At 67.3% G+C, this 56,743-nt stretch carries 55 protein-coding genes (1 of these 55 cut by a window edge); 25 read left to right on the top strand and 30 right to left on the bottom strand.

The window, feature by feature from the left end; all coding sequences use genetic code 11:
• From L810_RS24235 to L810_RS24180, 12 genes are all read left to right on the top strand, one after another.
• On the top strand, positions 1 to 534 hold the 3' portion of the coding sequence (locus L810_RS24235; protein WP_021160959.1) for a DUF1295 domain-containing protein. Its footprint begins 300 nt before the window's first position; only the last 534 of its 834 coding nucleotides appear in the window; its start codon lies off the left edge, out of view; it ends in the stop codon at positions 532 to 534.
• The gene (locus tag L810_RS24230; RefSeq protein ID WP_021160958.1) at positions 531 to 1,631 is read left to right on the top strand and encodes an SAM-dependent methyltransferase; all 1,101 of its coding nucleotides are present in this window, start codon (positions 531 to 533) and stop codon (positions 1,629 to 1,631) included. Before L810_RS24235 ends, L810_RS24230 begins: the two co-directional genes overlap by 4 nt.
• Before the next feature lie 8 nt (positions 1,632 to 1,639).
• A complete protein-coding gene (locus tag L810_RS24225) occupies positions 1,640 to 2,251 on the top strand; it encodes a lipocalin family protein (RefSeq protein WP_021160957.1) in 612 nt (203 codons plus the stop codon).
• A gap of 91 nt (positions 2,252 to 2,342) precedes the next feature.
• A complete protein-coding gene (locus L810_RS24220; protein WP_021160956.1) occupies positions 2,343 to 3,650 on the top strand; it encodes an NAD(P)/FAD-dependent oxidoreductase in 1,308 nt (435 codons plus the stop codon).
• The gene (locus tag L810_RS24215) at positions 3,647 to 4,501 is read left to right on the top strand and encodes a DUF1365 domain-containing protein (protein ID WP_021160955.1); all 855 of its coding nucleotides are present in this window, start codon (positions 3,647 to 3,649) and stop codon (positions 4,499 to 4,501) included. The genes L810_RS24220 and L810_RS24215 overlap by 4 nt, the downstream gene beginning before the upstream one ends.
• Positions 4,498 to 5,715, top strand: coding sequence for an SAM-dependent methyltransferase (locus L810_RS24210; RefSeq protein WP_021160954.1), 1,218 nt, complete (start codon positions 4,498 to 4,500; stop codon positions 5,713 to 5,715). The genes L810_RS24215 and L810_RS24210 overlap by 4 nt, the downstream gene beginning before the upstream one ends.
• Position 5,716: 1 nt before the next feature.
• Positions 5,717 to 6,250, top strand: a complete 534-nt coding sequence (locus tag L810_RS24205; RefSeq protein ID WP_021160953.1) for a chalcone isomerase family protein — start codon at positions 5,717 to 5,719, stop codon at positions 6,248 to 6,250.
• A gap of 368 nt (positions 6,251 to 6,618) precedes the next feature.
• Entirely contained in the window at positions 6,619 to 6,867 is a 249-nt protein-coding gene (locus L810_RS24200) for a CsbD family protein (RefSeq protein WP_021160952.1), read from the top strand.
• A 52-nt stretch (positions 6,868 to 6,919) separates the two neighbouring features.
• The gene (locus L810_RS24195; protein WP_021160951.1) at positions 6,920 to 7,291 is read left to right on the top strand and encodes a hypothetical protein; all 372 of its coding nucleotides are present in this window, start codon (positions 6,920 to 6,922) and stop codon (positions 7,289 to 7,291) included.
• Positions 7,291 to 7,602, top strand: a complete 312-nt coding sequence (locus tag L810_RS24190; RefSeq protein ID WP_042975891.1) for a hypothetical protein — start codon at positions 7,291 to 7,293, stop codon at positions 7,600 to 7,602. Before L810_RS24195 ends, L810_RS24190 begins: the two co-directional genes overlap by 1 nt.
• Before the next feature lie 231 nt (positions 7,603 to 7,833).
• Entirely contained in the window at positions 7,834 to 8,088 is a 255-nt protein-coding gene (locus tag L810_RS24185; RefSeq protein ID WP_021160949.1) for a GlsB/YeaQ/YmgE family stress response membrane protein, read from the top strand.
• Positions 8,089 to 8,174: 86 nt separating this feature from the next.
• On the top strand, positions 8,175 to 9,203 hold the full coding sequence (locus L810_RS24180) for an extracellular catalytic domain type 1 short-chain-length polyhydroxyalkanoate depolymerase (protein ID WP_021160948.1): 1,029 nt from the start codon (positions 8,175 to 8,177) through the stop codon (positions 9,201 to 9,203).
• Positions 9,204 to 9,311: 108 nt separating this feature from the next.
• Here the strand turns inward: L810_RS24180 and L810_RS24175 are convergent, their stop codons facing one another.
• From L810_RS24175 to L810_RS24105, 15 genes are all read right to left on the bottom strand, one after another.
• A complete protein-coding gene (locus tag L810_RS24175) occupies positions 9,312 to 9,959 on the bottom strand; it encodes a glutathione S-transferase family protein (protein WP_042975886.1) in 648 nt (215 codons plus the stop codon).
• Between the two features lie 128 nt (positions 9,960 to 10,087).
• The gene (locus L810_RS24170) at positions 10,088 to 13,249 is read right to left on the bottom strand and encodes a multidrug efflux RND transporter permease subunit (protein WP_021160946.1); all 3,162 of its coding nucleotides are present in this window, start codon (positions 13,247 to 13,249) and stop codon (positions 10,088 to 10,090) included.
• A gap of 21 nt (positions 13,250 to 13,270) precedes the next feature.
• The gene (locus L810_RS24165; protein WP_021160945.1) at positions 13,271 to 14,632 is read right to left on the bottom strand and encodes a TldD/PmbA family protein; all 1,362 of its coding nucleotides are present in this window, start codon (positions 14,630 to 14,632) and stop codon (positions 13,271 to 13,273) included.
• Positions 14,632 to 16,083 carry a TldD/PmbA family protein gene (locus L810_RS24160; RefSeq protein WP_021160944.1) on the bottom strand — a complete coding sequence of 484 codons (1,452 nt, stop codon included), beginning with the start codon at positions 16,081 to 16,083 and terminating at the stop codon, positions 14,632 to 14,634. Before L810_RS24160 ends, L810_RS24165 begins: the two co-directional genes overlap by 1 nt.
• Entirely contained in the window at positions 16,076 to 17,725 is a 1,650-nt protein-coding gene (locus tag L810_RS24155) for an ABC transporter ATP-binding protein (protein WP_042975884.1), read from the bottom strand. Before L810_RS24155 ends, L810_RS24160 begins: the two co-directional genes overlap by 8 nt.
• A complete protein-coding gene (locus tag L810_RS24150) occupies positions 17,725 to 18,837 on the bottom strand; it encodes an ABC transporter permease (RefSeq protein ID WP_021160942.1) in 1,113 nt (370 codons plus the stop codon). The genes L810_RS24155 and L810_RS24150 overlap by 1 nt, the downstream gene beginning before the upstream one ends.
• Complete coding sequence (locus L810_RS24145) at positions 18,791 to 19,843, bottom strand: microcin C ABC transporter permease YejB (protein ID WP_021160941.1); 1,053 nt, start codon at positions 19,841 to 19,843, stop codon at positions 18,791 to 18,793. Before L810_RS24145 ends, L810_RS24150 begins: the two co-directional genes overlap by 47 nt.
• A 12-nt stretch (positions 19,844 to 19,855) precedes the next feature.
• A complete protein-coding gene (locus L810_RS24140; RefSeq protein ID WP_042975917.1) occupies positions 19,856 to 21,709 on the bottom strand; it encodes an extracellular solute-binding protein in 1,854 nt (617 codons plus the stop codon).
• A 326-nt stretch (positions 21,710 to 22,035) separates the two neighbouring features.
• Positions 22,036 to 24,834: a TonB-dependent receptor gene (locus tag L810_RS24135; RefSeq protein ID WP_042975882.1), complete on the bottom strand. Its 2,799-nt coding sequence runs from the start codon at positions 24,832 to 24,834 to the stop codon at positions 22,036 to 22,038.
• 316 nt (positions 24,835 to 25,150) lie between these two features.
• Positions 25,151 to 25,726, bottom strand: coding sequence for a helix-turn-helix domain-containing protein (locus tag L810_RS24130; protein WP_042975880.1), 576 nt, complete (start codon positions 25,724 to 25,726; stop codon positions 25,151 to 25,153).
• A gap of 316 nt (positions 25,727 to 26,042) precedes the next feature.
• Positions 26,043 to 27,233 carry a tetratricopeptide repeat protein gene (locus tag L810_RS24125; protein WP_021160937.1) on the bottom strand — a complete coding sequence of 397 codons (1,191 nt, stop codon included), beginning with the start codon at positions 27,231 to 27,233 and terminating at the stop codon, positions 26,043 to 26,045.
• A 16-nt stretch (positions 27,234 to 27,249) separates the two neighbouring features.
• A complete protein-coding gene (locus L810_RS24120) occupies positions 27,250 to 27,681 on the bottom strand; it encodes an ExbD/TolR family protein (protein WP_021160936.1) in 432 nt (143 codons plus the stop codon).
• A 371-nt stretch (positions 27,682 to 28,052) separates the two neighbouring features.
• The gene (locus L810_RS24115; protein WP_021160935.1) at positions 28,053 to 28,475 is read right to left on the bottom strand and encodes an ExbD/TolR family protein; all 423 of its coding nucleotides are present in this window, start codon (positions 28,473 to 28,475) and stop codon (positions 28,053 to 28,055) included.
• Between the two features lie 20 nt (positions 28,476 to 28,495).
• The gene (locus tag L810_RS24110; protein ID WP_021160934.1) at positions 28,496 to 29,410 is read right to left on the bottom strand and encodes a MotA/TolQ/ExbB proton channel family protein; all 915 of its coding nucleotides are present in this window, start codon (positions 29,408 to 29,410) and stop codon (positions 28,496 to 28,498) included.
• An 86-nt stretch (positions 29,411 to 29,496) separates the two neighbouring features.
• A complete protein-coding gene (locus L810_RS24105) occupies positions 29,497 to 30,195 on the bottom strand; it encodes an energy transducer TonB (RefSeq protein WP_042975914.1) in 699 nt (232 codons plus the stop codon).
• Between L810_RS24105 and L810_RS47475 the strand changes: the two genes are divergently transcribed.
• Positions 30,194 to 30,436 carry a hypothetical protein gene (locus L810_RS47475; protein WP_124467399.1) on the top strand — a complete coding sequence of 81 codons (243 nt, stop codon included), beginning with the start codon at positions 30,194 to 30,196 and terminating at the stop codon, positions 30,434 to 30,436. The genes L810_RS24105 and L810_RS47475 overlap by 2 nt on opposite strands.
• 595 nt (positions 30,437 to 31,031) lie before the next feature.
• On the opposite strand, the gene L810_RS24100 is transcribed toward L810_RS47475, so the two are convergent.
• Complete coding sequence (locus tag L810_RS24100) at positions 31,032 to 31,517, bottom strand: aminoacyl-tRNA deacylase (RefSeq protein WP_027787328.1); 486 nt, start codon at positions 31,515 to 31,517, stop codon at positions 31,032 to 31,034.
• A 100-nt stretch (positions 31,518 to 31,617) separates the two neighbouring features.
• Positions 31,618 to 32,604 (bottom strand): cysteine synthase A, encoded by a 987-nt coding sequence (locus tag L810_RS24095; protein WP_021160930.1) that lies wholly within the window; start codon positions 32,602 to 32,604, stop codon positions 31,618 to 31,620.
• A gap of 138 nt (positions 32,605 to 32,742) precedes the next feature.
• Between L810_RS24095 and L810_RS24090 the strand changes: the two genes are divergently transcribed.
• Positions 32,743 to 33,231, top strand: coding sequence for an adenosine-specific kinase (locus L810_RS24090; protein ID WP_021160929.1), 489 nt, complete (start codon positions 32,743 to 32,745; stop codon positions 33,229 to 33,231).
• 320 nt (positions 33,232 to 33,551) lie between these two features.
• Positions 33,552 to 33,839 (top strand): YciI-like protein, encoded by a 288-nt coding sequence (locus L810_RS24085; RefSeq protein ID WP_021160928.1) that lies wholly within the window; start codon positions 33,552 to 33,554, stop codon positions 33,837 to 33,839.
• A gap of 13 nt (positions 33,840 to 33,852) precedes the next feature.
• Here the strand turns inward: L810_RS24085 and corA are convergent, their stop codons facing one another.
• On the bottom strand, positions 33,853 to 34,830 hold the full coding sequence (gene corA / locus L810_RS24080; RefSeq protein WP_021160927.1) for a magnesium/cobalt transporter CorA: 978 nt from the start codon (positions 34,828 to 34,830) through the stop codon (positions 33,853 to 33,855).
• A 155-nt stretch (positions 34,831 to 34,985) separates the two neighbouring features.
• Between corA and cydX the strand changes: the two genes are divergently transcribed.
• The gene (gene cydX, locus L810_RS44340) at positions 34,986 to 35,132 is read left to right on the top strand and encodes a cytochrome bd-I oxidase subunit CydX (protein ID WP_021160926.1); all 147 of its coding nucleotides are present in this window, start codon (positions 34,986 to 34,988) and stop codon (positions 35,130 to 35,132) included.
• Positions 35,129 to 35,746 (top strand): AAA family ATPase, encoded by a 618-nt coding sequence (locus L810_RS24070; RefSeq protein WP_021160925.1) that lies wholly within the window; start codon positions 35,129 to 35,131, stop codon positions 35,744 to 35,746. The genes cydX and L810_RS24070 overlap by 4 nt, the downstream gene beginning before the upstream one ends.
• 95 nt (positions 35,747 to 35,841) lie before the next feature.
• Here the strand turns inward: L810_RS24070 and L810_RS24065 are convergent, their stop codons facing one another.
• A complete protein-coding gene (locus L810_RS24065) occupies positions 35,842 to 36,942 on the bottom strand; it encodes a saccharopine dehydrogenase family protein (protein WP_021160924.1) in 1,101 nt (366 codons plus the stop codon).
• Between the two features lie 4 nt (positions 36,943 to 36,946).
• Positions 36,947 to 37,303: a hypothetical protein gene (locus tag L810_RS49645; protein WP_155836346.1), complete on the bottom strand. Its 357-nt coding sequence runs from the start codon at positions 37,301 to 37,303 to the stop codon at positions 36,947 to 36,949.
• Between the two features lie 113 nt (positions 37,304 to 37,416).
• On the opposite strand from L810_RS49645, the gene L810_RS24055 reads away from it, so the two are divergent.
• Positions 37,417 to 37,704 carry a hypothetical protein gene (locus L810_RS24055; RefSeq protein WP_042975873.1) on the top strand — a complete coding sequence of 96 codons (288 nt, stop codon included), beginning with the start codon at positions 37,417 to 37,419 and terminating at the stop codon, positions 37,702 to 37,704.
• Between the two features lie 3 nt (positions 37,705 to 37,707).
• On the opposite strand, the gene L810_RS24050 is transcribed toward L810_RS24055, so the two are convergent.
• Entirely contained in the window at positions 37,708 to 38,172 is a 465-nt protein-coding gene (locus L810_RS24050) for an Lrp/AsnC family transcriptional regulator (protein ID WP_006481526.1), read from the bottom strand.
• 255 nt (positions 38,173 to 38,427) lie between these two features.
• Between L810_RS24050 and L810_RS24045 the strand changes: the two genes are divergently transcribed.
• On the top strand, positions 38,428 to 38,979 hold the full coding sequence (locus L810_RS24045; protein ID WP_021160922.1) for a Spy/CpxP family protein refolding chaperone: 552 nt from the start codon (positions 38,428 to 38,430) through the stop codon (positions 38,977 to 38,979).
• Between the two features lie 133 nt (positions 38,980 to 39,112).
• Positions 39,113 to 39,544, top strand: a complete 432-nt coding sequence (locus L810_RS24040) for a PGDYG domain-containing protein (protein WP_021160921.1) — start codon at positions 39,113 to 39,115, stop codon at positions 39,542 to 39,544.
• A 33-nt stretch (positions 39,545 to 39,577) separates the two neighbouring features.
• Here the strand turns inward: L810_RS24040 and L810_RS24035 are convergent, their stop codons facing one another.
• From L810_RS24035 to L810_RS23995, 8 genes are all read right to left on the bottom strand, one after another.
• Complete coding sequence (locus L810_RS24035) at positions 39,578 to 39,940, bottom strand: DUF3022 domain-containing protein (protein ID WP_021160920.1); 363 nt, start codon at positions 39,938 to 39,940, stop codon at positions 39,578 to 39,580.
• A 13-nt stretch (positions 39,941 to 39,953) separates the two neighbouring features.
• Entirely contained in the window at positions 39,954 to 40,742 is a 789-nt protein-coding gene (locus L810_RS24030) for a YhfC family intramembrane metalloprotease (protein ID WP_021160919.1), read from the bottom strand.
• 54 nt (positions 40,743 to 40,796) lie between these two features.
• Positions 40,797 to 41,840: a LacI family DNA-binding transcriptional regulator gene (locus L810_RS24025; protein ID WP_021160918.1), complete on the bottom strand. Its 1,044-nt coding sequence runs from the start codon at positions 41,838 to 41,840 to the stop codon at positions 40,797 to 40,799.
• Positions 41,841 to 42,312: 472 nt separating this feature from the next.
• Positions 42,313 to 43,278 (bottom strand): NAD(P)-dependent oxidoreductase, encoded by a 966-nt coding sequence (locus tag L810_RS24015; RefSeq protein ID WP_021160916.1) that lies wholly within the window; start codon positions 43,276 to 43,278, stop codon positions 42,313 to 42,315.
• Between the two features lie 5 nt (positions 43,279 to 43,283).
• Complete coding sequence (locus L810_RS24010) at positions 43,284 to 44,564, bottom strand: MFS transporter (RefSeq protein ID WP_021160915.1); 1,281 nt, start codon at positions 44,562 to 44,564, stop codon at positions 43,284 to 43,286.
• A 347-nt stretch (positions 44,565 to 44,911) separates the two neighbouring features.
• Positions 44,912 to 45,904, bottom strand: coding sequence for a sugar kinase (locus L810_RS24005; RefSeq protein WP_042975910.1), 993 nt, complete (start codon positions 45,902 to 45,904; stop codon positions 44,912 to 44,914).
• 28 nt (positions 45,905 to 45,932) lie between these two features.
• Positions 45,933 to 46,697 (bottom strand): TIM barrel protein, encoded by a 765-nt coding sequence (locus L810_RS24000; RefSeq protein ID WP_021160913.1) that lies wholly within the window; start codon positions 46,695 to 46,697, stop codon positions 45,933 to 45,935.
• Positions 46,698 to 46,870: 173 nt separating this feature from the next.
• Positions 46,871 to 47,764 (bottom strand): LysR family transcriptional regulator, encoded by an 894-nt coding sequence (locus tag L810_RS23995; protein ID WP_021160912.1) that lies wholly within the window; start codon positions 47,762 to 47,764, stop codon positions 46,871 to 46,873.
• A 112-nt stretch (positions 47,765 to 47,876) separates the two neighbouring features.
• On the opposite strand from L810_RS23995, the gene L810_RS23990 reads away from it, so the two are divergent.
• The gene (locus L810_RS23990) at positions 47,877 to 48,944 is read left to right on the top strand and encodes a YeiH family protein (RefSeq protein ID WP_048022797.1); all 1,068 of its coding nucleotides are present in this window, start codon (positions 47,877 to 47,879) and stop codon (positions 48,942 to 48,944) included.
• Positions 48,945 to 49,047: 103 nt separating this feature from the next.
• On the top strand, positions 49,048 to 50,781 hold the full coding sequence (locus L810_RS23985; protein ID WP_042975871.1) for a ClcB-like voltage-gated chloride channel protein: 1,734 nt from the start codon (positions 49,048 to 49,050) through the stop codon (positions 50,779 to 50,781).
• Between the two features lie 96 nt (positions 50,782 to 50,877).
• Here the strand turns inward: L810_RS23985 and L810_RS23980 are convergent, their stop codons facing one another.
• Positions 50,878 to 51,498 (bottom strand): TetR/AcrR family transcriptional regulator, encoded by a 621-nt coding sequence (locus tag L810_RS23980; protein WP_021160908.1) that lies wholly within the window; start codon positions 51,496 to 51,498, stop codon positions 50,878 to 50,880.
• 185 nt (positions 51,499 to 51,683) lie between these two features.
• Here L810_RS23980 and L810_RS23975 point away from each other — a divergent pair, with 185 nt between their 5' ends.
• The 3 genes from L810_RS23975 to L810_RS23965 form a co-directional block, all read left to right on the top strand.
• Positions 51,684 to 52,793: an efflux RND transporter periplasmic adaptor subunit gene (locus tag L810_RS23975; RefSeq protein WP_042975870.1), complete on the top strand. Its 1,110-nt coding sequence runs from the start codon at positions 51,684 to 51,686 to the stop codon at positions 52,791 to 52,793.
• On the top strand, positions 52,790 to 55,954 hold the full coding sequence (locus tag L810_RS23970) for an efflux RND transporter permease subunit (RefSeq protein WP_021160906.1): 3,165 nt from the start codon (positions 52,790 to 52,792) through the stop codon (positions 55,952 to 55,954). Before L810_RS23975 ends, L810_RS23970 begins: the two co-directional genes overlap by 4 nt.
• Before the next feature lie 2 nt (positions 55,955 to 55,956).
• Positions 55,957 to 56,743: TolC family protein (locus L810_RS23965; RefSeq protein ID WP_042975908.1), on the top strand; the 787-nt coding region annotated here is incomplete at its 3' end.

The following is a 56,743-nucleotide window of genomic DNA, read 5'->3' as shown; positions in this document are numbered from 1 at the left end:
GCCGCGCCGCGCAACATGTTCTGGCTGTTCCAGTTGCAGGCGCTGATCTCGATGTTGCTGTCGGTCGCGTTCTTCGTGCCGGCATACAGTCCGGCCGCGCCGTCCCGGTCCGCAGCCGTCGCGGCCGTCTCGATCTGGCTCGTCGCCGTCGCCGGAGAGGCCGCCGCCGACCGGCAGCTCAAGCGCTTCCTCGCCGCCCCCGGGCGCCGCGACCGCGTCTGTCGAGTGGGCTGGTGGCGCTATTCGCGGCACCCCAACTACTTCTTCGAATGCCTGCACTGGTGCGCATACGCGGCGCTCGCGATCGGCATGCCGTGGGGCTGGCTCACGCTGATGCCGCCGTTCCTGATGGCGTGGCTGCTGCTCAGGGTCTCCGGCCTGCCGCTACTCGAGGCGCATCTCGTGCGAACGCGGCCGGGCTACCGGGAATACATGCTCACGACCAGCGCCCTCGTTCCGTGGCCGCCCAGGCCGGCCGCACCACCGCCCGTTGCCCGCCCCGACCATCCAGAAGACAGGAGTACGCGCTCATGACCGCCACCGCCTCGCAACCGTCGCCCGCCCGGATGCCTGCCCCCGGCGACACCTGGCTGATCCGCTGCTGCGAACGCGGCTGGCTGCCGGATCCGCTGATCCGCGCCGGCATGCGCACGCTGCTGCGGCAGCGCCTGCGCGACGAACATCTGCTCGACGGCGAGCGACGCACGGCCGCCTTCGACCGGCTGGTGCACGAACTGAACGCGAGCCCCATCGCGATCGACACGCATGCGGCCAACATGCAGCATTACGAAGTGCCCGGCGCGTTCTTTGAAGCCCATCTCGGCCCCCGGCTGAAATACTCGTGCGGCTATTACCCGCACGGCAACGAAACGCTCGCGCAAGCCGAGGACGCCATGCTGTCGCTTTACGCGGAGCGGGCCGGCCTCGCGGACGGCCAGCGCATCCTGGATCTCGGCTGCGGCTGGGGGTCGCTGTCGCTGTGGCTCGCCGAGCGCTATCCGCACGCGCGGATCGTGGGCCTGTCGAATGCTCACGGTCAGCGGAACTTCATCGAGCAATGCGCGGCCCGGCGCGGGCTGACCAATCTGCGGATCGTCACGGGCAACGTGGTGGACTTCGATTTCACGCCCGGCGAAGCGGGTTTCGACCGCGTGCTGTCGATCGAGATGTTCGAGCACATGAAGAACTACGGGCAACTGCTGGCGAAAATCGCACGCTGGATGCACGACGACGGCAAGTTGTTCGTGCACGTCTTCGCGCACAAGCTGCTCGCCTATCATTTCGCGGTGCGCGACGACACCGACTGGATGTCGCGCCATTTCTTCACCGGCGGCACGATGCCGTCGGCCCATCTGCTGCTGCGGTTCCAGGACGACGTCCGCCTCGACCGCCAATGGTGGATCGACGGCACCGCCTACGCCCGCACGGCCAACCACTGGCTCGCTTCGCTCGATGCCGCGCGCGGCCGGATCATGCCGATTTTCGATACGGTCTACGGCGCCGACGCGCGGATCTGGTTCCAGCGCTGGCGAATGTTCTACATGGCCGTCGCCGAACTGTTCGGTTATGCCGGCGGCCAGGAATGGGGCATCGCGCACTACCTGTTCGACAAGCGGCCCGTACGCGCGTGAGACGTGTCATGCCGTACCCAATCGTCCGCCGTTTCGCCGCCATGCTCGCGGCCGGTCTTGCGCTCGCCATCGCCGCGGGCTGCTCGGGCAATGCACCGAACACGAATCCGCGCGCAGCCGTGCCCCTGTCGAGCGTGGCCGTCGACCTGCCACGCTACATGGGCCGCTGGTACGTGATCGCGAACATTCCGTATTTCGCGGAACGCAACTACGTGGGCAGCCGCGCCGAGTGGACGCTGCGCGAGGACGGCCGGATCGACGACGTGTTCGTCGGCCGCAAGGGCGGCTTCGACCGACCCGAGAAACGCTATCGCTTCGTCGATACGGCAAAGCCCGGCAGCGGGGGCGGCGAATGGCGCGTGCGGCTGTTCTGGCCGGTATACGTCACGCAGTTGACGCTCTATGTCGATCCCGACTACCGCTACACGATCCTCGGCTACCCGGACAAGACGCTCGGATGGATCTTCTCGCGCGAGCCGACGATGGACGACGCGACGTATCGCTCGCTGCTCGCGCGGCTCGATGCGATGGGCTACGACACGTCGCGCTTCAGGCGCGTGCCGCAAACACCCGGGCAGATCGGTCAACCGGGCTTCGCCTCGCCGGGCGAGCGCGACTGAAGCGGGCCCGGCGCATCCGCCGACCGCTTTGCTCCGTATCTTGAAAAACCGTTCCCGAGACCGCCGACCCGCCTGACGGAGACCCTTCGCGATGCACCAGCCCTTCACTGCCTTGCCGCCCGGGCGGCGGATCGCCGTCGTCGGCGCCGGCATCGCCGGCCTGGCGAGCGCCTACCTGCTGGCCCGTCGTCACCGCGTGACGCTGTTCGAGGCGGCCGGCTACCTCGGCGGCCACACGCACACCGTCGATGTCGAACTCGACGGCGCGCGCCACCCGGTCGATACCGGGTTCCTCGTGTTCAACGACCGGACCTATCCGAACCTGATCGCGCTGCTCGCCGAACTCGGCGTGGCCGCGCATCCGAGCGACATGTCGTTCTCGGTTTCGATCGACGGCGGCCGGCTCGAATGGGCCGGCAGCAATCTCAACACGGTGTTCGCGCAACGCCGCAACCTGTTCTCGCCGTCGTTCCTCGGCATGCTGCGCGACATCCTGCGCTTCAACGCGTCCGCGCAGCATCACCTCGAAACGGCACACCGCCAGCGTCTGTCGGTCGGCGAGCTGCTCGCCGCGGGCGGCTACGGCACCTCGTTCCAGGAGCACTACTTGCTGCCGATGGCGGCCGCGATCTGGTCGAGCGCGGCCGACGACATCCTGCGGTTTCCGGCGGCGACGTTCCTGCGCTTCTGCCTGAACCACGCGCTGCTGCAGGTCAACGGCCGACCGCCCTGGCGCACGATCGCCGGTGGCGCGCGGCAGTATGTCGAGCGCATCGCCGCGACGCTCGACGACGTACGCGTGAACACGCCGGTCCGCACGATTCGGCGCGACGATCACGGCGTCACGGTGGTGACCGACGCGGCCGGCCATGAGCGGTTCGACGCCATCGTGCTCGCGTGCCACGCGCCGACGAGCCTGCGGCTGCTCGCGGACACCAGCGACGCCGAGCGCCGCGTGCTGGGCGCCGTGCGCTACCAGCGCAACGTCGCGGTGCTGCATACCGATACGGCGTTGCTACCGCGCCGGCGGCGCGTCTGGTCGGCGTGGAACTACCTGAGCCGCCGTGCGGCGCCGGCCGCCGGCGGCGCATCGCCCGTGTGTGTCAGCTACCTGATCAACCAGCTGCAGCCGCTGCCTTTCCGCACTCCGGTCGTCGTCACGCTGAATCCCGTCGGCGCGCCCGCGCCCGGCACGCAGCTCGGCCGCTACGACTACGAGCATCCGCTGCTCGATCTCGCCGCCGTCGATGCGCAGCAACACCTGCCCGCGCTGCAGGGGCAGCGCCGCACGTGGTTCGCGGGTGCGTGGACAGGCTACGGCTTTCATGAAGACGGCCTGAAATCCGCCTTGCGCGTGGCCGGCGACTTCGGCGTGAAGCCGGCCTGGGCCACGTCATGAACGCGCCGTTCGCGAGCGACGGCAGCGCCGCGCGGCTGCTCGTCGGGCACGTGATGCACGAGCGGCTGCGGCCCGTTCACCATGCGTTCACGTATCCGCTGTTCCAGATCTGCTGCGATATCGAGCGGCTTCACGAGATCGACGGCAACTGGTTCGGCGTCGATCGCTGGCGGCCGTTCGGACTCGCGTCGCGCGACTACGGGCCGCGTGACGGCCAGCCGCTTGCGCCGTGGCTGCGCGCCCGCCTCGCCGAAGCCGGCATTCCGGCCGACGGCCCGATCTGGCTGCAGACGATCCCGCGCCTCTTCGGCCATGCGTTCAACCCCGTGAGCTTCTGGTACTGCTACGACCGCGCGGGTCGCCTTCGCGCGCTGTACGCCGATGTGCGCAATACGTTCGGCGCGCACCACGGCTACTTGCTGAGCGCGAGGCGGCACGCGCCGATCGGGGACGACACCGTCCTCGTCTGCCGCAAGACGTTTCACGTATCGCCGTTTTGCGACGTCGTCGGGACATACGCGTTTCGCGTGCGCCAGCGCGGCGACCACCTGCGGGTCGCCATCGACTACCGCGACGATGACGGTCTGCTGCTGCGGACGGCGCTCGTCATGCAGGCCGGCCCGCTGAGCGCCGCGCGGGCGTGGCGCGCGCTCGCGCGGCAGCCGTTCAACGCGATCGGTGTGATCGTCCGGATCCATTGGCAGGCGCTGCGGCTCTGGCTCAAGCGCGTGCCGTTCCACGGCAGGACGCCCCCTGCCCGGCCGTCCTGCGCCGATGCGCCGCCGCCCCCGTCGGCACGGGTGTCGCCGCCCTGCCGCCCTGCGGTGTCCGACCACGAGGTCCGCCCATGACCCTGCTGCGCCTGTTATCGAACGCATCGCAACCCGCGCTGCCGCTTTCTTCGCGGTTGTTCGTCGCGCTGCTGCGGCGGCTGCGGCACGGCCACGTGATACTCGTGACGCCCGAAGGCGCGCAATACGTGTTCGGCGATCCGCACTGCCAGCCGGCCGCGACGCTGCAGATCCGCGACTGGCGGGCGTGCCGCGCGATCCTGCGCGCGGGCGACATCGGGTTCGCGGAAGCGTATCGCGCACGCCAGGTCGACACCCCCGACCTCGTCGCGCTGCTGCGTCTGGCGATCCGCAACGAGCCGGCGATCGCGCAGACGCTGACGGGCGGGCGCGTCGCCCGCCTTTGGTATGCGCTACGCCACCGGCTGCGGATGAATACACGCGCCGGCAGCCGCCGCAACATCCACGCGCATTACGATCTCGGCAACCGCTTCTACGGGTTGTGGCTCGATGACACGTGGACGTATTCGAGCGCCTGCTTCGACGGCGACGAGCAGCGCTCGCTCGCCGATGCGCAGGCGGCGAAATATCAACGCATCGTCGCATCGCTCGGGCTGCGCGCCGGCATGCACGTGCTCGAAATCGGCTGCGGCTGGGGCGGCTTCGCGATGTACGCCGCACGCCAGGGCATTCGCGTGCGTGCGCTGACGATCTCGGAGGCGCAATACGCGCTGGCGGTCGAGCGCATCGCGCGTGCGGGGCTGTCCGATCGCGTGACGGTCGAGTTGCGCGACTACCGCGACATCGACGGACAGTACGACGCGATCGTGTCGATCGAGATGTTCGAGGCCGTGGGCGAAGCGTTCTGGCCGGTGTATTTCGACACGCTCGGGCAGCATCTGAAGGCAGGCGCGCGGGCGCTGATCCAGTCGATCACGATCGCCGAGTCGCAGTTCGAGGCCTACCGGGCTTCGAGCGACTTCATTCGCGAGTTCATCTTTCCGGGCGGCATGCTGCCGAGCGCCGAGCGCTTCGTCGACGCGGCTGCCCGCGCGGGTCTTGCCGCGGAGCCGGTGCTCGCGTTCGGACTCGACTACGCACGCACGTTGCGCGCCTGGCGGGAGGCGTTCGAGGATCACGTCGACGCCGTGCGTGCATTGGGGTTCGACGAGACCTTCATCCGAACGTGGCGGCTTTACCTCGCCTATTGCGAGGCGGGGTTCGCCGAGCGGCGCACCGACGTGATGCATTTCGTCGTGTCGTCGGCACGCTGACATGAACGCGAGACACCGGGCTGCGATCCTCGCGCTGGCGGCGGTGCTTTCCGCGGCGCCGGAGGCCGGCGCGCGTTGCGTTGACGAGGTCGCGTCGGCACGGATGATCGGGGCCGGCCAATTCTGCGTATTCGGCGTCTGTCTGTACGACGCGCAGCTGTGGGCGCCCCACCCGCCCGCGGGATTCGACACGCCGTTCGCACTTTCGCTCACGTATCGCCACGACGTGAGCGGCGCGCGGCTCGTCGCCACCGGCATGGCCGAAATCGAGCGCCTCGCGCCCGCACCGCTGCCCGCGGCGACCCGCGACGCGTGGCGCGCCGACATCGCACGGGCATTTACCGACGTCGTGCGCGGCGACGTACTCTGCGGCGTCTACCTGCCCGATCAGGGTGCGCGCTTCTACACGAACGGCCGCCTTACGGCCGATATCCCCGATCCGGTCTTCGCGCGCGCCTTCTTCGACATCTGGCTCGATCCGCGCACCCGTGCACAATCGTTGCGCCGCCAGTTGCTCGGCGACACCGCACGTTGACGGCGGAACGCGCAACGATCGCCACCGTTGCGCATCTCACGGATCGGCCCCGGAGCCATTCCGCCATCGCCGAAACCGCCGCCTGTCTCATGCTGTCGCGGGCCGGCTGGCTCGTCTGCGTCCCGAGCACCACGCACCGCGCACCGGCAACGCTGGATCGGCACGTTCCGTGCGGGGGCTGCTCGCGGGCGCACACCTGCTGCGCACCCGCGCGCCCCCTCAAATGCACTACGCCGCCCAGTGCATTTGAACATGCCCTGCACGCTGCGCCCCCTCTACACTGAGCCCCGGGATATCGAATGGCGTCACGAATGTGATCCAGCATTGTCCCAATGGTCACGCAACCCGATTGAACGACGAGGTCGATCATGTTCGAAAAGACGGAAGGCACGGTGCAGAAGCTGGCGGGCAAAGCGCAGGAGGCGGTGGGTGACGCCACGGGAAGTGCCGACATGCAATTCGACGGAAAAGCGCGCCAGGTGGCCGGCGCGGTTCAGCAAACCTATGGCGAGGCGCTCGAGCAGGTGCGCGACGTTGCCGCAAGCAATCCGATTGCGACGCTGGCGACCGTCGCAGCGGTGAGTTTCATCATCGGCGCAATGTGGTCGAAGCGCTGATCGGCTGTCACGAACCCGACGGCATGCGTTGAGGTCATCATCGGAGCATGTCATGGTTTTGCTTTCGAGAATCAGGAAATGGCAGGACGTCGCGCAATTCTCGGTCGCGCGTCTGGCCGACTACGCGGGTCTCGCGGCAATCGAATTCGACCTTGCCAGGAAGTACTTCCTGCGCGATCTGATGCTGTATGCGTTGCTCGGCCTGAGCGTGACGTTCGGACTGGCTTTCGTGTGCGTGGCGGCGATCGTCAGCGCCGCACGAACGCCGTATCTGATCGAGACGTCATGGGTCGTCGCCGGGTTCTGGGTGTGCGTGTCGATCGCCTCCTTTGCAGCGGTGCGCATGCGCGACAGACACGGCACGTTTTCCGTCCTGACCGAGGAATTGCAGCGCGACATCCAGACCGCCAGAGAGAGCCTGTGATGAAACGACGAATCTCCGATGGTTCGCCGGAATCGAGGCGGCGTGTCCTGCTGGCCCGCATGGCGGCGACCCGGGCCGAACTGTCCGCGTCGAACCACGTCGTCGAAACGGCCCGGCGAGCGCGTTCCGGCGACATCGCGGACTATCCGGCGATGAAGTTGCCGACCCTCGGCGGCTCGGCCGTCGCGGCCGTCGCGGTGGCGCTGGCCGGTTTCGTGATCCTTGGGCCGCGGCGCATCGTGACGACGTCCGTTCGCGCCGGGCTGGTCGCGTTGATCGGGCGAATGACGCGGGACATGGTGGAGAAGTAAACCGGCGCAGACCCGCGCGAAACGTCCGGGCGAGTGCCGGAGCGGCCGCTTCCACGAGAGGCCCGGCCGGCTGACCGGTCCGATTTCTTCGGACCACTTCAATCGGGCTGGGCGGCTTCAAGGTAGTGCAAAAACGAGCAATTCCGTTTCGCGTTCTGTCCCGTTGCGCGGACGGTCGGGCAGATCCCGTTTCACGAATCTGCCGTCGATCCAAAGGAGAGGGGAAACATCATGGATGTACATGGTTTGATCGTATGGCTGATCATCGGCGCAGTCGCAGGATGGCTCGCGGGCGTACTCGTCAAGGGCGGAGGCTTCGGCTTGCTGATCGACATCGTGGTCGGCATCGTCGGCGCGGTGATCGGCGGCTGGCTCGCCGGGTTGCTCGGCATCGGCTTCAGCGGCATTCTCGGCTCGATCGTCATCGCCGTCATCGGCGCCGTGATCCTGCTGTTCGTGATCCGTCTGTTCAATCGCGCGGTCTGACGGGGTCTGACGGCCGACCGCGTGTTCTTCGTCACCATCCGGCATGCGACCCCGCATGCCGCTTACCGATCATGCCGCGAAAACCGGTGAGTCATTGGCTGAGATTGAATCCGTTCGCTTCGCTGCCCAAGAGAACGGCGACGCGGCGCACAGCGGCCCCGCGCACGAAGCCCGCTTCCCGCAAGCCCGCGCTGTCCACCGACGGCGTGTGGGCCCGCTCGTTCTTCTCGTCGCTGCCGGCGCCCGGCCGTTTCGTCAATCACGTCACCTACTCGCTGTATCGTCCGCGAAACGCGCCGCGCCATGGCCCGCTCGTCGTCATGCTTCACGGCTGCAAGCAGACGGCCGAGTCGTTCGCGCTCGGCACGCGGATCGATCGTGCCGCCGATCGTTTCGGCTTCTCCGTGCTCTTGCCCGAACAATCGAAAAGCAGGCACCCCCATCGCTGCTGGAACTGGTTCGACCCGCCCGAGCCGACCGCCGGCTCCGACGCGGATGCGATCGCGTCGCTGATCCGGGCGATCGTCCGGCAGCACGCGTTCGATCCCGCCCGCGTCTACGTCGCGGGCATGTCCGCCGGCGCCGGGCTTGCCGCGCAACTCGCGCTGCATGCCCCGACGCTATTTGCGGCCGTAGCGCTTCATTCGGGCGCCGTTTCCGCGGCCGCCCGCTCGTCGCTCGACGCATTGAAGGTGATGCAGTACGGCACCCGCAGCGACCCGGTGCAACTCATCGATGCGGCCGTCTGCGTGCGGGACTACCCCGGCATGCCGGCGCTGATCGTGCATGGCGAACGGGACGGCGTCGTTGCGAAAATCAACGCGGAACAGGCCGCGCGCCAGTGGTTGCGTGTCAATCGTTTCATCGACGCGGAGGGTGAGCCCATCAGCGGTACGCGCACCGTGTCGGATCGAGGCGACCGGCTGGTCATCGACCATCGGCGCAGCGGCCGCTGCGTCGTGCGTGTCTGCATCGTACGCAGGCTCGGTCACGCGTGGAGCGGCGGCGACGCTCGCGTGCCGTTTCACGCGGCGGAGGGCCCGGACGCGACCGCGATGTTGTGGTCGTTTTTCAGATACCGCCGCCGCGACGCTCCGGCGAGGGCGGGCACCTGACGCCGGATATTCGCCGCCGGTCCCACGTCGTACGAGGCAGGACCGCGGGTATTGCTCAAACAGACGAGCAGCCCCCCAATCGACTGCTGCGTCACTTTTCAAGAACACTCAAGAAACCGGATTCATCCACTCAGTCAACCCTTCCCGCGCGTTCAACTCGACAAACGTCGGCATCCCGCGAAGGTGCTGTATGTACGTCGCAAGATGCGGCCATGTCGTTGCCGGGCGCGGCATGTTGCGCGTCCAGCGCATGAGCATCAACGCAAGGAAGTCCACCGTACTCAACCGATTGTTGATCAGGTACGAACGACCGTCGGACAGCAGATTGTCGAGATGCGCCATCGATTCCTCGATTTGCCCCCGCGAAAACGCCTTCACCATCTCGGCGCATCGCGGATCGCCATCCGTCTCCGCATAGAACCAGTTTCGCATCGCAGGCAATACCGAATTGGCCAGATAGACCATCATCTCGAACCACTCGGGACGTTCGGGCGCGCCCGGACGGGGAGCCAGCGACGGCTGCGGATGGCGTTCGGCAAGCAGCATCAGCAAGGCGGCCGATTCGGTCCGCGGTATGCCGTCGACGACCAGCGTCGGCACCCTGCCGGCCGGATTCATCCGCAGGTACTCGGGCGTATGCTGCGCACCCGCATCGATATCGACGAGACGCGTTTCGAACGGCACACCGAGTTCGATCAGCATCCAGTGCACGGCCATGCTGGCCGCACCGGGCGAGTAATACAGAACGTAGGACATCGTTTGAATCCGTCTCATGGAATTCGAATTGAGCATCGCGCCGTCTGCGAGACGTCCGCACGACGATCGCATTCAATCAACGCAACGCAACGCACGAAATCCACCTGCCGGCACTGCGTGGCACGTCGTCACTCCCCCACCGCCTCAGCCTGACGATCGTCGCGCGTCGCCACCGCCGCACGCCGGCCGCGTCGCCCGGCCGACGCCACGACACGAAACGCCACCGGCGCGAACACGAGGCCGAACACCGTTGCCGCCAGCACACCCCCGAACGCGCCCGTGCCGATCGATCGCCGGCTTTCCGCCCCGGCGCCCGTCGCCAGCACGAGCGGCACGACGCCGAGCAGGAACGCCATCGACGTCATCACGATCGGCCGGAATCGCGCAGCGGCCGCATCGACCACCGCCTGCCGCAGCGGCACGCCATGACCGGCCAGGTCGCGCGCGTACTGCACGATCAGGATCGCGTTCTTCGCCGCCAGCCCGACCACGGTGATCATCCCGACCTTGAAGTACACGTCGTTCGGCATGCCGCGCACGAGTGCCGCCGCGATCGCGCCGATCATGCCGAGCGGCACGATCGTCAGCACCGACAGCGGAATCGTCCAGCTTTCGTACAGCGCGGCCAGCGCCATGAAGACCGCGAGCACCGACAACCCGACGAGCAGCGGCGTCTGCCGTGCGGCGACCTGCTCCTCGCGCGCCGCATCGACCCAGTCGAAACCGATCCCGGCCGGCAGCGCACCGGCCAGCCGCTCCATCTCCGCCATCGCCGCGCCCGAACTCGTGCCGGTCGCCGCCCGGCCGCTGATGTCGAGCGACGGATAACCGTTGTACCGGTTCAGCATCACCGGGCCGATCGTCCAGTGCGGCGCGGCAAGCGCCGAAAGCGGCACCATGTCGCCGGTGCGGTTCGGGACGGTCAGCGCCATCAGTTGCGCGTCGGTCGCGCGCGCAACCGGGTCGGCCTCGATGATCACCCGCCGCATCCGGCCCGACGCCGGAAAGTCGTTGATGTAGTTCGAACCGAACGTGCCGCCCAGGAGCCCGGCGATCCGCTCGAACGGCACGCCGAGCGCATACGCCTTCGCGCGATCGACGTCGAGCTCGATACGCGGCGCGTCCGGCAGGTCTTCGAAATGCACGGCCGAGAGCAGCGGATCCGCCTTCGCACGCTCGGCAAGCTTCGCGCGGGCCGCCTTCAGCGCGTCGAGCCCGCCCCCGCCGCGATCCTCGAGCCGGAACGTGAATCCGTCGGAATGCCCGATGCCGCGCACCGAAGGCGGCAGCGCCGCCTCGACGTCGCCGTCGAGGATCGCGCCGAAACGCGCGTTGAGCCGGTCGCGCAACGCCATCGCGTCGACGTCGCGTTGCGCCCAGTCCTTCAGTTCCACGAACGCCATCCCGACGTTCTGCCCGCTGCCCGCGAAACTCCAGCCGATCACGCTCGTCACGTTCGCTATCGCCGGCTCCGCACGCAGGATCGCCTCGACACGCTCGACGACCGCGAGCGTGCGCGCCTGCGTGGCGCCCGCCGGCAACTGGATCATCACCTGCAGTTGCCCCTGATCCTCGGTGGGCAGGAAGCCGCCCGGCATCATCCAGTACAGCAGCCCGCATGCGAGCACGAGTGCCGCATAGACGGCCACGACCATCCCGGTGCGGCGCACGGCAAACACCGCGACGCGGCGATAGCCGGATTCGGTGCGCGCGAAGGCCGCACCGAACCGGTCGGCCAGACGCGCGCCGATGCCGCGTCGCGTCGCCCGGCCGGTTCCGCCGCCGTGTCGCGCGACCGGCTTCAGCAGGTTCGCGCACAGCGCGGGCGTGAGCGACAGCGCCATGAACGACGACACCAGCATCGACGCGATCATCGCCACCGCGAACTGCCGGTAGATGCCGCCGACACTGCCCGGGAAAAACGCCATCGGCACGAATACGGCGGTCAGCACCGCGGTCACGCCGACGATCGCCCCGCCGATCCGCTTCATGGCCCGCCGTGTGGCGTCGCGCGGCGATACGCCCTCCTCCATCACGCGATGCACGCTCTCGACGACGACGATCGCATCGTCGACCAGGATGCCGATCGCCAGCACGAGGCCGAACATCGTGAACACGTTGATCGACAGCCCGAACGCCCACATCGCGACGAACGCGCCCATCAGCGTGACCGGAATCACGACGGTCGGCACCAGCGTGTAGCGCAGGTCGCGCAGGAACAGCCACATTACGCAGAACACCAGCACGACGGCCTCGACGAGCGTCAGCACGACTTCGTGGATCGCGATCTTGACGAAATGCGCGCCGTCGAAGGGAATCTCGACCGCGATGCCCGGCGGCAGCGTCCGCGACAGCTCGGCGAGCCGTGCGCGGATCGCATTCGACGTTTCGAGCGCGTTGCCGCGCGGGCCGAGCTGGATGCCGACCGTCGCGGCCGGCCGGCCGTTCAGCCGCGAATAAAACGAATAGTCGTCGCGGCCGATCTCGACGCGCGCGACGTCGGCGACGCGCACCGCCGAACCGTCCTGCTTCGACTTCAGCACGATCCGGCCGAACTCCTCGGGCGACGCAAGCTGCCCCTTGACCACGACCGTCGCGGTCAGCTGCTGGCCGTGCACGAACGGCGCGTCGCCGATCGCGCCGGCCGTGACCGTCGCGTTCTGCGCGCTGATCGCCGCGATCACGTCGTCGGCGCCGAGATCGTATTCGCGCAACTTCACGGGATCGAGCCAGACCCGCAGCGCCTCGTCGGCATCCCACAGCTCGGCCGCGCCGACACCCGGCGCGCGCTTCAGCTCACGCAGCACGTAGCGGTTCAGGTAGTCGCCGAGCTGCGCGGAATCGCGTGTGCCGTCGGTCGACGTCAGCGTGACGAGCATCAGGAACGTGTTCGCCGCCTTGAACACGCCGATCCCCTGCTGGACGACCTGCTGCGGCAGCCGCGGCTCGACCTGCTTCAACCGGTTGTTGACGTCGACGAGCGCGATGTCCGGATCGGTGCCGGGCGAGAACGTCACGTCGATCTCGAGGTTGCCGTGGCCGTCGCTGCTCGTCTCGTAATACAGCAGCCCGTCGGCGCCGTCGAGGCTTTCCTCGATGACGCTGCCGACGTCGGCATCGACCGTCTCGGTCGACGCGCCCGGATAAGAGGCGGTGACCACGACCCGCGGCGGCGCCAGGCGCGGATACTGCGCGATCGGCAATTGCGGAATGGCCAGCACGCCCGCGACGACGATCGCGAGCGCGACGATCCACGCAAAGACGGGACGGTCGATGAAGAATGACGGCATCGGCGAGTACCGGCAGCCGCGCTACAGCGTGAGTTCGAACGCGCGCGCGAGCAGCCCCGGCAGCTGCGCGCCTCCGGTGGCGCGCTCGCCGTACGTGTCGTCGTTCGCGAGCAGCGCAGGCGTCGCGCCGAGCTGCTCGAGCTCCGATCCGAACAGCCGGTAGAAACTGTCGTCGAACCGCATCGCGTCGACCGGCGCGACGATGCGCCCGCCTTCGACCCAGAACGTCGCGAAGCGCGTCATCCCCGTCATCCGGCAGGCGATCGGGTCCGAGAAGTTCAGGTACCAGAGGTTGCCGACGTAGAGCCCCGTGTCGAGCGCGGCCAGCACGTCGGCATCCGCGAGCGTGCCGCCCGCGATCGTCAGCGACTGCGGCGATTCGCCGTTGTCCGCCCCGTTCGGCACACGCCCGTGCTCGCGCGCGGTGCGTGCGCTCACGAGCTGCCCTTCCCCGCGCCCGCCGACGACGAGCGGCACGCTGTCACGCCGGTAGCCGTCCGCGTTGAACGCCGGCGCGATGCCCAGCGAGAAATCCTCGGTGATCGACACGCGCGGATCGAGCGCGACCTCGCCGGTGTACAGGCGATGCAGCGGGCTGCGGGCGCTCGCCAGCGCACGCGCCGAAAAGCCGCTCCAGCCGAGCAGGCTCGTCATCTCGTGAACGGCGTCCGGCGCGAAATACGCGCGGTAGCGTCCGGGCGCAAGCGCCTTCGGCGTGCGGCCGAGCACGGGCAGCCGCGCGGCGGCCGCCTCGACGCGGGCGGCGAACGCCGCATCGCTCCAGTCGTCGCCTGCGTAGGCGGTCTTGATCGCCCGTCCGCTCGGGTCGTACAGCGACCAGCTGAAGTTGAAGTTCTCGACCTCGTACCAGCCGCGGCTGCCGGTCGACGACGCGAAGCCGCGCGCCAGCGTGCCGCCCGCGTAGAAGCCGACGAAATCGAGACCGCGCGCGCATTCGGCCACGACGCGCGCGAGCCCGTCCGCATCCGGCAGGCGCCCGGTGCGGTGGGTTTCCTGCAGCCACGACGAGGTATCGAACAGCAGGTGTGGATCGTCCGGTGCATCGCGCAGGCCGTCGCGCAGCACGGCCAGCGCGGCGGCCAGTTCGGGCAGGTCGGCCGCCGGATCGCCGCAGACGGTCAGCGCCGAGTGCGCTTGCCGCGCCCCGTCGACGAGCCGCACGGACAATCGCCCCTGCGTGACGCGACCGGTCTGGCGAATCCTGCCGCCGTTGAAGCGGACGAAGTCGGACGTTTCGCTCGAGAAACCGAGCAGGACGGTTTCGGCCGGCGCCTTCAGCCGTTGCGCCTCGTCGGCGAGCCGGGTGAAATGCGCATGCCAGTCGATGCCGGCGCGGCGTGCCATCGGATCGAATCCCGTCATCACGCGCCTCCGAATACGTCGACATCGGCGAACACGCAGGCCGGCGCGGCGTGGCCGACCCGGATGATCTGCGCGGGCTCGCCCTTCCCGCAATAAGGCGTGCCGTAGATGCCGAACGTGCCCGCGTCGCCTACCGCGCGCAGGCTGCGCCAGAACTGCGCGGAGATGCCGCGGTAGTTCGGGCGCTTGACGACCTGCGTGAGCCGGCCGTTCTCGATCAGTTGCCCGAATTCGCAACCGAACTGGAATTTGTTGCGGTGGTCGTCGATCGACCAGGACGTGTTGGTGCGCATCAGGATTCCGTGCTCGGTGCCCGCGACCAGCGCATCGAGCGACTGGTCGCCAGGTTCGACGTTCAGGTTCGCCATCCGGTCGATCGGCGCGCGGTTCCAGCTCGACGCGCGCGAATTGGCGACACCCGGCAGGCCCGCACGCTGCTGCGACAGCGCCCCGCCGAGCAGCCGTTCGAGCACGCCGTTGCGGATCAGGTACTGCTTGCGCGCCGGCGTGCCGTCGTCATCGAACGCGTAGGACGCGGCTTCGGCGGCCGGCTCGGGATCGAACGTGACGTTCAGCAGCGGCGAGCCGTACTGGTAGTGGCCGACCATTTCCGGCCTGACGAAGCTCGATCCGGCGAAGTTGCGCTCGTCGCCGAGGATCCGGTCGAGTTCGAGCGGATGGCCGATCGATTCGTGGATCTGCAGCATCATCTGGTCGGGCATCAGCAACAGGTCGCGCCGGCCGGTCGGGCAGTTCGGCGCGGCGAGCAGCTGCAGCGCCTCGTCGGCGACGCGCGCGCCGGCGCCGTCGAAGCCGTAGCGCGCCAGCACGTCGATGCCGCCCTGCGCCAGCGTGCCCGATTGACCGAGCGAGCGCGTCTGCGTGTCGCCGTCGCCGTGGGCGACGGCGTGCAGCTCGGGCATCAGGAAGCGGAACCGCTGGTCGATCCGGACGCCGTCGCTCGTCAGGTAACACTGCTCTGTATCGACGATCATCACGCTCGCCGCGCGCTCGACGATGCGCGCGCCGAGGTTCGCCGCCGCGCATTCGTGCGCGAGACGCTCGATCCATTCCGCGCGCGACGGCAGCGCCGCGTCGACATCGGGCGACGCATACGTGCCGCTCGTCTGCGGGCGCTCGGCCTGGCGATGATCGACCAGCGCCCACGGCGCGCTGGCCCGTGCCCGCGCGGTCGCGATGTCGAGCGCCGCCTGCAGCCCGGCCGGGGACAGGTCGGGCGTCGCCGCATAACCCGCGCCCGTGCCGGCCCGGGCCATCAGCATCGCGCCGCGCTCGCGCGTGCGCGAGAACGGCTGCGCGACGTCGTTGCGCACCGCATGTTCGTCGATCGTCTCGTCGACGATACGCAGCGACCAGAAATCGGCGTCGCTTCGCAACGCCTGCGCCGCCTGTACGGCTCGGGCGCCCGGCGCCCGGTTCTCGTCAATCATCGGTTCTCTCTTGCCTCTGCTCCGGGCCGCGCGCCGGCGTCGGCGCCGGCATGGACGACGCGAGCAGCGCCCGTGTATACGGATGGGATGGCGCGTGCAGCACGTCGAGCGTCTCGCCCGCCTCGACCACGCGCCCCGCCTTCATCACGATGACCCGGTGGGCCATCGCGCGCATCACCGCCAGATCGTGCGTGATGAACAGGTAGCTGAGTTTGTACTTCTTTTGCAGATTCGTCAGCAGATTCAGCACCTGCTTCTGGATCGACACGTCGAGCGCGCTCGTCGGCTCGTCGAGCACCAGCAGTTCCGGCTCCACCGCCAGCGCCCGCGCGATCGCGATCCGCTGCCGCTGCCCGCCGGAAAACTCGTGCGGATAACGCAGCATCGCCTCGGCCGGCAGCCCGACCTCCTGCAGCAGCGCGGCGATCCGCGTCCGCCGCGCGTCGCCGGTCACCTGCGGCCGGTGCACGCCCAGCCCTTCGCCGACGATCTGCTCGACCGTCATGCGCGGCGACAGCGAGCCGAACGGATCCTGGAACACCACCTGCATGCGCCCGTACAGCGTGCGCCGGCCCTGCGTCGTGCGCAGCGACGCGAGCGGCATGCCGTCGATCTCGATCCCGCCCGACGCCGGCCGCTGCAAGCCGAGCACCGCCGACGCGAGCGTCGATTTCCCCGAACCCGACTCGCCGACGATCCCGAGCGTCTCGCCGCGCTTCAGGCTCAACTGCACGTCGTGCACGGCGCGGAACGTGGTCTTGCCGAGCACCGAGCGCCAGCCCTTTGCCGCGATGCGGTAGTCGACGGCGAGTTGCCGCACGTCGAGGATCGTCTGCGCGCCGGCGGCGACCGGCTCGACCGCCCGTTGCGGCGCGCTGTCGAGCAGCCGGCGTGTGTACGGATGCTGCGGCGCCGCGAACAGCCCGGCGGTCGTGCCGGTCTCCACCAGCACGCCCTTCTCCATCACGGCCACACGCTGCGCGAAGCGCCGCACGAGGTTCAGGTCGTGCGTGATCAGCAGCACGGCCATCCCGCGCTCGGCGGCCTCCCGCTCCTGCAGCTCGATCAGCAGCTCGACGATCTGCTGGCGCACCGTCACGTCGAGCGCGGTGGTCGGCTCGTCCGCGAGCAGCAGCCGCGGCCGGCACGCCAGCGCCATCGCGATCATCGCGCGTTGCCGCTGCCCGCCCGACAGCTGGTGCGGAAAACTGTCGATACGCCGCTCCGGCTCGGGAATCCCGGTGCGGCGCAGCAGCGCGATCCCGCGCTCGCGCGCCTCGCCCGGGCGCAGCCCCTCGTGCAGCCGCAGGCTCTCGGCGATCTGCTTGCCGATCGTATACAGCGGATTGAGCGCCGTCATCGGCTCCTGGAACACCATCGCGATATCGGCGCCGCGGATCCCGCGCATCTGCTGCTCGGTCTTCGCGAGCAGATCCTCGCCGTCGAACAGCATCCGCCCCGACAGCGTCGCCTGCTGCGCGAGCCGCAGGATCGACAGCGCGGTCACGCTCTTGCCCGACCCCGACTCGCCGACGAGCGCCATGCGCTCGCCGCGGCCGATCGACAGGTTCAGGTCCTGAACGGCCGCGTTCGCGCCGAAATGCGCGGAAAACCCGTCGATCTGCAGCAACGGTCTCGTCATCATCGCCCTCCGCCGAATGCCGAGCCGCGCGTGCGCGTGTCGAGCGCGTTGCGCAGCGCATCGCCCATGAAGGTGAGCAGCAGCAGCGTCACCACCAGCGCCGCGAACGCCGCGATCGAGATCCACCACGCATCCAGGTTGTTCTTCCCCTCCTGCAGCAGTTCGCCGAGGCTCGGCGTCGGCGGCGGCACGCCGAGCCCGAGGAAGTCGAGGCTCGTCAGCGACAGGATCGCCGCGCTCATCCGGAACGGCAGGAACGTGATCACGGGCGTCAGGCTGTTCGGCAACACGTGGCGCCAGATGATCTGCGCGTTCGTCAGCCCCATCGTGCGTGCCGCTTTCACGTAGTCGAGCGCGCGGTTGCGCAGGAATTCGGCGCGCACGTAGTCGGACAGCACGAGCCAGCCGAACATCGACAGCAGCACGAACAGCAGCCACAGCGACGGTGTGAAGATCGACGCGAAGATGATCAGCAGGTACAGGTCGGGCAGCGCGCTCCAGATCTCGATCAGGCGCTGGCCGACCAGGTCGGTACGGCCGCCGTAGAAGCCTTGCAGCGCGCCGGTCAGCACGCCGACCAGCACACCCGATACCGTCAGCGCGAACGCCATCAGCACCGACAGCCGGAACCCATACAGCAGCCGCGCGAGCACGTCGCGCCCGAACTGGTCGGTGCCGAGCCAGTTGCTGGCGGACGGCGGTGCCGGATACGGCCGCGACGCGAAATAGTCGATCGTGTCGTAGCGATAGCGGTTCGGCGGATAAAGCGCGAAATTGCCGTGCGACTCGAGTTTCGTGCGGATGTACGGGTCGAGATAGTTCGTCATCGCGGGAAAATCGCCGCCGAACGCGGTCTCCGGATAGTCCTTCACGATCGGGAAGTAATAGTGCCCGTCGTAGCGCACGATCAGCGGCCGGTCGTTCGACAGCAGGTTCGCGCCAAGGCTGAGCACGAACAGCACCGTGAAGATCACGAGGCTCCAGTAGCCGAGCGGCTGTGCGCGAAAGCGTAACCACGTGCGCCGCCACGGCGACGGCGAGGCCGAGCACGCGGCGCATGCCTGGTCAGTGGTCCAGGCGGTTGAACTGGATACGGGGGTCGACGAGGACATAGCAGATATCCGCGATGAGTTTGGTCAGCAGGCCGATCAGCGTGAACAGGAACAGCGAGCCGAGCACGACCGGATAGTCGCGGCGGATCACCGAGTCGTACGACAGTTGCCCCATGCCGTCGAGCGAAAACAGCGTCTCGATCAGCAGGTTGCCGTTCAGGAAGGCGCCGACGAACGCGGCCGGCAGCCCGGTGAGCGGCGGGATCGCTGCGTTGCGCAGCACGTGCTTCCACAGCACGTCGCGCTCGGGCGCGCCCTTCGCGCGGGCGGTCAGCACGTATTGCCGGCCGATCTCCTCGAGGAACGTGTTCTTGGTGAGAATCGTGACGATCGCGAAGTTGCCGACGACCGACGCCGTCACCGGCATCACGATGTGCCACAGATAGTCGAGCGCCTTTCCGATCAGCGTCAGATCGTCGAAGTTGTCGGACGTGAGCCCGCGCATCGGAAACACCTGCCAGAACGTGCCGCCGCCGAACAGCATCAGCAGCAGCACGCCGAGCACGAAGCCCGGCACCGCGTAGCCGGCCAGCACCAGCACGCTCGTCACGGTATCGAACCGCGACCCGTTGCGCACCGCCTTCGCGATGCCGAGCGGCACCGACACCAGGTACGTGAGGATCACCGTCCACATCCCGAGCGTGATCGACACCGGCAGCTTCGAGCGAATGACGGCCCACACGCTGCGATGCGCGAAATAGGACTGGCCGAGGTCGAACGTCGCATAACTCTTCAGCATCAGCACGTAGCGTTCGAGCGGCGGTCTGTCGAAGCCGAACTGCTTGCGGATCTGTTCGATCTGCTGTGGGTCGACGCCCTGGCTGCCGTGGTAGCCGCCGCCTGCGCCGCCCGCCTCCCCGCCGCGCGCACTGCCGTGGCGCAGCTGCGCGAGCACCTGTTCGACCGGGCCGCCCGGCACGAACTGCGTGACCGCGAACGTGATCGTCACCACCCCGATCAGCGTCGGGACCATCAGCAGCAACCGCCTGAGTATGTATGCCAGCATCGTCGTTCCCCGTCAGGCTGCCGGCGCGGGTTTCGCCGCCGGATGCTTCACGTACCAGTAGTCGATGATCCAGTCTTCATACTGATAGGAGTCCGGCACGATCGCCGGGTGGCCGAGCGTCGCCTTGTACGCGATCCGCGCATTCGGCAGGTAGTACTGCGGAATCAGCGCGTACAGGTTGATCAGCACGCGGTCGAGCGCGTGCGTGGCCGTCTCGAGATCGTCGAGCGTGTCGGCGGCGAGCGCCGCGCGGATCAGCGCATCGACGGCCTTCGACTTCACGCCCGGATAGTTCTCGGAGCCCGGCTGCGACGCGGCCGCGCTGCCGAAGCGGCGCGTCAGCTCCGCACCCGGGATCGTCACGGGCAGGTAGATGTACGTCGTCATGTCGTACTCGAAGTTGTCGAGCCGCTTCAGGTAGACCGCGCTGTCGATCTCGCGCAGGTACGCGTGGATGCCGAGCATCGCGAGCGCCTGCGTGTACGGCAGGATCAGGCGGTCCATGCCGGGCTGGTCGTCGATGATCTCGATCGTCATCGGCGTGCCGTTCGCGTCGCGCAGCGCGCCGTCGCGGTAAAACCAGCCGGCCTGCGCGAGCAGGTCGCGCGCCTGCTTCAGGTTCTCGCGCAACGATCCGGGCGGCAGCGTCGACGGCTGCCGGACCATCGGGCCGAACACCTCCGGGGGCAGCGTCGAGCGGAACGGTTCGAGCAACGCGCGCTCCTTCTCGCTCGGCACGCCGGTTGCCGCGAACGGGCTCGCCTCCCAGAAGCTGTTGGTACGGCGATACTGCCCGTAGAACATCATCCGGCTCATCCAGTCGAAGTCGAACGCCAGCGCGAGCGCGTGCCGCACGCGCACGTCCTGGAACATCGGCTTGCGCATGTTCATCAGGAAGCCCTGCATCTGCGCGGGGCCGTCAGGAAACTCGCCGCGCTCGAGCATGCCGTTGCGGAAGTTCTTGCCGACGTACTTGCGCGCCCACTGCGTCGCGCTGTATTCCATGCGCGCGTCGATGTCGCCGGCCTTGAATGCCTCGAGCGCCGTGTACTGATCCAGGTACAGCTTGAACGACACGCGCGCGAAGCGGAACATGCCGCGTCGCGACGGCAGGTTCGCCGCCCAGTAGTGCGGGTTGCGCACATAGACGATCTGCTTGTCGTTCTTGCGCTGCTCGATCAGGTACGGGCCGCTCGCGATCGGCGGCACCGTCGCGATCTGGTCGAACGGCGGCCGCGTGCCGTCCGCACGCATGCCCCACTTCGGCGAGAACACCGGCAGGTCGCCCGCGATCAGCGCGGCGTCGCGCTCCGCGTGCTTGAACTCGAAGCGCACCGTGTGGCCGTCGACGACCACCGCACGCCTGATGATCGAGAACTGCGCGTTGTACAGCGGCGAGGCCTGCGGGCTCGTCAGCGTGTCGAACGAATACCTGACGTCGGCCGCGGTGATCGGGTCGCCGTTCGAGAAGCGCGCGGCCGGATCGATATGGAACGTCGCCGACAGCCCGTCGGGCGCGACCTCGACGTCGTCGGCGATCAGCGCGTATTCGGATGCGAGCTCGTCCCAGCTGCGCTGCATCAGCGTGTCGAACATCAGGTTCTTGATGTCCGGTGCGGGCGAGCCGCGCACGAGAAACGGGTTCAGCGAGTCGTAGCTTTGCGCTTCGTCGTAGTTTTCGAAATCGAGCGTGCCGCTGTCCGGCGCGTCCGGATTCGCGTAGTCGAAATGCGTGAAGCCCGGCGGATACTTCGGATGGTCGTATTGCGAGATCGCCGGCACGGCGAGCGCGGCCTGCGGCATGACGCCGCCCGACACGAGCCACGCGGCGCACGCAAGCAGCGCGGCGCGTGTGGCGGCACGCATCCGCGCATGCGTGCGCTTCAGGCACGGAAGGCGCTTCAGGTGCGAGTGGCGCGGCACGCGTGCCCGTCGCCCATTCAACAGTCTCATGGTCGGTCTGTCCGGAAGCGTGCGGGCGCGCTGCCTGCGCACGGTCGATGCCTGTGCCGGACGCCGCATGCCGGCCGCGTCCCGCGTGTGGTTCGTGCTGTACACGATCGGATCAACTGCGCCGCCGCGCGGCCCGGTTGCGGGACGTCGTGGCGCCAGGCGAAAAAAGGCCGCCCCGAAAAGGGGGTAGTGGACGTGGAGCGGCCTGTCCAAAGCCTGTCAGCGCATACCGATCGCCGTCAGAACTTGTACGTCGCGCCCACCTGCGCGAACCGGCCGATGTACGAATACACCGACGTGTCGTACCCGCTCTGGTCCAGCGTGCCGTTCGCGAAGATCGGGTCGTACGGCGGCGTGCGGTTGAAGAGGTTGTTGATGCCGCCGTAGATCGTCCAGTTCTTGAAGCCCGTGTAAGTCATCATCAGGTTGAACTGGCTGTACGAGCCGACCTTCGACGGCGCGGGCGCCGGCAGCAGGTTCTGCGCGTACGGGCCCGTGAACTGCCACGTCAGCGCCGCATCGAACTTCCGGTAGTTCCAGTCCAGCGTCGTGTTGCCGCGCCAGCGCGGGAAACTGCCGCCGAACGGCTGCGTGATCGTGAAGTTGTTGCCCGCGCCGTTGACCGGCGTACCGCCCGGGAAGCCGATCTTGTAGCTGTTGATGTACGCCCAGTCGCCCGACAGCGTGACCGTGCCCCAGCCCTTGAGCGGCAGGCCCTGGCGGAACGTGCCTTCGAAGCCGTTCGTGTCGAGGTAACCGAGGTTCTGGTACGGAATCATCTTGTACAGCAGCTGGCCCGTCGTAGGATCGGTCACGACCTGTGACGGCGCGCCCTGGCCGATCACGTTGTCGATGCGGATCTTGTACCAGTCGAAGCCGAGATCCGTGTAGCGGCTCGGCGATACCTGGAAGCCGATATTGAAGTTGCGCGTGCGTTCCGGCGCGAGGTTCGGGTTGCCGACGGTGATCGACGTGTAGTTCTGGCCGGTGGCCGGATCGACCTGGATGCCGAGCGTCTGCGACTTGCTGTCCTCGACGAAGGTCGGCGCGCGGAAGCCGCGGTTGTACGACGTATACAGCGTGAGGGCCTTGATCGGCTGGTAGCGCAACGCGAAGCGCGGCGAGAAGGCACCGCCCACGTCCGTGTAGTGGTCGTAGCGGCCGGCCTGGCTGAACGTCAGGTTCTCGAGGATCGGCACGTTGATCTGGTAATAGACGGCCGCGACGTTGCGCTGGCCGTTCACCGTCTCGAGGTCCGGGGTAACGACCGCCCCGCTCAGGTATTCGGAGCCCGGCGTCAGCACTTCGCTCTGGTGCGTGAACTGCGCGCCGAAACCGATCCCGACGTCGCCGGTCGGCAGATGGAACAGGTTCGGCGTCGACAGCGTCGCGTCGATCGTGTCGAGCTTCGAGACGCCGAGGTTGTTCGCTTCCTGGAACAGCCCGTTGAACGCGTTCGGCGTTGCCGCCGGGTTCGCGAAATTCAGCGTGCCGTTCTGGTAGATGTTGTTCAGCGCGTTGACGTTCAGCTGGTTCGTGAACACGTTCGACACCGTGCTCTGCGAGTGGCTGACCGACGTCGCCCAGTCCCAGTCGCCGTACGGCAGCGTGAACGACCCCTTGATGCCGGCGGCCGCACGCCAGTAGTTCGCCCAGGTCTTCTGCGCGACCGTGTTCGGAAACGCGTAGGTGAGCGGCGTGGCCGCGCCCGTCGTGTTGTACGGGTTGCTGACCGGTACCGTGTAGTTGAACGGCGACAGCAGCTTCGTCTGCGGATTCCAGACGAGCGCCGGGTTCTGCGGGTTGCCGATCACGTTGTTCCACAGGCCGTCGTTGGTCGTGGTCGTGTTGTAGCTCTCGAGGAAATCCGCGAACGCGGTCGTCTTGTCGTCGATCTTGAAGTCACCATGGAGCTTCGCGTTCAGGCGCTCGGTCATCGGCAGGATCGACGTGCTTTCGGCCGTGTTGTACGCGCAGACGGTGCCCGGCGAGCCGGACGACAGCGAATTCGATGCGGCCGGATGCACCGAGCCGCCGAACGGGCAGCCTCCGCTCAGCGCCTGCGCGACGCCGCCGGGCATGTTCCAGTACGACGGCGCGAGCAGCGAGAAGCCGCCCGGCTTGCCCGTGAAGTCCTGGTTGCGCGTCGAGTCGCGATCGGCCAGCGTGAAGCCGTTCGACTTGTAGTAGCTGAGCGCGGCCGTCACGTTGAAGCGGTCGGCGTTCAGGTCGCCGAAGCCGCCGAGCACGCCGAACTTCGTCGTGCCGTCGCCGTTGCCGGCATTGATCGCGCTGCCGAGGCTGCCGTCGAGCTGCAGGCCGCGGAAATTGTGTTTCGTGATGATGTTGACGACCCCGCCGATCGCGTCCGAACCGTACTGCGACACGGCGCCCGTCTTCACGATTTCGATCCGCTCGATATCGTTGAGCGGGATCGTGTTGAGGTCGAAGAACGAGTCGACGCTGTTCGAGAAGAATGCGTAAGGTGCGACGCGCTGGCCGTCGACCATCACGAGCGTGTACTTCTCGGACAGGCCGCGCAGCGCGATACCGGCCGCGCCGGCCGCGAAGTTGCCCGATTGCCCTTCACCCCAGCTGTTCGCCGAGTTGGCCGCCGCATCGCGCAGGAAGTCGGTGACGGTCACCGCGCCGCTGGCCTGGATTTCCTTCGGCGTGATCGTCTGCACCTGCTGGAAACCGGTCTTGTCGGCCTGCCGGATCAGCGACCCCGTCACTTCGAAGCGCTTGATCTGCGCGACCTTGCCCTGCCCGTTCGCACCGGGTGCGGCAGGCGCGGCCTCGGTTGCCGCACCCGCTGCCGCGTCGGGCGCCGTGGCGCCCGTGGCAGCGGCGGCGTCGGGCGTGCCGCCCGCCTGTGCAACGGTCACGGGCGCGCCGTTCGCGACCGCATCCGCGATCGCGACGGCGCCCGGCGCCGGCTGGCTCTGGGCAAACGCCGGCGGCGCCAATGCCGCCGTCAGCGCCAGCTCCGCCCAGACTATCCTCTTGATGGCCAACGCCAAAACTCTCTGCTTCATCTTGTTCCCTCTCGCTCGTAGTAAGACCCCACCTGCTGCGCGCCGGAACCTTGTGAATTCCTTGCGCGTCCTGGGTGCCCGTGTACCGGAACCCGCGATTGCCACGCCTTCGAATGCCACGCTTTCTACCGCCACGACTCGAACGGCTCGGCTTCGGGGCACCCGCGCCATTCAGCATCACCGTCGTTTTCTATTTTGATTCGCCATACTAAACACCTACATTGAGCGCATTGCCTGCTTCCTGCCGATCCGACCGGCATCCGCTGCCGATCGGGTACCTCTCCTTCCTGACGGCCCGCCGTGCCGGCCGCCCTTGCTAGAACAGCCTGGGCGTGCCGACCCAGACGATCACCGCCTCTTCGTCGGCCGTGTTGCGCCACGCATGCGGCATCGTCGACTCGTAATGCGCGGTATCGCCCTCGTTCAGCGTGAACGTGCAATCCTCGAGTGTCAGCGCCACCTGCCCGCGCAACACGTAGACGAATTCCTCGCCCGCGTGCGTCGTCATCTCGGACGACAACTGCCCCGCCGGCATCCTGACGAGGATCGCATCGAGCTTGCGGCCGTCCACCAGATTCGTCAGCCTGGCGAACCGGCTGGCCGAGTTCGTGAACTGGAAATACTGCAGCGCATCGCCGCGGCATACCGAGCGTGCCTCCGTCGGCGTGTCGATGAAGTACTGCATCGTCACACCCAGCGCCTTCGCGATCCGGACCAGCGACGTGATCGACGGCGTCGCCCGCCCACGCTCGACCTGCGACAGGAACGGCTTTGAAATGCCGGCGATCGTCGACGTTTCGTCGAGCGTGAGTTTCAGGCGCTGGCGCAGCGCCCGGATCTTGTTGCCTAGCGACACGGCGACGAGCACCGACTCATCAGGGGGCACAACCATGGGAAGACGGTCCCTCGCAGTCGAAATCGGTTTGATGTCGTCAAGCCTCGACCGATGCCGTGACGCTACCGGCCCGGCGCGATACCCGGCTGCACGCTGTCGCGGCGCGCAAGCCGCGCGTGGTGCGGCACGGCACCCGCATCGCGCAGTCGCGCCGATCCGGCACATTTCATTCGGTTTACTAATCAACAAGGCTGCCCCTTTTCCCTCGGCTGACCTGCCCTTCATGCGTCGGTGCCATTGCAGCGGCGCACCGATTTCCGCTCACCGACCACGCCCGCTCCCGCGCTGCGAGCCGCCGTGCCCGTGCGTTGCGTTAGCGGGAGGCCACCGCCGTCCAGAGCCGTGCGAGGTCGGCGGAACCGTCGGTGCCCTTGACGGTGCGCAGCACCTGAACCGCCCGCGCCTTCTGACCGGCCACGTAATACGCCTCGCCGAGCCGCAGTCGCGCCGCGTCCGGATGCTCGAGGCCGCCCTTCGCGATCGCCTGCTCCATCATCGGCAGCCCCTGCTGCGCCTTGCCTGCGAAGACGAGGTTCATGCCCGCGTCGATCGGCGCAGCCGGTGTCGCGGCGTCCCCGCCCGACTGCGCGCGCTTTGCCGCGAGCGCCTGCAGCCGTTTCTCGCGATCCGCCTGCGCGTCCTTGCCGAGTACGCCGGACGCGAACCCCTGGTCGATCACCTGCTTGCCTTCGGCGGGCAACCCTGCCACCAGCGCGAGCTGCGTCATCTCCATGTACGCATCGGCTGTCGCGAGCGAGCCCGTCGCCCGGCGCAACCGGTAGATGTCGAGATCGAGCGACGGCAGATACCCAGGGTTGCCGCGAATCGCCGTGACCATTTCGTCCCAGTACGCGGGGCTCGGGTGGTAAGCCACCAGCAGCCCGAGCGCACCGCGATATGCGTTGCCGTCCTTCACTTTTTGCGCACAGCTCGCAAGCATCTGCAACTGCCCTTCATCCGGCGCGTGTCCGCCGTTCGCCTGCGCGTCGGTGCTCGCCTTCAACTGGCTCACGAGCGGTGTGCAATCGTTTGACAGGTAGTACGACTGCGTGAGCAGCGTGCGCATTTCCGGATCGGATCCGCCGGCCTTCAGGTAGCGCTGCGCGATCCGGATCGCCAGCGGGTAGTTCTTCTGCTGGAAGTAGATGCCGGCCAGCGCCGCCGTGGTCCGCTGCTCGTCCTCGCCCGACAGCCGCCCCGAGTTCAGTACGGCCTCGTAGGCCTGCGCGGCCGTGCCCGAGTCGCCGGCCGCCATCGCGGCCGCGCCGCGCATTTCCTCCACCATGTAGGTTTCGTACGGCGTCCGGTTCGGCACGGCCGCTGCCTGGGCGATCTTGCCCAGTGCATCGCGATACTTGTGCGCCCGGTACAGGTCCTGTGCGGCCGCCAACGGTTTGGCCACGTCCGGCCGCAGCGCGTCCGCCGGCAATGCCGGGCGTCCGAGCAAGCTTGCCGCGCCGAGCGCCGCCACCGCCATCATCCGTTTCCATCGTCGCTGGTTCATCGGCTCGTCCGTGGCGTCATTGCATGAACTGTTCGTTGCCGATCAGGCCGATCTTGGTCGCGCCCACGCGTTGCGCGGATGCGAGCACGGCGGCCACGTCCTTGTACGGCACCAGCTTGTTGGGGCGCAGGTGGATTTCCGCCTGCACGGGTTCCGCCGCCACCTGGGTCAGTTTCGCCTCGAGCGCCGTGCGGTCCGGCACCGGTGCGCCGTTCCACGTCGTCGTGCCGTCGAAGTCGATGTCGATCTGCACGATTTCCGGCGGCGTGGCCGGCGGCGGCGGGTTACCCATCGGCAGGTCCATCTTCACCGAATGCATCTGAATCGGGATCGTGATGATCAGCATGATCAGCAACACCAGCATCACGTCGATCAGCGGCGTGGTGTTGATATCGACCATCACTTCCGGTTCGGCATTGCTTCCGCCCGAAGGCACATTCATTCCCATCGTCGACTCCTGTCGATCAGCGTTAGTGCTTCAGCACTTACGCTGGTCCCATGCTTCGCGGTCGATCAGCGTTCGTGCTTCAGCACTTACGCTGATCCCATGCTTCGCGGTCGATCAGCGTTGGTGCTTCAGCGCTTACGCTGCTCCCATGCTTCGTGGTCGACCAGCGTTAGTGCTTCAGCACTTACGCTGGTCCCATGCTTCGCGGTCGATCAGCGTTAGTGCTTCAGCACTTACGCTGATCCCATGCTTCGCGGTCGATCAGCATTAATGCTTCAGCACCTACGCCGACCCCATGCCCCAAGGCCGACCGGCGTCAGTGCATCCCCCCAGCCGCCAGCCCGCCCTCTCACCAAGGTTCCCGCCCACGACTAGCCGCCGCGTGCGGGCGGCTCCGTAATGAACGACAGTTTCGCAATCCCCGCGCGCTCGCACATCGTGACCACCCGGCCGATGAACTCGTAACGGGTGTTCTGGTCGCCCCGCACGTGGACGCTCGGCTGCGGCTGCTGCTGCGATACGTCCTTCAGCTTCGCGAGCAGTGTCTGCGCATCCACCAGCTGTTCGCCCCAGAAGAAGTCGCCATCGCGGTTCACCGCGATCTCGATGCTCTTCGGCGTCGTCTGCAGCGGTTGCACCGTCTCCTTCGGCAACTGAAGCTGGATCGTGTGCGTCACGACCGGGATCGTGATCAGGAAAATGATCAGCAACACCAGCATCACGTCGACGAGCGGCGTCGTGTTGATGTTGGCGATCACCTCGTCGCTGTCGTCCTGCCCGACGTTCATGGCCATCGCGCGTCTCCGTCAGGCGGTCAGTTCGCAAGCGACGCCGCGGCCGGCGACGAGGACGCCGCGCGTACCGGGCGCCGATTGCCGGCCAGCAACACCGTATGCAGTTGCGCGCCGAAGTTGCGAACCCGCTCCATCACCGACTTGTTGCGCCGGACCAGGAAGTTGTAGCCGAGCACCGCGGGCACCGCGACGGCGAGGCCGATCGCGGTCATGATGAGCGCCTCGCCCACCGGGCCCGCGACCTTGTCGATCGACGCCTGGCCGGCGATACCGATCGCGGTCAGCGCGTGATAAATCCCCCAGACCGTGCCGAACAGCCCGACGAACGGCGCCGTGGAGCCCACCGTGGCCAGGAATGCGAGCCCGTCCTGCATCCGGTTCGACACGTTCGTGATCGAGCGCTCGACCGACACGTCGATCCACGTGTTGCGGTCCACGGCTTCCAGCAGCGCATCTTCATGGTGCTCGCCGGCCTCGATCGCCGTTTCGGCGATGAAGCGGAACGGCGAGGCCTCGTCGAGGAGCCTGGCGCCCTCGGCCAGCGACGGTGCGGACCAGAGCTGCGCATCTGCCAGTTTCGCGCGGCGATTGGCGCGCAACTGCTCCAGGAACTTCGTGATCATGATGTACCAGCTCCCCATCGACATGATCACCAGCAGGATCAGCACGAAACGGGCGACGAAGTCGCCGTTCTTCCACAACGCGCCGAGCCCGTACGGGTTCTCGACTGCTTCCGTCGTGGCCGGCGCGGGCGGCGGAGCCGGTTCGGCGGCGGCCGGAGCCGTGGCCGGTGCGGCAGACGGCGCCGCCTGTGCCGCCGTGCCGGCCGCGCCGCTTGCCTGCGCATGGGCGAGCTGCGGCGCAACGAATCCGTCGACTGCGACGACGGACATCAGGATGCTTGCCGCCAACGCGGCCAGTGAACGCTTCGTCATACCCCACTCCAGTTATTTCGGTGAACTTAATACGTCAGTTCGTGATGGTTTTTCCCGACCCGGTTCGCGCCGGGCCGCCCACTGCATCAATTCAGATTGAACGAGAACGGCACCTGGACCCGCACCGACTGGCCCTGCGCGACGCACTTGAATCGTTTTACGGTGTTGTAGGCAGCGCGATCGAGGACCGGATCGGCCGACTGCGCCACGCGCTCGTTCGTGATGTTCCCTTCCGCATCCACGACGAATTCGATCGTCACGTCACCCGTGATGTTGTTTTCCTGCGCTTCCTTCGGATACTGGATCGACGCGCGAAGCGCATCCGAATTCGGGCACACGACACCCACGTCATGGCTGACGGGCTTGGCGGGCGCCGGGGGCGCCACGACCGGTGCCTGCACGGCCGGCGCGGTGGGTACCGGGGCCGACTGGTGCGTGATCGTCGCCTGCGGCGGCGCCTGCACCGGCACTTCCGGCGGCGGGACGAACGGCGGCGGCGGCGGCGCGAACTTCGGCGGCGGGAGCTTGACCACGGGCATCGGCGGTGGCGGCGGCGGCTTGACCGGCTCGATGATGCGGGTTTCGATCGGGTGCTGGATCACCTGCACGACTTTCGTCGCCAGGCCGTTGAGCAGCGCGTAGATCAGCACTGCATGCAGCACCAGGACGATTCCGATGCCGCCGAACCGGCGTACCGGATTCTGTTGCTTCTTGCCGAACTCTCGCGGACGGCCCAGCGTAGCCAGTCCGCTGTTCGACGTAACCAGACCTTCTTCGACTTTCATGCCCACCATCCATCCCCCAAGCGATTCGCCCAGTTTCGGATTGCTGCCGGCGGCGAAACCAGGTCGGCATCGCCACCGCATCCACCCGAACATTTCATTTCAAATTCAATTTGCAATCCGAATTGAAAGAATTGCATTCGAATTCCAATACATTCTTTTTCAAGGAATCGTTCCGGCCGGCGCGGCCCGGTGTTTGCACCGGAAAACCACGCGCCTGCACGTTCAGGCAATTGTCAGCTGAGCGGGCGGCACCGCGTGTTTCGTATGACGATTCGCCGTTCGTTACACGGTGATGTCATTGGCGCCGTTCACTTGGGTGCAGAAGATAGCAAGGAAAAAATTTTGCCGTCAAACTTTATTTGATACCCGAATACAAAGTTTGGAGGGGATATTCAAATAATATTCCGGTAAGCACAAATACAACTTTTATTATTCAATTGGTAATTGAATTGTATGGGTATATGCAAAAACGGATATTGATCCGCTTCAACATAAATATCGGCATATCTCCTGCACCGCACCAAAAAAGGGCATTCGAACAATTATCTCGAGGATGCATCCCCCGCCTCGTCATCGCCCGCATGTCGACGGACATGCCGGTCGACCGCCTCGAACTGGCCGGGATCGTTTCCTCAAGGACGGCGTACCAGCGATGCCGTACCCGAGGTACCCAAAACAGTTAATCTGGAATGCGACATAAATTCAGGATTGCTCGTCGGATTAAAACACATGACCAAACACTTCGCACATCGAATTAACTATCCGGCGACCTGCCCACTGACAGGACCTGCACCCCTGTCACACACGCACTGACAATTGCCCGTTCACCGCACGCGTCAGGACTGCATGCCCTGCATCTTGTGCGAGAAATGCGCACGCTCGGCCGTCTCCATCAGCGTCAGGAATTCATCCTGCATCATGTGGATCAGCGCTTCGTGGTCGCCGGCCTCGAAATAGACTTCCGGCTGCTGTGCAAGACGTTCCTCGAGAAACGTCTTCATGCCGTATGCCATGCAGACCGGCGGCAGCGCACCCATGTCGCAATCCTTGAACAGTTCGCGCAGTTCGACCTCGCGGGCGAGCACGAGATGGCGTCCCGTCTTCACCCAGAGATCCGACAGGCGCACGGCATGCGTAGTCGGCAACACGGCTGCGACGTAGCCTTCGTCGTCTTCGAGGAGCACGGTTTTCGCGAGGCGATCGCCGGGGATATGCGCGGCGGCGGCCGTCTCCATGCTCGTATGGCTATAGGGGTGGTACACCACTTCATACCGCGATGACTTCTGGCGCAGGCAATCCTGCAGGGTGGCTGATACTGGCATGGCACACCTCGTCTGGGCGAATCGGGCGAACGGCGTTCGCTCCGGATTTGTTCAGCATAGGTCGCATTCGAGCCAATGGAAACGCCGCCTCACCCCTAGCTCATTCGGGCTCCCGTTCCGGTTCCAACCCTTTTTCGCGCAGCCATTCGCGATTGAAGAGCCGCGCACGATAGATGTCGCCGCGATCGCACAGCAAAGTCACGATCGTATGCCCCGGGCCCATCCTGCGGGCCAGCCAGACCGCCGCCGCGACGTTGATTCCGCTCGATCCGCCGACGTACAGCCCTTCTTCGCGCAGCAGCCGGTAGACCATCGTCACGCACTGCGAATCATCGATCCTCACGGCGTCGTCGATCGGTGCACCGGCCAGATTCGCGGTGACCCGCGTCGAGCCGATGCCTTCGGTGATCGAACTGCCTTCGGCACCGAGGTCGCCCGTTTTCACGTAACCGTAGAGCCCGCTGCCGTGCGGATCGGCCAGCACGATCCGGACCTCCGGATCCTGCTCCTTCAGGTAGCGGCTCACGCCCGCCAGCGTGCCGCCCGTGCCGGTTGCGCAGACGAACGCATCGACCGTGCCCGCCGTATCGCGCCAGATTTCCGGTCCGGTCGTCTCGTAGTGCGCCTGCCGGTTGACGACGTTGTCGAACTGGTTGGCCCATACCGCGTTGTCGAGTTCGTCCGCGAGCCGCCCGGCAATCTTCTGATAGTTGTTCGGGTCGCGATACGGCGCCGCCGGCACCGGGCGCACGTCGGCGCCGAGCGTGCGCAGGATCGCCATCTTGTCCGGCGATTGCGTGTCGGGAATCACGATCACGCAGCGATAACCGCGCGCCGCGCAGATGTGCGCAAGACCGATGCCCGTGTTGCCCGCCGTGCCCTCGACGACGGTGCCGCCCGGCTTCAGTGCGCCGCGCTGCTCGGCGTCGCGGATGATGTAGAGCGCCGCGCGATCCTTCACCGAACCGCCCGGATTCATGAATTCCGCCTTGCCCAGGATTTCGCAGCCCGTTTCGGCGCTGAGCTTCGCCAGCCGGATCAACGGCGTGCGTCCCACGCAGTCGACGAAGCCGTGTCGCACGTCCATGTTGCCCTCCGTTGCATTCGCGCTCGCGCGCCCTACACAACCAAGGATAGGACGCGTCGCTTTCGACGCCAGCCGCCGCGTACTAAGCTTGGAGAGCCCATTGCGGCGCGCGCGCCGCATCGCCAGACGAGGTCCGCCATGCTGCAATTCGAAACCGTCACCGTCGACAAACCCGAGGCCGTGAATTTCATCCTCGGCCAGTCGCATTTCATCAAGTCCGTCGAGGACATCCACGAGACGCTGGTCGGCACCGTGCCGGGCATTCGTTTCGGGCTCGCATTCTGCGAGGCATCGGGCAAACGTCTCGTGCGCCGCTCCGGCACCGATGCGGAACTCGTCGAACTCGCGTGCCGCAACGCCCTTGCGATCGGCGCCGGTCACGCGTTCATCGTGTTCCTCGGCGACGGTTTCTATCCGGCCAACGTGCTCAATGCGATCAAGGCCGTGCCGGAGGTCTGCCGGATCTACTGCGCGACCGCGAACCCGACCGACGTGATCGTCGCGGAAAGCGCGCAGGGACGCGGGATCGCCGGTGTCGTCGACGGCTTTCCGCCGCTCGGCGTCGAGAACGACGACGACGTGCGCTGGCGCAAGGATCTGCTGCGCACGATCGGATACAAGGCGTAGGTGCGGGCCGCCGGAGCGGCCGCGGCGCATACACCGAGCTTCCGTCAGGGCCTGCCCTGCAGACGTGACCGCATCGTCGATGCGGACCGCGTCTCCCGGCCCTGCGAAACAAGAAGAAAAAGCGGTGGGATCAAAGGCGCGACCGCGGTCAGGATTTCCGGTTGCGGAGTTGGCTGACCGTTAGTTGCAATTCAGGGAACGGGATTACGCTCCCGGTGGGGACGCGCCGGCCACCCGGCTGTCCTATACTGGCCGCAACAGACTGACCGGCAGCCGCGCCGACACGACGACCGCGCCGCCGTCCCTTCCCGGAGCCACGCATGCATTACCAGCTGATCTACGAACTCGTCGACGATTACCTGTCGCGGCGCGAACCGTTCCGCGCCGAACATCTCGCGCTTGCACAGGCCGCGACCGAGCGCGGCGAACTCGTGCTCGCCGGCGCGCTGTCGGACCCGGCCGACCAGGCCGTGCTCGTGTTCGAAGGCGATTCGCCGGAGGCGGCCGAGTCGTTCGCGCGCGCCGATCCGTATGTGCAGAACGGCCTCGTGAAATCGTGGCGTGTGCGTCCGTGGCGCGTCGTGATCGGCAAGCACGCGCCGCGCTAGGCGCGACGCGGGACTACAGCCACCCTGCCCGCTTGAAACGCCACCACAGCGCGAAGTCGGCGACGACCATCACCGCGATGCAGCCGTAGAAACCGTATTTCAGGTGCAGTTCGGGCATGTTCGCGAAGTTCATCCCGTAGATGCCGGCGATCATCGTCGGTATCGCGAACAGCGCGGCGAACGAACCGAGCCGCTTCGTCACTTCGTTCTCGGCCAGCGAGATCATCCCGAGGTTGACCTGGATCGCCGTGACGACCATCTCGCGGCGCCCTTCGATCGTCTTCACGATCCGCTGCAGATGGTCGTACACGTCGCGGAAATAAGCCGCCATCCCGCTGCAGACCTGCGGCACGCGTCCGCCGGTGAGTTTCGCGAGCGGCTCGATCAGCGGCGCCGTGTGCTGGTACAGCATCACGAGCCGGCGCTTCAGCGAATAGAGATCCTCGATGATCGCGCGCGACGACGCGGGCGTCGCCTTCGCGAAGATCCGATCCTCGAGTTCCTCGAGCTCGGTGCCGAGCGTTTCGAGGATCGGGAAATAGCGGTCGACGACCTGGTCCATCAGCGCGTAGAACACGAATGCCGAGCCTTCCCGCAGCAGATGCGGCTCGTGCTCGCAGCGCTTGCGCACGTCGCGGAAGTCCTGCTCGGTGTGGTTGCGGATCGACAGCACGTAGTTCGGGCCGACGAACACGTTCAGCTCGCCCACCTTGAATTCGCCGTCGCCATCGAGCTCGACCGTATGCAGCACCGCGAACAGCGAATCGCCGTACTCCTCTATCTTCGGCCGCTGGTGCCCCTTGCGGGCATCCTCGAGTGCGAGCTCGTGCAGCCCGAACTCCTCGCCCATCAGGTCGATTTCCTCGGGCGTCGGATCCTTCAGCGCGACCCACACGAAGCATTCGGGCTTCGACACGTAGTCGCTGATGGCGTCGATATCGATGTCGGCCAGCTTGCGGCCGTCCTGGTATGCAGCACAGTTGATCAGCATGGTGCCTCTGATGTTGCGGTTTGCGCATCAGTTTACCGGTTTGCTGCGCGGGCGGCCCGGCTTGCGCGGCACGACGATATTGGTCATGATCGGGCTGCGTGCGCCGCAGCACGCGCATCAGGACACTGCGGCCCAACCGTCAAGGAGACAGACCCATGTGGTATTTCTCGTGGATACTCGGCATCGGCGTGGCGCTCGGCTTCGGCATCATCAACGCGATGTGGCTGGAGGCGGAAGTGTTCTCGCGCGGCGACAAGCGCAACGGTACGCCGAGCCCGCGGCCGGGAGGCAAGGCTTCGTGACGCACCTGGTGTTCTTCTGCGGTCACGCCGGCACCGGCAAGACCACGCTCGCGAAGCGGCTCATCGGGCCGCTGATGCGCGCGACCGGCGAGGCCTTCTGCCTGCTCGACAAGGACACGCTGTACGGCCGCTACAGCTCGGCCGCGATGGGTGCGCTCACCGAGGATCCGAACGACCGCGACAGCCCGCTCTACCTGAAGCACCTGCGCGATCCCGAATACCAGGGCCTGCTCGACACGGCGCGCGAAAACCTCGCGCTGGGCATCGGCGCGCTCGTCGTCGGCCCGCTGTCGCGCGAAGTGCGCGATCGCCGCATTCTCGACCGCGCATGGCTCGGCATCGCCCCCGACGTCACGCTGACGGTCGTCTGGGTCTACACGTCGGAAGACGTCGCGCACCAGCGGATCGTCGCACGCGGCAACCCGAACGATGCCTACAAGCTCGCGCACTGGGACGAATACCGGCAGCGCCGCTTTGTGCCGACCGGCCACGAATGCGACGGCATCGTGATGTTCGACAACACCGCGCCCTCCGACGCCGACATCGATACGCTGCTGTACCGCATCGCGCCGCCCCCGCCCGCGGCGACGATCGTCCCGCCGCTGCCGGCCTGATCGCCCCTCCTTTTCGTTCCCGCAAAAAAACAACGCCGGAAGCGCTGCTGCGCTCCCGGCGTCGTACGGCCCTCGTTCCTGAGGCTGGCGGACGGTCAGGCCACCGCGTGCACGCGCTCCATCGTGCCGCCTTCGTACAGCTTGCCGAAGCGGTTCGACAGGAACGCCTTCAGCGACACCTTTTCCTGCGGGATGAAACCGCTTTGCGGCAGCTTCTTCTCGCGGAACAGATCCAGCACCGCGCACATCGCGCCGGCCGTCGTGATCTGGATCGCGCTCATGTGCATCCCGCACACGTCCTTCGCGAAGATCTTGCGCGTGAACACGTCCTGCACGAGCTGGCCGTCCTTCACGCCCGTCACGGTGATGAACACCAGCACGACGTCCTGCTTCGTCGACGGCACCGCGCGGCGCATGATCGACTTCAGCGTGTCGCGGTCGGTCGACAGGCGCAGGTCCTCGAGCAGGAACTGCACGAGATCGCGGTGGCCCGGGTAGCGCACCGACTTGTAGTCGAGCGTCTCGACCTTGCCCGACAGCGTTTCGCACAGCGTGCCGAGGCCGCCCGACGTGTTGAACGCTTCGTATTCGGTACCGTCGAGCGAGAAGTGCTCGAGGCCTTCGAGCGGCTGCACCCACTGCTTGCGGCCGTCGCGGATCGCTTCGCACGGCTGGCAGTATTCGTTGATCAGGCCGTCGACGCTCCACGTCAGGTTGTACTTCAGCGCGTTGGTCGGATACTCGGGCAACGCGCCGACGCGCATCTTCACGTCGCGCACTTCGGTGAAGCCGTTCACCAGTTCATGCGCAGCGAGACCGATGAAGCCCGGTGCGAGGCCGCACTGCGGCATGAACGCACGGTCGGAGCCTTCGGCCAGCTCGCGGATCGCGTGGGTCGCCCGCACGTCTTCGGTCAGGTCGAAGTAGTGGACGCCGGCGGCCTTAGCGGCGGCGGCGACGTTGACCGCGAGGTAATAAGGCAGCGCATTGACGAGCGCATCGAAACCCTTCACTGCTTCGCGAATCGCGTTGGCGTCGGCCGAATCGACCCGTTGCGTCGCGATGCCTTCGCGCGACAGCTTCGCGAGCGCATCCGCATCGCGGTCGAACGCGACGACTTCGTAGTCGCCCGTTTCACGCAGCATGTGAGCAATGGTGTGGCCGATCAGACCTGCGCCGACGATGGCGATTTTCATGCGCTTATCTCCTGATGATGGGTTTGATGTAGTGGACGGCGTTGAGCCATGAACACAGTTTAGGGACGCGCAAAATCAGTTCCAAGACGAAGAATGATGCGAAACGACCGATAATTTCGACGTTACGACGACGCATTTCGTCGAAACGGCGAAACGAGGGTTTTTCACCCGCTACGGGCCCGCCGAACGCACGCCGCACTGGCTGAACAAGGTGCCCGACTTCGTGCTGTCGCTCCGGATCGGCAAGATCATGTCGACCACGGTCGGCGAAACCGGCGCGGACGTTCTCGCAGTCAACGTGGGGCTCGGCCGGATCGTGACGCGCATCGCGATGGCGCCGTGGATGCAGTTGCGTACGCACTGCGATGTGCCGTGGATCTGCCAGGCAACGGTGGTGCTGGTCAACATCGTCGGTACGCGAATCACCGACCTGCGCATCGTCGGAGTGAACGTCAGCCTCCGAGCGAGCGCGCCGTGTTGGTCGTCGCGCCGGTCGGCGATCTGCTCTCGCAAGCGCGCAACGATGCGGTGCCCGGTTTCGCAGCGGCATGGACGATCCCGCCGTTCCCGACCGCGATCGTGCTGCCCGTCGCGAACCGGCTGAGCGTCGACATCACGCTCGCCCGTGCAAACGAAGCGCAGTCGTGCGGGTGGGCACATCCCGGTGCGGATTCCGCTTGCGGGGCGCCTGGCACGACGCAGCCCGGCAGTCGGGCCGATACGACAGCACAACAAGCGCGGCGCAATGAACGCCGCGCCTGAACGTCAGCCGCCGATCGTCCCGCGATCGATCTTGCGCGACAGGATGATCGACGTCGTCGTGCGCTCGACGCCTTCGAGCGTGCCGATCTGGTCGAGCAGGTCGTTGAGCCGTTCGGGAGAATCGGCGCGCAGCCATGCGACGTAGTCGTACTCGCCGCTCACCGCGCACAGCAGTTGCACCTCGGGCATCCGGTCGAGCTTGCGCAACACGTCCTTGCCGAACTTCGGCGTGAGGATGATGCCGACATACGCGTAAATGCTCGCGTCGAGCACGTCCTGCCCGAGCCGGACGCTGTAGCCGGCGATCACGTTGGTCCGTTCGAGCCGCGCGATGCGTGCGACGACCGTCGTGCGCGCGACGTCGAGCTGGCGCGCGAGATCCGCGACGCTGGCGCGCGCATCGGCCTGCAGCAGCGCGACGAGTTGCCGGTCGAGATCGTCGAGTTGGTCGAGACGGGGTGGACGCATGAGGCTGGGCCGGGGCACGACGTGCCGGCAAAGTGGAAGGTGACGCGATGATAGCGCCGAACGCCGGCCCGCCCAAACGGCATCGCCCGGAACCGATTCGAACCTTTCAATTTCGATTCGTATCGGATGTAAGCAAGTGTCGCATTCACTGCTGCGCCGCACTCGACGTGCTACTAATAGCAGGCGACGCGAGATGCGCGCTTGCGGCAATTGCCGCCGCGCGCGCTCGCCAGACACCACCCCGGAGAGCCAACCATGAAGAAAATTTCGCTCACCCTCGCTACGCTCGCCGTTGCAGCCAGCGCGTTCGCGCAAACCCCGGCGCAGCCGCAAGCGCCCGCTCAGGCCACGACGGCCGCGGCCGCGGCTTCGGCCCCGAGCGCCGAGCAGCGCGAGGCGCGCCATGAAGCCCGCGTCGAGCAGCGCATCAAGTACCTGCACGACCAGCTGAAGATCACGTCGGCGCAGGAGCCGCAGTGGAAGACGTTCGCCGACACGATGCGCGGCAACGGCGACACGATGGGCCGTCTCTATCGTGAACGGATGGCCAGGCACGACGTCTCCGCACTCGACGACATGAAGCAGTATGCGGAACTGTCGCAGGCGAACGCGGACGGCGCGAAGAAGCTCGCCGACGCCTTCGCACCGCTCTACGAGAGTTTCCCGGCCGACCAGAAGGCACTGGCCGACACGACGTTCCGCAGCTGGCTGCACCACGGCGGCGAGCATCGTGGCAAGGGCAAGACGAAGGGCAAGGAAGGCAAGGCGGCAGCCGCGCCGGCCGCCAGCGCACCCGCGCAGCCCTGACGCCCGCCCTGCCGGCGCCGCCGGCATCGTATACGGCCCGTCCGGGCCGAACGGCACCGCTACAGGCGACCGGCGCGTCACACGGCGCGCCGGATTCGGGATAAGCTCCCGGCTTTTCCCGCACTTCCCCGCCATGCTCGAACTCAAGCACATCGACCTGCGTACCGATCCGCAGGCCCGTCGCGTCGTCAAGGACGAAACCGTCGCCGTTTCCTTCGCGGACGCCGACGGCGAACTGATGAGCCTCGAAGGCCCGAACCGCTATGTGGCGGGCGACGCGCTGATCACGGGCTCCACCGGCGACCGCTGGGTCGTGTCGCGCGCGCGCTTCGACGCCAAATACCTGCCCGCCGATCCGGCACTCGCACACGGCGCGCCGGGCGCCTACCGGAACCGGCCGGCCGTCGTGCTCGCCCGCCGGATGGACGAGCCGTTCACGATCGCCCGCTCGGAAAACGGCGACACGCTGCGCGGCGTCGCCGGCGACTGGGTGATGCAATACGCGCCCGGCGACTACGGTGTCGTGCAGGCGCAGCGCTTCGCGCAGGTCTACCGCGACGCGTAACGCGGCGCGCCGGCATCGCGCCGGCGCGAACGATCACGCAAAGTCTTCGTCGAGCTCGAGTTCGGCGTCCCGCTCGACGGCCTCGCCGGCCGCGTGGCGCTCCTCGAGCGACCCGAGCATCGCTTCCGTATACGCATGCAGCACCGCATGGCTGCGCGCGCGCTGCATCGGCTTGAGCGCCAGATAGCGTGCGAATGCCGCCGGCACGATGCGGATATCGAGCGTCATCCGCTTCGGCGTCGCGCCGAAACGCATCGCGAGCCAGTGCACGGACAGGAACCGCCCGCGCGCGTCGCTGCTTTCGGCGAACCGCGTCTGCTCCGGAAAGAGATCGCAGATCACGCGTGCGAGCGCGTCGAATTCCGCGCTCTGGCATTCGAGCAGATAGTCGTCCATCCCGTCTCTCCCGTCAGGCTGCCGATTGCGACGGCCGGCAGGTCTTCACCAGCACGACGACCAGAAGCGCGGCCAGCACGAAATACGCAGCCTCGACCCAGCCGGCCGGCAGCACGCGCACCTGATACAGCAGCGCCGGCGCGGCTGCCAGCGCATGCAGCACGATCGCGAGCGGCAACACGCCCGCGCGCCCGGCGCGCACGCCGCGCCAGACCAGCACCGACAGCGCAAGCTGCAGCACGAACGCCGCGCAGCGTTCGAGCAGCAACAGCAGGATCGACTGTGCCGACAGCGTCGCGAGCATCACGTGCAGCCGCACGACGGTATCGCCCGGCAGGTCGGCGAGCTGGGTCTCCAGCTGGCCGCGGCTCGCGAGCCACGCGAGATACGACCACTGGCCCCACACGAGTACGCCGACGAACCACGCTTCGGCGCCGCCGTGGCCGATCCCGTAGCCGATTCCGCGGCTGTCGCCGGCCGACGCGCCGTAGCGGCGGTTCAGGAAACGCATCCCGAGATAACGACCGGCTTCCTCGAACACGGCGGTCGCAAGCGCGCTGTACGCAACGAACGCGAGCGGCTGCGTGAGCCAGCCGTCGGGCGGCGTCCGGCTCAGCACGAGCCCGTGGAATGCGCGCTCGAGGATCATCGCGAACAGCGTGAAGACGGCCACGCCGACGATCGTGTCGCGGCGGTTCAGCGCAAGCGGCTTGCGCAGGATACGGAAGAGGACGAGCGGCAGGAGCGCGATGATCAGCGTGGCGGCGATCAGCACCGCCAGCGTGACGGGGGCGACAGTCATGTATTTCCTTGTTCGGGGCAGCGCACCTGACGCGCTGCGTGCCCCGAATGATACTCAGCTTGCGGTCGACGCGCGCACAACCAGCTCGCCGGGCAACAGCGAGACGCGCACGTCGCCCGCTGCGCCGTCGATCCGCTCGTGCACGAATTCGACGGCCTTGTAGCCGATTTCGTAGGTCGGCTGCCGGATCGTCGTGATACCGATCAGCTCGGCCCATTCCGGATCGTCGATCGACAGCAGCGCCGCCTTCTGCTGCCACGCGGCGCCGAAACGCGCGCGCAGGTGGCGCGCGATTGCAAGCGCGACCGGCGCGTTCGCGGCGAACAGCGCCGCGCGCACGCCGCGCCGTGCCGCGTCGTCGATGCGGGCATCGATGTCGGCGAGCGCCGTCGCGGTCGCGTCGGGCTCGTTCAGGTCGAGCACGACGGTCGACGGCACCGTCAGCCCGCGCGCGCCCAGTGCCGCGCGGAATGCGGCCTCGCGCAGGCGCCGCGAGCTGACGCGCTCGAACGGCTGCACGACGAAATGGATCGCGTCGAAACCGTGTTCGACCAGGTGCGCGAGTGCCGTCTCGATCGCGTCGGCGTTGTCGAGGCCGATCAGGTCGGCCTCGAAGCCCTCGACGGTCCGGTCGACGAGCACCGCCGGGATGCCGGCCCCGCGCAGCGGGCGCAGCACGTCCTCATCGGCGCCGAGCGCGTTGACGATCAGCCCTTCGACGCGGTAGGTCGTGAGCAGCTGCAGGAAGCGGCGTTCCATCTCGACTTCGTTCGCCGCGTGACAGATCAGCGGCATGTAGCCGAGCGCCTGGCAGGCGGCCTCGACGCCTTGCAGCACTTCGACGGTATAGGGATTGGTCAGGTCGGCCGCGAGCATGCCGAGCAGCCGGTTGCGGCCGCGCTTGAGCCCGCGCGCCATCTGGTTCGGCCGGTAGTTGAGCCGCGCGATTGCCGCTTCGATCCGCTGGCGCAGATCGGTGGACAGCACGTGCGTCTCGCCGTTCAGGTAGCGCGACACGCTGGTTTTGCCGGTGCCGGCTTCGCGCGCGACATCGCTGATCGTCGCCGGACGCGTTGTGGTTGGTTGCGAATCGGTCACTGTCGTGCCTCGCGACGTTCGATCCGCGCCGCTTCGTGAGCAGACGGATCTTTGTTGTTGGAAACGTAAGCCACCCGGTGGAATCTCCTGTCGATCCGCGTTAGCGCTTCAGCGCTTACGCGGATCCCATGCTTCGCGGTCGATCCGCGTCCGCCCTTCACCGCTTACACGGATCCCACGCTTCGCGGTCGATCGGCGTCCGCCCTTCACCGCGTGCGCGGATCCATGCTTCGCGGTCGATCGGCGCCGGCGCATCGGCACCCGCCCCGGTTACGTGCACAAGCAGCCGGCCGCACCGGACCCGGCGCGGATACCCGTCGCTGGACGCCGCCGGCAGCGCTGCCGTGCCGTCGATACGACGCGCGGGGATCATAACGCAGCCAGCCCTCCGGCACCAAGACCATCGACTCTAACGAAGGCGCCCGCCCGCCGGGCGGGCACCTGCTCGTGGTGGCCCGTTACCCGCCGCGGCTCAGGCGCGGGCGAGCGCATCCGGATTGACGAGATTCGTGCGCAGCGTGCCGGCCAGCGCGCCGACCAGGTTTTCCGCGGCGCAGCGCGCCATCGCGTGGCGCGTCTCGTGCGTCGCCGAGCCGATATGCGGCAGCGCGACGACATTCTTCATCTGCAGCAGCGGCGAATCCGCGGCCAGCGGTTCCTTCTCGAACACGTCGAGCCCCGCGCCGCGGATCGTACCCGCGCGCAGCGCATCGATCAGCGCGGCTTCGTCGACCACCGGCCCGCGCGATGCGTTGATCAGGATCGCGCCGCGTTTCATCTTCGCGAATTCGGCCGCGCCGATCAGGTGGTGCGTTTCGGGCGACAGCGGCACCTGCAGGCACACGAAATCCGCTTGTGCGAGCAGTTCGTCGAGCGTCACGCGCCGTGCGCCGTACTGCGTTTCGGCTTCCGCGTGCGCGGAACGGTTCGCGTACAGCACCTGCATCCGGAAGCCGAGCGCCGCGCGGCGCGCGACCGCGCCGCCGATCCGCCCGAGCCCGACGATGCCGAGCGTCTTGCCCTGCACGTCGGTGCCGTACAGGTCGGGGCCGATGCTGCGATGCCAGTGGCCTGCCTTCACCCACTCGGCCAGCTCGACCACGCGTCGCGCGGACGCGAGGATCAGCGAGAACACCGTATCGGCGGTCGATTCGGTCAGCACGTCCGGCGTATGCGCGAGCACGATCCCGCGCCGCGTGAGATCCGCGACGTCGAAGTTGTCGTAGCCGACCGAGATCGTCGACCACGCCTTCAGCCGCGGTGCGCGGTCGAGCATGTCCGGCGTGACCTTCAGGCTCGCGCCGATCGCGCCGTCCGCGTCGCCGAGCGCATCGGCGAGGGCTGCGGCACCGTCGGCCTGCACGACGTCCGCATGCTCGCGCAGGTACGCGAGGACGTCATCGGGCAGCGGCTTGTACGCGACGATACGGGGCTTCATCTGATTCATTTTCCTTGCAGCGGCGCCGCGAGCGGATGCGTATCGGGCGCCTGGGGTTTGACGGACAGCGTGAGGATCACCGCGGCGACGAGCGCGGCGCTCATGAACGCGTACGACGCGACGGGCGAGCCGGTCGCGCCGTTCAGGTAGCCGACGAAGTACGAGCCGACGAACGAGCCGAGCGCGCCCATGCTGTTGATCAGCGCCATCGCGCCGCCGGCGACGTTCTTCGGCAGCAGTTCCGGCACGATCGCGAAGAACGGGCCGTACGGCGCGTACATGGCGGCGCCCGCCACGACCAGCAGCGCATACGAGATCCAGAAATGCGACGAGCCGAGTGCGTACGATGCGGCGAACGCGGCCGCGCCGATCAGCAGGAACGGCCATACGAAGCCACGGCGGGAACCGACCTTGTCGGACGCCCACGACGCGGCGAGCATCGCGATCGTCGCGGCGAGATACGGCAGCGCGGACAGCCAGCCGGTCGCGACCATCCCGAGGTCGGAGCCGTTCTTGACGATCGACGGCAGCCACAGCACGAAGCCGTACACGCCGATGCTCCAGCAGAAGTACTGTGCGCACAGCTTGATCACGGCCGGCGAGCGGAATGCCTCGCCATAGTTGCGCACGGGCTTGATGGCCGCCTGCTCGGCCGCGAGCGCGGCGTCGAGGTCGCGTTTTTCCTGTGCGTTGAGCCACGGCGAATCGGCCGGCTTGTCCTGCACGAGGAACCACCAGCACACGGCCCAGAGGACGGCCGGCACGCCTTCGGCGATGAACATGTGGCGCCAGCCGAATTCGTGCACGAGATAACCCGAGACGATCGACATCCACAGCACGGTGACCGGGTTGCCGAGGATCAGGAACGTGTTCGCGCGCGAGCGTTCGTTCTTCGTGAACCAGTTGCTGATGTAGATCAGCATCGCCGGCATCACGGCTGCCTCGACGACGCCGAGCACGAAGCGGATCGCCATCAGCGACGGGATGTTGCTGACGACGCCCGTGAGCGCCGCGCATGCGCCCCACAGGATGAGGCTGACGAACACGAGCTTCTTCACGCTGCGGCGTTCCGCATAGATTGCGCCGGGGATCTGGAAGAAGAAGTAGCCGAGGAAGAACAGCGCGCCGATCAGCGACGACAGGCCTTTGCTGATCCCGAGGTCCTGGTTGATGCCGGCTGCGGCGGCGAACCCGTAGTTCGCGCGGTCGAGGTAGGCGAGGCTGTAGGTGATGAAGACGATCGGCATGATCGTCCACCAGCGGCGGGCAGCGAGTGTATTGGCCATCAGAATGTCTCCTGTGTCGATCGGAGTTAGCGCTTCAGCGCTTACTCCGATCCCATGCTTCGCGGTCGACCAGAGTTAGTGCTTTAGCACTTACTCTGGTCCCATGCTTCGCGGTCGATCGGAGTTAGTGCTTTAGCGCTTACTCTGATCCCATGCTTCGCGGTCGATCAGAGTTAGCGCTTTAGCCCTTACTCCGATCCCATGCTTCGCGATCGATCAGAGTTCGCGCTTGAGCCCTTACTCCGATCCCATGCTTCGCGGTCGACCAGAGTTCGCGCTTCAGCCCTTACTCCGATCCCATACATGCACGACTAAATGAGTCCGCGGATTGTGCCGTGTCCGGCCTCTCATTGCGCGGTGAAGGTTTCCTCTAAGCGATCGGCGTGATTGGTGACGTTTTCGAATCGATCGAGCGCGGCACGGGTCGGCAGCCCTTCCGAGTCGCCGATCACCTGGATCGCGAGCGCACCGATGCGGTTGCCGCGCGCCACGGCCTGTTCGATCGTCTTCCCTTCCAGCAGCGCGCTGACCACGCCGACCGCGAAGCCGTCACCGGCGCCGACCGTGTCGACGACGTTCCGTACACGCTCGCCCGCCACCGTTCCGTCACGGCCGTCAGCCGTCCGGTAATACGCACCTTCGGCACCGAGCTTGATCACCACACCGCGCGCGCCTTGCGCGAGATAGAAGCCCGCGATATCGGCCGGCGTGTCGTGCCCGGTCAGTTGCTGCCCCTCGGCGATGCCCGGCAGTACCCAGTCGGCGAGCGACGCGAGTGCATTCAGCGTCTTCGCCATCACGTCGGCGGACGGCCACAGCGTCGGGCGCAGGTTCGGGTCGAACGAGATCGTCTTGCCGGCCGCGCGCATTTCGCGCGACAGCTTGAACGCGAGCTCGCACGACGTCGCGGAGATCGCCGGCGCGACGCCCGTCAGGTGCAGGTGGCGCGCGCCGAGCACGTAATCGGCCACGTAGTCGTCGCACGACAGGTAGCTCGCGGCCGAGCCTTTGCGGAAATACTCGACGGTCGGGTCGCTGCCGTCGTCGTTGCGCGACTTGAGCTGAAAGCCGGTCGGGTAGCGCGGATCGACGGTCACGCACGATGCGTCGATGCCCTCGCGCGCCAGCGTGTCGAGCACGTAGCCGCCGAACGAATCGCGGCCGACGCGGCTCATCCAGCCGACCCGGAAGCCGAGCCGCGACAGGCCGATCGCGACGTTCAGGTCGGCGCCCGCGATCCGCTTCGCGAATTGCGCCGCATGCGCGAGATGACCGGGCTCGGTCGCGACGAACATCGCCATCGCTTCGCCGTAGGTCACGACATCGAGTGGTGCTTTCATGAATGAACTCTCCAGGATCCTTCCGCCGTCACGCGGTTGCGAGCCACGCGACACGCCGGCACGCATCGCCCGCCAGGTCGGTCGCGTCGAACGGAAACTCGATGCCGCGCGGCGCCTGCTGCGGCAGCACCGCGAGCACGCCGGTCACGAGCGGGTCGTTCGGCGCCGGCGCGGCGGCGAAACGGCGCGCGCCCTCGCCCTCGACGGCCTTGCAGTGAATGTATTCCACATGGGATGCGAGCATTTGCGCGCAATCAAGCGGCGCCTCGCCCGGCCACTGCCAGTTGCCGATGTCGAACGTCATCCCGAGCGCATCGGGCATGCCCGCGGCGGCCAATGCATCGAACAGCCCGCGGAACTGCGCGAGCGCGCCGCCGACCGGAAGCTGGCCGTTCTCGACCACCACGCGGGCCTTCGCTTCGCGCGACAGCGCGACGATGTCGGCCGCGTGCGCGTCGCCGGCGAAGCCGCCGAGCTGGAATTTCACGAAGCGCGCGCCGAGCGCGTCGGCTTCCGCGAGCGCGCCGCGCAATGCGTCCGCATCGAGCGCGCCCGTTTCCGTGTACAGGTTGGCCGGCGTCGAATAGACCGACCACAGCCCGTGGCCGGCCAGTAGCGCACCCAGCGCGGCGAGCGCGCCGGGTGCGGCGTCCGCTTCCGACGCGAACAGTTCGCGCCGCACCTCGAAACCGGTCGCACCCGATGCCGCCGCGGTCGCGACGAATGCGCAGTGGCCCTCCTGACGCACGCGGTCCATCCCGAATGCGCTCGCCACGATCACGATGTCTGTCATTTAGCCCTCTTTTCCCCGGAATGGAACCGGTTCCATCTGCTTGAGACGGATGGTGCGCTTCGCCTCGAACCCACGCCATAGAGGAAATCCCTAAGTTGGGGCATCGCGCGGACGCACGTTCCGACGGCACGCATCACGCATGCCCGGGCTGGCTTCGGCCGTTCAGGCGAGGTTCAGGCGATATCGTGCGCGAGGCTCATGTCGAGGAATTGTGCGGCGACCCGCGACGGCGCACCGCCGTGTGGCACGAGGATGGAGAAGTGACGCGTGAGCGGCGCGGGCGCGAGCGAGCGCAGGACGAGCGCGGCATCGTCGTGACGCAGCGACATCGCGGACACGAACCCGACGCCCATCCCGGCACGCACGGCTTCCTTCACGGCCTCGACACCCGCGATCTCGAATGCGACCCGCATCGGCGCCGCGCCTTGCGCGAACGCGCGCTCGACGAGTTGCCGCACGGCGGAGCCCGCCTCGCGCAGGACGAGCGGATGGGCCGCCAGCGCGTCGAGCGTGACGCCCGGCGCGTATTCGGGCGCGGCCAGCGGATGTCCGGTCGGCACGATCGCGACGATCTCGTCCTCGCGCCACGCGTGCACCGCGGTGCCCGGCGGCAGCGCCTCGCCGGGCGGCCCTTCGATCATCGCGATGTCGAGCGACGGCAGCGCCGCGACCACGTCGGCCGTATTGCCGCTCATCGTGTGGATCGCCACGCGCGGGGCGCGCGGCTGGAACGCCGCGATCAGGTAAGGCAGCAGGTAGCTCGCGGGTGTCGTGCTCGCACCGATGCGCAGCGTGCCGGCTTCCAGGCCGCGCACCGCGTCGCGAAACGCGCGCGCCTGCGCGAACGTGTCGCGTTGCGCCTTCGCGTACTGCGCGAGCTGTTCGCCGACCGGCGTCAGGCGGATGCCGCGCCCTTCGCGCTGGTACAGCGGCTCGCCGAATTCGTCCTGCAGGAGCCGCAACTGGCCCGACACGGCCGGCTGCGACAGATGCAGCGCCACGGCGGCGTGGCTGATGTTCAGGTGTTCGGCGACGGCGGCGAACGTTATCAGTTGATCCGGGGTCATGGGGATAAATTATCGGATTTCCGGATAGTTTACGTCACAAATCACAATTTTTCATATCGATATAACGAAATTAGGATTACACCATCGCAACACGCTCCATCACGGTGCTTCCATGTCCACTGCCCCGACTCCCCATCTCAACCATGCCGCGCCGTCGATGCGCGGCCAGTTGAACGGCGTGCTGTTCGTCGCGCTGTTCGCCGCCGCCGTCACGAGCCTGTCCCAGCTTCCCGCGATCGCGGGGCTCGGCCTGTCGCCGCTGATCGTCGGCATCGTCGCCGGTGCGCTGTACGGCAACGCGCTGCGCGACGGCATGCCGGCCAGCTGGGCGGCCGGCGTCAATTTCTCCGCGCGCAAGCTGCTGCGCATCGCGGTCGCGTTCTTCGGGTTGCGCGTGAGCCTGCAGGAAATCGCGCAGGTCGGGCTGCCGGGCCTGACGGTGTCGGTCCTCGTCGTCGTCAGCACGCTCGCGATCGGCACCTGGGCGGGCATGAAGCTGATGAAGCTCGACCGCGATTCCGCGCTGCTGACCGCCGCCGGCAGCGCGATCTGCGGCGCGGCCGCCGTGCTCGCGTTCGAGTCGACGCTGCAGTCGAAGCCGCACCAGAGCGCGATGGCCGTGGGCAGCGTCGTGCTGTTCGGCACGCTGTCGATGTTCCTGTACCCGATCGCCTATCACGCCGGTCTGCTGAACCTCGACCCGGCCGGCCTGGGCCTGTTCTTCGGCGGCACGATCCACGAGGTCGCGCAGGTGGTCGGCGCGGCGAGCGACATCAGCCCGCAGGTCGCGCACATCGCGACGATCGTCAAGATGACGCGCGTGATGCTGCTGGTGCCGGTGCTGCTGGTGCTCGGCTGGTGGCTCGCCCGCTCGGCCCGCGCAACGGCCGGCGGCGCGCAAGGCAAGCGCAAGGTGGCGGTACCCTGGTTCGCGCTCGGGTTCCTCGGCTTCGTGATCGTCAATTCGCTGAACGTGCTGCCGACGGACGTCACGCACACGCTGAACGTGCTCGACACCTTCGCGCTGACGATGGCCATGACCGCGCTCGGCATCGAAACCCGCGTCGCGCAGATCCGCGCCGCCGGCCCGCGCGCGCTGATGACCGGCCTGATCCTGTACGTGTGGCTGATCGCCGGCGGCTACGGGATCACGTGGGCCGTGCAGCACTGGCTTGGCTGAGTTGCCCGCCCGTGACACGTCGCGCGCCGCGCCCGACGGGATGGTCCCGCGGGCGCGGCGCAGTGCTATGCTTCGCGTCGTTTTCCTTCGCCCTCTTTCAGCCGTGCTCTCGTTCCTGCTGAAGCTGCGCACTCGCGCCCAAAAGCTGTTCCGCCTGTCGGACGCCCATACGATGCTGATCTGGTCGGCCATCGTCGGCGTCGGCGGCGCCTTTGCCACGATGGCGTTCCGCGAAGGCATCGACCTGATGCAGCACCTGATCTCCGGGCAAAGCGGCAGCTTCGTGCAGATGGCGAAACGCCTGCCGTGGTACGTGCGGTTCTGGATGCCGGCCGCGGGCGGCTTCCTCGCCGGCTGCGTGCTGCTGCTCGCGACGCGCGGCGACAGGAAGGCGGGCAATACCGACTACATGGAATCGGTCGCGCTCGGCAACGGCGTCGTGCCGGTGCGGCAGAGCCTGTGGCGCAGCGTGTCGTCGCTGCTGACGATCGGCACCGGCGGCTCGATCGGCCGCGAAGGCCCGATGGTGCAGCTCGCGGCGCTCGCCGCGTCGCTCGTCGGCCGCTTCGTGCATTTCGACCCGCCGCGCCTGCGCCTGCTGGTCGCCTGCGGGGCGGCCGCCGGCATCACGTCCGCCTACAACGCGCCGATCGCCGGCGCGTTCTTCGTGTCGGAAATCGTGCTCGGCACGATCGCGATGGAGAGCTTCGGGCCGATGGTCGTCGCGTCGGTCGTCGCGAACATCGTGATGCGCGAATTCGCCGGCTACAAGCCGCCGTACGAGATGCCGGTGTTTCCGGCCGTCACCGGCCCCGAGGTGCTGCTGTTCGTCGTGCTCGGCGCGCTGTGCGGCGTGCTCGCGCCGCAGTTCCTGCACCTGCTCGACGCGTCGAAGAACCAGTTCAAGCGGCTGCCGGTGCCGCTGCCGGTGCGGCTCGCGCTCGGCGGCCTCGTCGTCGGCGTGATCTCGGTGTGGACGCCGGACGTATGGGGCAACGGCTACAGCGTCGTCAACCAGATCCTGCATTCGCCGTGGACCTGGCAGGCGCTGGTCGCGGTACTCGTGTTCAAGGTCATCGCAACCTCGGCCACGGTCGGCTCGGGTGCGATCGGCGGCGTGTTCACGCCGACGCTGTTCGTCGGCGCGGTATTCGGTTCGCTGTTCGGGCTCGCGATGGAAGCGCTGTGGCCCGGCCATACGTCGGCGTACTTCGCGTACGCGATCGTCGGGATGGGTGCGTTCATGGCGGGCGCCACGCAGGCGCCGCTGATGGCGATCCTGATGATCTTCGAGATGACGCTGAGTTATCAGGTCGTGTTGCCGCTGCTGGTGTCGTGCGTATTCGCGTATTTCGTCGCGCGCGCGACCGGCACGACGTCGATGTACGAGATCACGCAACACCATTACCAGGACGCGCAGGAGAAGCTGCGGCTGCGCACCACGCAGATGCGCGAGCTGATCCAGCCCGCGCAGACGGTCGTGTCGCTCACGGCGAGCGTCGCCGACATGACGCGCGTGTTTCTCGAATATCCGGTGAAGTACCTGTACGTCACCGACGATGCCGGGCGCTTTCGCGGCGCGGTCGCGCTGAAGGACATCACGTCGGACCTGCTCGACAAGCGCGACACGACCGACAAGACGGCCGCGCATTACGCGCACACGCCGTTTCCGCTCCTGACGCCCGACATGCCGCTCGCCACCGCGCTCGAACGCTTCATGGCGTTCCAGGGCGAACGCCTGCCGGTGATCGAAAGCGAAGCCGAGCCGACGCTCGCCGGGGTGGTCTACAAGACGTCGCTGCTCGACGCGTACCGGCGGATGACCGGCGAGCGCTGATTCGCACGACGCGATGAGGCGCGGCGCATGCCGCATGCTTCATCGCACCCCGCCTTTGCCGCGCATCGCACGCGGCACGACGAATCCGCTGCCGCGTCAGTCGGGCGCGCGCCCGAGCACGACACGCGCGAAGAACCCCGCGAGCACCGACTCGGCCACGTCGGCCGGCACGTGTTGCGGATCGGCCGCGTAATACGACTGCACGCCGTCGCACAGGCACATCAGCCCGAACGCGAGCGTCTCCGCCGGCAACAGCAGCGGCGTGCCGGAGCGCTCGGAGAAGCGCCGGATGAATTCGGCCATCTGCACGCGCTTGGCGTGCAGGAACTGGTTGAAGCGCACGCGGAACTTCGCGTCGCGCGCGGCCTGCAGCTTCGCCTCGCCCCACAGCAACGAGAATTCGTCGTCGGCGAACAGCGTGCGGTAATGCGCGAGCGTCATCGATTCCATCTGTTCGCGCGACCCGCCCTCGTCGAAGATCGCCTGGAAATCGGCCTGCACCAGCGCATGGTTGCGCTCCAGCAACTCCAGCAGGAGTTCCGACTTGCTGCGGAAATTCGAGTAGAACGCGCCGCGCGTATAGCCGGCCGCGGCCGCGATGTCCTCGACGCTCGCGGCCACAAAGCCTTTCTTCAGAAAAATGCGATGCGCGGCATTCAGCAGACGTTCGCGCGTCTGATCCCTGCTCTGCTCGCGGGTTAAGCGCTGTGGTTTCATGGCGCGCAGTCTAGCATCGATTCCCTTTCAAATTCATCTTTGCACTCAGATACAGGTGTGTATTAGAATTCGCCACAGTTTCTGAAAATGCTGTCCGCGCGCCTCTGTCGGCGCCGCTCGGGGCAAGCGCCGGCCGCGCTTGCCGCCTTCGTTCCGCTCTCGCTCTCACCTCACTTGGGGGTTTCGTGAATCGCTCCGGTTCCCGCGCCGTGCTGCTGGTCGGCACCGCGCTCGTCCTCGCCGCCTGTCATCCAAAAGAATCCGCGCCGCCCGCCCCGCGCCCCGTCGTCGCACTGCCCGCGCATGCCGACGACGCCGCGGTCGCCCGCACGCTCCCCGGCGAGATCCAGCCGCGTTATGCCACCCCGCTGTCGTTCCGCATCGCCGGCAAGATCATCGAGCGCAAGGTGCGTCTCGGCGATACGGTCAAGGTCGGCCAGGTCGTCGCGCTGCTCGATCCGTCCGACGTCGAGAAGAACGCCGCGAGCGCACAGGCGCAACTCGACGCCGCGACGCACAGCCTCGCGTTCGCGAAGCAGCAGCTGGACCGCGACCGCGCACAGGCGCGCGAAAACCTGATCGCGACCGCCCAGCTCGAACAGACCGAGAACAGCTACACGTCGGCGCTCGCGCAGCGCGACCAGGCGCAGCAGCAGCTCGCGCTCGCCCGGAACCAGCTTCGCTACGCGACGCTCGTCGCCGATCACGCGGGCTACATCACCGCCGAACAGGCCGACACCGGCCAGAACGTGTCGGCCGGCCAGCCCGTCTACCAGCTCGCGTGGTCCGGCGACGTCGACGTCGTCAGCGACGTGCCCGAAGCCGCGCTTGCATCGCTCACGCCCGGCCACGCGGCCAGCGTCACGCTGCCGTCGCTGCCCGGTCGCCAGTTCGCGGCGAAGGTGCGCGAAATCGCGCCGGCCGCCGATCCGCAAAGCCGCACGTATCGCGTGAAGCTCACGCTCGCCGCGCCCGATCCGGCGATCCGGCTCGGGATGACGGCCAGCGTCGCGTTCGACGGCGCACCGGCCTCAGGCGACGCGCCGTCGATCACGCTGCCCGCGACCGCGCTGTTCCATGACGGCGCGCAGCCGGCCGTGTGGGTCGTGCGCACGAAGGACGACACGCTCGAGCTGCGCCGCGTCGACGTCGCGCGCTTCAACGAGCGCACGGTGACGGTGTCGCACGGGCTGCAGCCCGGCGAGCGCGTCGTGTTGCAGGGCGTGCACACGGTCAGCGCGGGCGAGAAGGTACGCGCGATCGCGCCGCTGCATCCGGAGGACTTCGCATCGTGAGCACTCCGCACGAAGAAGGCCGGTTCAACCTGTCTGCATGGGCGCTGCGCCACCAGGCGCTCGTCGTCTACCTGATCGCGCTCGCGACGCTCGCGGGCATCCTCGCGTACACGCGGCTCGCGCAGTCCGAAGACCCGCCGTTCACGTTCCGCGTGATGGTGATCCGTACGTTCTGGCCCGGCGCGACTGCGCGGCAGGTGCAGGAACAGGTGACCGACCGGATCGGCCGCAAGCTGCAGGAAACGCCGGCCATCGACTTCCTGCGCAGCTATTCGCGCCCCGGCGAATCGCTGATCTTCTTCACGATGAAAGATTCGGCGCCCGTGAAGGACGTGCCCGAGACCTGGTACCAGATCCGCAAGAAGGTCGGCGACATCGGCTATACGCTGCCGCCCGGCGTGCAGGGCCCGTTCTTCAACGACGAATTCGGCGACGTCTACACCAACATCTGGACGCTCGAGGGCGACGGCTTCACGCCCGCGCAACTGCACGACTACGCCGATCAGTTGCGCACCGTGCTGCTGCGCGTGCCGGGCGTCGGCAAGGTCGACTATTTCGGCGACCCCGACCAGCGGATCTTCATCGAGGTGAACAACGCGCAGCTCACGCGCCTCGGCATCTCGCCGCAGCAGCTCGGCCAGGCAATCAACGCGCAGAACGACATCTCGTCGGCCGGTGTACTGACGACCGCCGACGATCGCGTGTTCGTGCGGCCGAGCGGCCAGTTCGACAACGTCAATGCAATCGCCGATACGCTGATCCGCATCAACGGCCGCACGTTCCGGCTCGGTGATCTCGCGACCGTGAAGCGCGGCTACGACGACCCGGTCGTCACGCAGATGCGCGCGGCCGGTCCAGGTTCGGCCGGCAAGGCCGTGCTCGGCATCGGCGTGACGATGCAGCCGGGCGGCGACGTGATCCGCCTCGGCAAGGCGCTCGACGCCGAATCGAAGGACCTGCAGGCGCAACTGCCGGCCGGCCTCAAGCTGGTCGAGGTGTCGAGCATGCCGCACGCGGTCGCGCATTCGGTGGACGACTTCCTCGAAGCCGTCGCCGAAGCGGTCGCGATCGTGCTGGTCGTGAGCCTCGTGTCGCTCGGCCTGCGCACCGGGATGGTGGTCGTGATCTCGATTCCGGTCGTGCTCGCGGTCACCGCCCTCTTCATGTACCTGTTCGACATCGGGCTGCACAAGGTGTCGCTCGGCACGCTCGTGCTCGCGCTCGGGCTGCTCGTCGACGACGCGATCATCGCGGTCGAGATGATGGCCGTGAAGCTCGAACAGGGCTACACCCGCGCACGCGCCGCCGCGTTCGCCTATACGAGCACCGCGTTCCCGATGCTGACCGGCACGCTCGTCACCGTGTCGGGCTTCCTGCCGATCGCGCTCGCGAAATCGAGCACCGGCGAATACACGCGCTCGATCTTCGAGGTGTCGGCCATCGCGCTGATCGCATCGTGGTTCGCGGCCGTCGTGCTGATTCCGCTGCTCGGCTACCACATGCTGCCCGAGCGCAAGCGGCAGGCGCACGAGGCGCACCTGCCCGACGATCACGAGCACGACATCTACGACACGCGCTTCTACCGCCGCCTGCGCGGCTGGATCGACTGGTGCATCGAGCGGCGCTTCGTCGTGCTGCTGATCACGGGCGCCCTGTTCGTCGTGGCAATGATGGGCTTTTCGCTCGTGCCGCAGCAGTTCTTCCCGAGTTCCGATCGCCCCGAGCTGCTCGTCGACCTGCGGCTGCCCGAAGGCGCGTCGTTCGCGGCGACGCTGCGCGAGACCGAGCGCCTCGAGAAAGTGATCGACAAGCGCCCCGAGATCGATCATTCGGTGAGCTTCGTCGGCAGCGGCGCACCGCGCTTCTACCTGCCGCTCGACCAGCAGCTTCAGTTGCCGAACTTCGCGCAGTTCGTGATCACCGCGAAATCGGTGAAGGATCGCGAGAAGCTCGCGACCTGGCTCGAAACCACGCTGCGCGAGCAGTTCCCGGCCGTGCGCTGGCGGCTGTCGCGGCTCGAGAACGGCCCGCCGGTCGGCTACCCGGTGCAGTTCCGCGTGAGCGGCGACAGCATCGCGACGGTCCGCTCGATCGCCGAGAAGGTCGCGGCGACGATGCGCGGCGACGCGCGCACGGTCAACGTGCAGTTCGACTGGGACGAGCCGGCCGAGCGCTCGGTGCGCTTCGAGATCGACCAGAAGAAGGCGCGCGAACTGAACGTCACGTCGCAGGACGTGTCGAGCTTCCTCGCGATGACGCTGTCCGGCACGACCGTCACGCAGTACCGCGAACGCGACAAGCTGATCGCGGTCGACCTGCGCGCGCCGAAGGCCGATCGCGTCGACCCCGCGAAGCTCGCCGGCCTCGCGCTGCCGACCCCGAACGGCCCGGTGCCGCTCGGCTCGCTCGGCCGCTTCAAGCCGACGCTCGAATACGGCGTCGTGTGGGAGCGCGACCGGCAGCCGACCATCACCGTGCAGTCGGACGTACGCGCCGGCGCGCAGGGCATCGACGTCACGCATGCGGTCGACGCGAAGCTGAACGCATTGCGCGCGCAGTTGCCGGTCGGCTACCAGATCAACATCGGTGGCTCGGTCGAGGAAAGCGCGAAGGCGCAGAAATCGATCAATGCGCAGATGCCGCTGATGGCGATCGCCGTGTTCACGCTGCTGATGATCCAGCTGCAGAGCTTCTCGCGCGTGCTGATGGTCGTGCTGACCGCGCCGCTCGGGCTGATCGGCGTGGTCGCCACGCTGCTGATGTTCGGCCAGCCGTTCGGCTTCGTCGCGATGCTCGGCGTGATCGCGATGTTCGGGATCATCATGCGCAACTCGGTGATCCTCGTCGACCAGATCGAGCAGGACATCGCCGCCGGCCACGGCCGCGTCGACGCGATCATCGGCGCGACCGTGCGGCGCTTCCGCCCGATCACGCTGACGGCCGCGGCCGCCGTGCTCGCGCTGATCCCGCTGTTGCGCTCGAACTTCTTCGGGCCGATGGCGACCGCGCTGATGGGCGGCATCACGAGCGCGACCGTGCTGACGCTGTTCTACCTGCCCGCGCTGTATGCGACGTGGTTCCGCGTGAAGCGCGACGAACGCGACCCGCAGAACGGCCCGCCGCCCGGCGGCAGCACGCCGGCCGCACCGTCGGGAGCCTGACCATGGATCGATCGATGAACCTGAAAACGAACGCCGTGCGGGCACTCGCCGTCGCGAGCCTCGCCGGCCCGCTCGCGGGCTGCGCCTGGTTCGCGCCGAGCGGCGAGCCGCCCGCGATGCCGTCGCCCGCGCACTACGGCACCACGCCGCAAGTACAGCAGACCGTGTCCGCGCAAGGCGTCGCGCAGCAGTTCGAGGTCGGCGCACAGCCGGTGCCCGACTGGTGGAAGCAGTACCGCTCCGATGCGCTGAACGCGCTCGTCGACGAAGGGCTGCGCAACAGCCCGACGCTCAGTGCGGCATCGCACTCGCTCGATGCCGCGCGCGAACAGCTGCGCGGGCAGATCGGCAGCTCGATGCTGCCGTCGATCGATGCGGGCGGACAGGCCACGCGCCAGCGTGCGCTCGGCGTGCCGATCCCCGCGCTCGGCGCGCCGACGCTGCTGTACGACACGTTCGTCGGCCAGCTGCAGGCGAGCTACACGATCGACCTGTTCGGCGCGTCGCGTTTCGCGAACCGCGCGCTGGCGCGACGCGTCGACGTCAGCGCGTTCCAGCTCGAATCCGCGCGGCGCGCGCTGGCCGCGAACATCGTCACCGCGTCGATCACGGTGTCGGTGCTGAATGCGCAGATCAACACGACCGAGCGGCTCGTCGCCCTCGCCAACGACCAGGCGCACGATGCCGAACGCCGCTACGCGCTCGGTTCCGCCTCGCGCAGCGACGCGCTGAACGCGCGGCAAAGCGCCGACACGTTCGCGGCGAGCCTGCCCGCGCTGCGCCAGCAGC

Origin of the sequence: Burkholderia sp. AU4i (assembly GCF_000466765.1) — a bacterium.
Taxonomy (GTDB): Bacteria; Pseudomonadota; Gammaproteobacteria; order Burkholderiales; family Burkholderiaceae; genus Burkholderia; species Burkholderia cepacia.
This window is presented reverse-complemented; position numbering and strand designations above follow the sequence as displayed.

Excerpts from the sequence above, each read along its gene's own strand:
- L810_RS24210 (WP_021160954.1), top strand. The coding sequence starts at position 4,498 with ATGACCCTGCTGCGCCTGTTATCGAACGCATCGCAACCCGCGCTGCCG.
- L810_RS24120 (WP_021160936.1), bottom strand. The coding sequence starts at position 27,681 with ATGGGAATGAATGTGCCTTCGGGCGGAAGCAATGCCGAACCGGAAGTG.
- L810_RS24170 (WP_021160946.1), bottom strand. The coding sequence starts at position 13,249 with ATGCCGTCATTCTTCATCGACCGTCCCGTCTTTGCGTGGATCGTCGCG.
- L810_RS23995 (WP_021160912.1), bottom strand. The coding sequence starts at position 47,764 with ATGACCCCGGATCAACTGATAACGTTCGCCGCCGTCGCCGAACACCTG.
- L810_RS24045 (WP_021160922.1), top strand. The coding sequence starts at position 38,428 with ATGAAGAAAATTTCGCTCACCCTCGCTACGCTCGCCGTTGCAGCCAGC.
- cydX (WP_021160926.1), top strand. The coding sequence starts at position 34,986 with ATGTGGTATTTCTCGTGGATACTCGGCATCGGCGTGGCGCTCGGCTTC.
- L810_RS24005 (WP_042975910.1), bottom strand. The coding sequence starts at position 45,904 with ATGAAAGCACCACTCGATGTCGTGACCTACGGCGAAGCGATGGCGATG.
- L810_RS24030 (WP_021160919.1), bottom strand. The coding sequence starts at position 40,742 with ATGACTGTCGCCCCCGTCACGCTGGCGGTGCTGATCGCCGCCACGCTG.
- L810_RS24155 (WP_042975884.1), bottom strand. The coding sequence starts at position 17,725 with ATGACGAGACCGTTGCTGCAGATCGACGGGTTTTCCGCGCATTTCGGC.
- L810_RS24140 (WP_042975917.1), bottom strand. The coding sequence starts at position 21,709 with ATGCGTGCCGCCACACGCGCCGCGCTGCTTGCGTGCGCCGCGTGGCTC.
- L810_RS23990 (WP_048022797.1), top strand. The coding sequence starts at position 47,877 with ATGTCCACTGCCCCGACTCCCCATCTCAACCATGCCGCGCCGTCGATG.
- L810_RS24190 (WP_042975891.1), top strand. The coding sequence starts at position 7,291 with ATGAAACGACGAATCTCCGATGGTTCGCCGGAATCGAGGCGGCGTGTC.
- L810_RS24130 (WP_042975880.1), bottom strand. The coding sequence starts at position 25,726 with ATGGTTGTGCCCCCTGATGAGTCGGTGCTCGTCGCCGTGTCGCTAGGC.
- L810_RS24135 (WP_042975882.1), bottom strand. The coding sequence starts at position 24,834 with ATGAAGCAGAGAGTTTTGGCGTTGGCCATCAAGAGGATAGTCTGGGCG.
- L810_RS23980 (WP_021160908.1), bottom strand. The coding sequence starts at position 51,498 with ATGAAACCACAGCGCTTAACCCGCGAGCAGAGCAGGGATCAGACGCGC.
- L810_RS24160 (WP_021160944.1), bottom strand. The coding sequence starts at position 16,083 with ATGATTGACGAGAACCGGGCGCCGGGCGCCCGAGCCGTACAGGCGGCG.
- L810_RS47475 (WP_124467399.1), top strand. The coding sequence starts at position 30,194 with ATGCCCACCATCCATCCCCCAAGCGATTCGCCCAGTTTCGGATTGCTG.
- L810_RS24150 (WP_021160942.1), bottom strand. The coding sequence starts at position 18,837 with ATGTCCTCGTCGACCCCCGTATCCAGTTCAACCGCCTGGACCACTGAC.
- L810_RS24230 (WP_021160958.1), top strand. The coding sequence starts at position 531 with ATGACCGCCACCGCCTCGCAACCGTCGCCCGCCCGGATGCCTGCCCCC.
- L810_RS24050 (WP_006481526.1), bottom strand. The coding sequence starts at position 38,172 with ATGCGTCCACCCCGTCTCGACCAACTCGACGATCTCGACCGGCAACTC.
- L810_RS24185 (WP_021160949.1), top strand. The coding sequence starts at position 7,834 with ATGGATGTACATGGTTTGATCGTATGGCTGATCATCGGCGCAGTCGCA.
- L810_RS24015 (WP_021160916.1), bottom strand. The coding sequence starts at position 43,278 with ATGAAGCCCCGTATCGTCGCGTACAAGCCGCTGCCCGATGACGTCCTC.
- L810_RS24215 (WP_021160955.1), top strand. The coding sequence starts at position 3,647 with ATGAACGCGCCGTTCGCGAGCGACGGCAGCGCCGCGCGGCTGCTCGTC.
- L810_RS24065 (WP_021160924.1), bottom strand. The coding sequence starts at position 36,942 with ATGAAAATCGCCATCGTCGGCGCAGGTCTGATCGGCCACACCATTGCT.
- L810_RS24165 (WP_021160945.1), bottom strand. The coding sequence starts at position 14,632 with ATGACGGGATTCGATCCGATGGCACGCCGCGCCGGCATCGACTGGCAT.
- L810_RS24085 (WP_021160928.1), top strand. The coding sequence starts at position 33,552 with ATGCATTACCAGCTGATCTACGAACTCGTCGACGATTACCTGTCGCGG.
- L810_RS24110 (WP_021160934.1), bottom strand. The coding sequence starts at position 29,410 with ATGACGAAGCGTTCACTGGCCGCGTTGGCGGCAAGCATCCTGATGTCC.
- L810_RS24115 (WP_021160935.1), bottom strand. The coding sequence starts at position 28,475 with ATGGCCATGAACGTCGGGCAGGACGACAGCGACGAGGTGATCGCCAAC.
- L810_RS24225 (WP_021160957.1), top strand. The coding sequence starts at position 1,640 with ATGCCGTACCCAATCGTCCGCCGTTTCGCCGCCATGCTCGCGGCCGGT.
- L810_RS24145 (WP_021160941.1), bottom strand. The coding sequence starts at position 19,843 with ATGCTGGCATACATACTCAGGCGGTTGCTGCTGATGGTCCCGACGCTG.
- L810_RS24175 (WP_042975886.1), bottom strand. The coding sequence starts at position 9,959 with ATGTCCTACGTTCTGTATTACTCGCCCGGTGCGGCCAGCATGGCCGTG.
- L810_RS24125 (WP_021160937.1), bottom strand. The coding sequence starts at position 27,233 with ATGAACCAGCGACGATGGAAACGGATGATGGCGGTGGCGGCGCTCGGC.
- L810_RS24100 (WP_027787328.1), bottom strand. The coding sequence starts at position 31,517 with ATGCCAGTATCAGCCACCCTGCAGGATTGCCTGCGCCAGAAGTCATCG.
- L810_RS24200 (WP_021160952.1), top strand. The coding sequence starts at position 6,619 with ATGTTCGAAAAGACGGAAGGCACGGTGCAGAAGCTGGCGGGCAAAGCG.
- L810_RS24040 (WP_021160921.1), top strand. The coding sequence starts at position 39,113 with ATGCTCGAACTCAAGCACATCGACCTGCGTACCGATCCGCAGGCCCGT.
- L810_RS24205 (WP_021160953.1), top strand. The coding sequence starts at position 5,717 with ATGAACGCGAGACACCGGGCTGCGATCCTCGCGCTGGCGGCGGTGCTT.
- L810_RS24090 (WP_021160929.1), top strand. The coding sequence starts at position 32,743 with ATGCTGCAATTCGAAACCGTCACCGTCGACAAACCCGAGGCCGTGAAT.
- L810_RS24095 (WP_021160930.1), bottom strand. The coding sequence starts at position 32,604 with ATGGACGTGCGACACGGCTTCGTCGACTGCGTGGGACGCACGCCGTTG.
- L810_RS24000 (WP_021160913.1), bottom strand. The coding sequence starts at position 46,697 with ATGACAGACATCGTGATCGTGGCGAGCGCATTCGGGATGGACCGCGTG.
- L810_RS24195 (WP_021160951.1), top strand. The coding sequence starts at position 6,920 with ATGGTTTTGCTTTCGAGAATCAGGAAATGGCAGGACGTCGCGCAATTC.
- L810_RS24105 (WP_042975914.1), bottom strand. The coding sequence starts at position 30,195 with ATGAAAGTCGAAGAAGGTCTGGTTACGTCGAACAGCGGACTGGCTACG.
- L810_RS24035 (WP_021160920.1), bottom strand. The coding sequence starts at position 39,940 with ATGGACGACTATCTGCTCGAATGCCAGAGCGCGGAATTCGACGCGCTC.
- L810_RS24010 (WP_021160915.1), bottom strand. The coding sequence starts at position 44,564 with ATGGCCAATACACTCGCTGCCCGCCGCTGGTGGACGATCATGCCGATC.
- corA (WP_021160927.1), bottom strand. The coding sequence starts at position 34,830 with ATGCTGATCAACTGTGCTGCATACCAGGACGGCCGCAAGCTGGCCGAC.
- L810_RS24220 (WP_021160956.1), top strand. The coding sequence starts at position 2,343 with ATGCACCAGCCCTTCACTGCCTTGCCGCCCGGGCGGCGGATCGCCGTC.